The organism is Paraburkholderia sp. SSBN10T (assembly GCF_056619545.1).
The window spans coordinates 230,538-287,405 of the sequence record NZ_JBWQQI010000006.1 but is presented as its reverse complement, the minus strand read 5'-3'; the positions used below and the strand labels follow the sequence as shown (position 1 = coordinate 287,405).

The window sequence follows — 56,868 nt, the reverse complement described above, 5'->3', positions numbered from 1 at the left end:
AACTTTTCCGCGCGCAAGCTGCTGCGCATCGCCGTGGCGTTCTTCGGCCTGCGCGTGAGCCTGCAGGAAATCGCCCAGGTCGGCTTGCCGGGCTTTGTGGAATCGGTGTTGGTGGTCGTCAGCACGCTCACCATCGGCACGTGGGCCGGCATGAAGCTGATGAAGCTCGACCGCGACACCGCGCTCCTCACCGCCGCCGGCAGTGCGATCTGCGGCGCGGCGGCGGTGCTTGCCTTCGAATCGACGCTGCAATCGAAGCCGCACAAGAGCGCGATGGCGGTCGGCAGCGTGGTGCTGTTCGGCACCCTGTCGATGTTCCTCTACCCGATCCTGTTCAAGGCGGGCTGGCTGCATCTCGATACGGTCGGCGCGGGCCTGTTTTTCGGCGGCACGATTCATGAAGTGGCGCAGGTCGTGGGCGCGGCCAGCAACGTCAGCCCGGAAGCCACCCACATTGCGACCATCGTCAAGATGACGCGGGTGATGCTGCTGGTGCCGGTGCTGCTCGCGATCGGCGTGTGGCTCAACCGCCCGGCGCGCAGCGCGGCGCCAGGTGCGCAATCCGCTGTGCGGCATGCGCCGCGCAAGCTGGCGATTCCCTGGTTCGCGCTCGGCTTCCTCGGCTTCGTGGTGATGAATTCGCTGCATGTCCTGCCCGAAGCGGCCACCCAAACCCTGAACACGCTCGACACCTTCGCACTGACCATGGCCATGACGGCACTCGGCATCGAAACCCGCATTGCGCAGATCCGCGAAGCCGGCCCGCGCGCGCTCACCACCGGGCTGATCCTGTACGTGTGGCTGATCGGCGGAGGGCTCGGCATCACCTGGGCCGTGCAGCGCCTGCTTGGCTGATGCGCCGGCTTGAAGCACCATGTCGAAGCGCGAGGCTAACGCCGCGCGTCAGGCTACGAACCCCGCTGCGTGCGGGGTTTTGCGCATCGCGGTGCACAACGCCGCGCGCCCGGGCAGCATACTGGCCGTGCGCGCGACGCCCCGCGCCATCTGGACCAGCCGAATGAGGATCGATCGATGAGCTTTGAACTCTACTATTGGGACGGCTTGCAGGGTCGCGGCGAATTCGTGCGGCTCGCGCTGGAGGAAGCACGTGCTGACTACGTCGAGGTCGCACGCGGCGACGAAGCACAGGGCCTCGGCACCGGTGCGATGCTGGCCGTGATGCGCAGCCGGAGCGAGGCGTGCCCGCCGTTCGCGCCGCCGTTTCTGCGTGACGGCGAACTGCTGATCTCGCAGACCGCGAACATCCTCTTCTACCTCGGCCCGAAGCTCGGCCTCGCGCCCGCCGACGAGGGCCTGCGCTATGTGGCGAACGGCCTGCAACTGACGATTGCCGACGTCGTCACCGAAGTTCACGAGACCCATCACCCGCTCGCCTCCGGCCTCTACTACGAGGAACAGAAGGATGCCGCCAAGCTGCGCGCGCATGATTTCATCGACCAGCGCTTGCCGAAATTCATGCGCTACTTCGAGCGCGTGCTGCAGCAGAATCCGGCGGGCGACGCGCATCTGGTCGGCCCCGCGCTGACCTACGTCGACCTCTCGATGTTCCAGTTGATCGACGGTCTGCATTACGCCTTTCCGCGGGCAACCCGGCGTTTCGGCGAGCACTACCCGCGCCTCGCCGCGTTGCACGATGCGGTCGCGGCGCGCCCGAACATCGCGGCCTATCTGGCCTCGGAGCGGCGCCTCGCCTACAACGAGTCGGGCATCTTCCGGCACTATCCGGAACTCGACAAGGCCGTCCGGTGAGCGTCACGCAGGCCCCGACGGTTCATCGCGCCCGGCGCGGCGAGCGCGGGTTGCGCCGGTCCCAAACCGCCCCGTCGGGCCGCTCCCAGGCGCACCGCGCAATGCTATTCTTGCGCGCGGTTTCTCTCCACTCATCACCTGGCCTGCTGCCGTCGTGCTTTCATTCCTGCTGAAGCTGCGCACCCGCGCGCAAGAGATGTTCCGGCTGTCGGACGCCCACACGATGCTGGTCTGGTCGGTGGTGGTGGGCGTCGCGGGCGCGTTTGCGACCATCGCCTTTCGCGAGGCCATCTCGCTGCTGCAACTGGGGTTTGTCGGCCACTCGGGCAGCTTCGTGGAGATGGCGCGCGGCCTGCCGTGGACCGTGCGCATCTGCTTGCCCGCCGCGGGCGGCCTGATTGCCGGCTTCCTGCTGCTGGTCGCGCGCCGCCACGCGGACAAGAACGGCCACACCGACTACATGGAAGCCGTGGCGATCGGCGACGGCGTGGTGCCGGTGCGCCTGAGCTTCTGGCGCAGCGTCTCGTCGCTGTTCACGATCTCGAGCGGCGGCTCGATCGGCCGTGAAGGGCCGATGGTGCAACTGGCGGCGCTCGCCGCCTCGCTGATTGGCCGCTGGGTGCATTTCGACCCACCGCGCCTGCGTCTGCTGGTGGCCTGCGGCGCGGCAGCCGGCATCACCTCGGCGTATAGCGCGCCGATTGCCGGCGCCTTCTTCGTGACCGAGATCGTGCTCGGCTCGATGGCGATGGAAAGCTTCGGGCCGGTCGTGGTTGCCGCGGTGGTCGCGAACATCACCATGCGCGAGTTCACGAGCTACCGTCCGCCTTATGAGATGCCGGCGTTTCCGCCCATAGCCGGCCTCGAAGTCCTGCTGTTCGTCGCGCTAGGCGTGCTGTGCGGCGCAGCGGCGCCACAGTTCCTGCGCATGCTCGACGTCTCGAAGGCGGGGTTTCGCAAGCTGCCCTTGCCGCTCCCCGTAAGACTCGCGTTGGGCGGTTTTGTCGTGGGCATTCTGTCGGTCTGGTCGCCCGAGGTTTGGGGCAATGGCTACAGCGTCGTCAACTCGATCCTCCATTCGCCGTGGACCTGGACGGCGCTTGTCTTCGTGCTGGTCTTCAAGCTGATCGCCACCGCCGCTACTGCCGGTTCGGGGGCGGTAGGCGGGGTTTTCACGCCGACGCTGTTCGTCGGCGCGGTGGTCGGCTCGCTGTTCGGCCTCGGCATGCATGCGTTGTGGCCGCACGGAACCTCGGCGCCCTACGCGTACGCCATGGTCGGCATGGGCGCATTCCTCGCCGGCGCCACCCAGGCACCGCTGATGGCGATCCTGATGATCTTCGAGATGACGCTCAGCTATCAGGTCGTGCTGCCGCTGATGCTGTCGTGCGTGGTCGCGTATTTTGTGGCGCGCGCCATCGGCAAGACTTCGATGTACGAGATCACCCTGCACCGCAACCGCGAGGAACAGGAACGCGAGCGCCTGCGCGCCACCCAGATGCGCGAACTGATCCGCCCGGCCGAGACGGTGGTGACGCCCGCCGCGACGGTGCAGGACATGACGCGGGTGTTCCTCGAATATCCGGTGAAATATCTGTACGTGGCCGACGAGCACGGCGCATTCCTCGGCGTGGTCGCGCTGAAGGACATCACCTCCGACCTGCTGGAAAAGCGCGACACCGCGACGAAAACCGCCGCCGACTACCTTCAGGCGCACTTCGACGTGCTGACGCCCGATATGCCGCTCGGCGTCGCGCTGCAGCACTTCATGGCGTTCCAGGGCGAGCGGTTGCCGGTCATCGAGAGTCTCGCGCATCCGAAACTGGCCGGGGTCGTCTACAAGACCTCGCTGCTCGACGCCTATTTCCGCATGAATCCGACCCGCTAAACGCTTGCGGCACCGGGACCGGACTCACCTCGCGCCAGACGCCAGGCCCGGCGCCTGCCCGCGTGGCAAAGCGCGGCATCCGCCCTACAATGAAACGAGCAGCACGCCGCCTTGCGCGGCGCGGTTGAAACGCCGCAGCGGGCGCCCGCTGGCGCCGCGCGGCTTCGACCCGGAGCGAAAATGAGCGATCCATCCACCGATGCGGTGCGCCGCGATCAGGCGGGCTGGATTTTCGTGCATATCGAGGGCGAACCGTACGACCGCGGCGAACAGCACGGCCAGTTGCTCGCCGACGAAATCCAGAACGCGATCCGCACCGCGCGCTATCTCGCGAAATGGGACACCGGCGAAGAATTCGACACCTTCGTCAATGCCGCCGTGACCCAGTTCGCGCCTCGGCTCGACAGCGAATTCGCCGACGAAATCCAGGGTATCGCCGACGGCGCGAAGCTGCCGTTCGCCGAGGTGCTCGCCTGGAACGGCTACATGGATCTGCTGCAAAGCTGGTGGCCGAGCCACGTGGCCGCGCAGCAGCCGCGCCTCGGCATCAAGCCGTGGCGCGGACGGCGCGGCCATCACTGCAGCGCCTTTATCGCCACCGGCAACGCCACCCGCGACGGCCGCATCGTGATGGCGCACAACTCATGGGACCGCTACGCGGCAGGCGACGCCTTCAACGTGATCTTCGACATCGTGCCGGAAGCCGGTCACCGTATCCTGATGCAAGGGCTGCCCGGCTGCATTTCTAGCCTCACCGATTTCTGGATCAGCGCCGCCGGCCTGATGGTGACCGAAACTACGATCTCGAACTTCGCCGGCTATAACCCGGCCGGCGCGCCGGAGTTCTACCGCTCGCGGCGCGCTACGCAGTATGCGAACAGTATCGGCGAATGGTGTGAGATGTTCGCGATCGCCAATAACGGCGGCTATGCGAATAGCTGGCTGCTCGGCGACCTGAAAACCGGCGAAATCGCCCGCTATGAACTTGGCCTGCATTACTCCGGCTTCGAAAGCACCCGAGACGGTTTCTACAGCGGCTACAACACGGCGACCGACCTGAAGATCCGCAACCAGGAGTGCATCGGCGAAGGCGAGGACTATACCGACGTGCGCAAGAACGGCGCACGGCGGCTACGCTTCATGCAACTCGCCGAACTGCATCACGGCAAGATCGATGCCGAACTGGCGCGGCAGATGATTGCCGACCATCACGACGTGTATCTGGACCGCCGCGACAACCCCTGTTCACGCACCATCTGCGGCCACCTCGAACTGGACGACGCACGTTTCGGCGGCTCCGATCAGGGGCCGTTCAATCCGTGGGGCGCCAACGACGGCAAGGTGGTGGACAGCGAGATGGCGCGCGAAATGGCCTTCGACGCGCGCTGGGGCCACCCCTGCGGCAGGCCGTTCGACGCGCAGGCCTTCATGAAGCTCCATCCGCAGTGGAACTGGCTCAACGGCTATATGCAGGACCGTCCGTCGTGGCCGTGGACGCGCTTCGAAATTTTGCGTTAGGCGCCCGCATCGCTGCTCCCGACACAAGCGCCGCTTTTCTGCGATGATTGATGTAGACGGCATAAGCCCTCGCGGTCCTGCTCCGCGCTGTTATCGCCTTGTGGCGCTTTTTTTGCGGAAGTTGCAAGATTTGCCGTCTAAGATGGAAGAAGTGCGGCGCGTCGCGAGCGCGGCCGTACGAGGCGCACGCCACCCTGCGGCCGCAGGCATGGCACGGCGCTTGCTGCAGCCTGTGCGCTGCATGAGCAAAGGAGGTCGGGCGATGAAAACCTCGACACTAATGGTGATGGTCACGCTGTCGGCTTCGTGCTTCGCGGCGCCGGTTCATACCGCCCTCGACAGTACCGTCAATCGCGCGGCGGAACGCGCCAACGCAGCGCCGGTAGCGCCTGCCGCTCCCGATGTGGCCGTCACGGACGGGAACCGGCCGCAGCAGTGGGAGCATATCGCGCTGCCGAAATCGCGTCATCTGGAGCGCGGTCTGAATGCGCAGGACGAACATCTGCAAACCTGAGCGCCGTTTCGTGGCGGCGTTGCTCATGATGCAAACGACGCCCTCTGTGCTGCATGAGACAGGGGCGCCACGCAACCGCATAATAATCGTCACACCCATCAAGGAGCGCGTGCATGGCCAACCCGGCTATCCCTGGCGAATCACTGGATCTGCAGATCAGCGATGTGCTGCGCGAGCTCGTCTATCCGATCAACAAGGACGGCCTCGTCGATGCCGCGCGCGAAGCCGGCGTGAGCAATGAAGTGCTGGCCATGCTCGACGGCTTGCCCGAGCAGGACTATGCCGACATCGGCGCCGTAACCCGGCTGCTCGGCAGCAACTACGGCCCCGGACTCGGCGCCTGAACCTTTCAAGCGAATCATGAGCGTGATATTGAAGGCCCGCCGCGGCGCTGGCGCGGCCGCGGACTGGATCGACCGTGCGCCGCCAACGGGCGGCATCGAGCGCATCGAAGCGTTCTTTCATCACAACGCCTACGACCTGCACCGCCACGACACCTACGCGATCGGCCGCACGCTCGCCGGCGTGCAGAGCTTCCATTACCGCCGCAGCCTGCGTAATAGCGTGCCCGGCACCACCATGGTGCTGCATCCGGACGAAGCGCACGACGGCCAGGCCGGCACCGACGAGGGCTTTCGCTACCGCATGGTCTATGTGGAACCGGCGCTGTTTCAGCAGGCGCTGGGCGGCAAGCCGCTGCCCTTTATCGAAGGCGGAATTTCGCACGACCCGCGTCTGTTCGCTGCCACCGAAGGCCTGTTGCAGGCGCTCGACTGCGCGCTCGAGCCGCTCGAACAGGACGACGCGATTTTCGAGCTGGCCATGGCGCTCGACGCCGTAGCCGGCGGGTCGCCGCAAGCGGGCAAGCGGACGGCCGACTATCAGGCGGCGGAGCGGGCGCGCCAATACATTCACGATTCGCTCGACCACGCCGTGACGCTGGACGAACTGGCCATGGCGAGCGGGCGCGACAAATGGAGCCTGTCGCGCGATTTCCGTACGCTGTTCGGCACCAGCCCGCACCGCTATCTGACCCTGCGGCGGCTCGACCTGGTGCGCCGGCTCGCCACCGAGGGCCGGCCGCTGGCTGACGCCGCGGCCGCCGCCGGCTTCGCCGACCAAAGCCATATGACGCGGCACTTCACCAGCGCATGGGGCATCTCGCCGTCGCGCTGGCTGAAGATGCTGAAGCTTGCGGCGAGCTCCGGGCCCGCGCCGGGTCAGCACGCCGGTTGCCTCCCGGGCCGTTAGCGCGCTGCGCGCCGCTGGGTCCTGGCTATGCGTACCCTTCGCTCCGTCAGATCGCAATCTCGCCGCGTCTCGCACATTCGTACAAGACGATGTGGTACGGACACCGTACGCTCATCGACATCCTTTGCAACTACCCGGGAGTACAGCCATGTCGAGCACGCCGGCCAGCGCGGCCGCCGAGGCGCCGTACCGCGCCATCAATTTTGCGGACAAACTCGCGCTCATTCACGACCAATGGCAGCAGCGCGTGGTGGCCGAAATGAACGACTATCAGTTCAAGGTCGTGAAGATCGAGGGCGACTTCATCTGGCACGAGCACGCCGATACGGACGAGACTTTTATCGTGCTGGACGGCCAGTTGCGAATCGACTTTCGGGACGGCGCCGTGCACGTCAATGCAGGTGAAATGTTTGTCGTGCCGCGCGGCAAGGAGCACAAGCCGTATGCGGAGAAGGAAGTGCAGATGCTGGTGATCGAGCCGCGCGGCGTGCGCAATACCGGCGAGGAAGAAAACGAGCGGACCGCAGCGAACGACCTGTGGATCTGAGCGGTTGAAGCGGGACAGCGGCACCTGCTGACGCCGCGTGGCCCGCTTCAGGCTTTAACCTTCACACTGCGCTGGCGCTCAGCACGATTCACACCACACGCTTCACGCGTCATCGCTCTCGCGTCAGAGCGGCCGCGCCGCCACCGGCCTCGGCTCGCGAATGTAGTACAGATCCCACTCGCTCTCGGCGGTTTTGACGAAGCCGTGGCGCTGGTAGAAACGATTCGAAGCGCTCTCGCGCAATGCTCCCACCTTGACCGGCAACACATGGGCGTCGGCATCGGCCAGCACGGCATCGAGCACGGCTGCGCCGACGCCCTTGCCCTGGTGCGCGGGAACGATATACAGATGATCGAGCAGCAGATGATCGGACTCGGGCCTGACCAGCACAAAGCCGGCCCTCTCGCCATCGACGAGAATGTAGTGGCAATACGCGGGGTCGAACGAAGCGAGAAACCGCTCACGCGCACGCACCGGATCGAAACGGCCGATCCGCTCCAGACTCTCGCGCATGGCATCGATACGGATTTGCACCAGCGTGTCTGCGTCGTTGCGGGTGGTACTGGCGAAAGTTACGTTCAATTCGTCATGCTCCTCGATAGCGTAGGCGGACGTGGCGTGGATAGCCGGGGGCATTCGTTGCGTCCGCGCCGACCCGCAGTATCGCCCGATTGCCGCAACACGCTCAAGGGCGGGTCCTTCGCGCAATGCCGGCTTCATTCACGGCCGCACTTCACCTAGCCACGCCGAAAGCGGCCTGAACCAGTGAAACGCGGCACGTCGACGTGCGCCGCACTGCGCGTGCTTGTGATGGGTCTCACTCGCCTTCCACCTGTAGCGAACCGGTTCGTATTTGCGCGTTCTGCGCACACGTTTGTAGCCGCGCACACGTTGTAGAGAAATACGCTTTTCATAAAGTCCACGGCGAGATTGAGCGCTTTTCCTCCTACGGTCACTGAAAATCACAGCCTGGCCCTTGCTTCGTCGCGTTGCCGCCCCGACAAACGCAGCGCGGGCAGTTTGCCGAATTGGGTCTGATCGATGAGCAGGAAATTGCCGCCGGGGACTTCGGTAAAGATGAGCAATGCCTGTGTCAGGCGCTCACTCAGTTGCTGTGTCGAGAATCCAACTGACAGGGAAACGATCTCTTCCCTGTTGATCCACACCGCGGGTGGCCTGCCTGCCGCTTTCATGTGTTTGATGATGATCCGGGCAACATCCGATGCTGATGTCATGGCTTTTGGTTCGCTCATTGCACTCCCGTCTGTGCTCACCGTTATTGTCGTTCTGCACCCGGCGCAGTCGCGCTCACCGTGTTCGCCCGATGAACCCCGGTTAATGCTCTGCCGCTAACCAGGGAAATGTTTTCGGCCGCACGGGATAGACGTTTGAGGTACGAATTTTCTTTGCGGGATGGATTATCGATCGGCATCACTGGCACATGCATTTGCCAGAGGGCCAAAATCCTTTGCTCGAGGGAAGTTTTTTTGATATCGCGCCGAAGAGCGGAAGGCACCTGCAATGCCCGTTTCTCCTCCCGCTGTGACACCTCCGCTGTGCCCCGCTTACCTGTCGCACCCGACTCGCTCTGCTGCGTCGGATCGGTGAAGGCTTGCGGCGCTTCGCACGTGGCTGAGCGGTTGGATCTGCATCGAAATGCACTTTGCCGCGTACACCTTCATCGGCCTTCCGGGTGCTTTGGGCGCTACGGCAGATGCAATCGGTACGGCCGCGCTGATCTGGTGTGCCCAGCATTTTGCTGGTCGATGGACGCGAAACCGGGGCATTCGAGTAGCCCGGGTGATGTTCTGGACCCGCGCGGCCGTTTATAGGCTGTATATCGGCCTTGCAGAGTGGCCCCGCGGCCCGCGTTGCCGAGAATGGCTGCTGCCTGTCGGCATGGGGAAGCACGAAGGCGGCGAGATGTCGAGTCCGCTGACATTTCACGACGACATGACGAGCGCGGGCGACACGAATTCAGTCACGCCGCGGTGAGTGCCTGCGCGATGACGAACTGCATCGTGGGTCAAAAAAACCCAATAAGCAGCCGGACTTATTGTGTTTTTTAACCGACTCTTGCGGACAGCGGTTCCGCCATGCGCGTAGTCCGGGACACCTTGCGCGAGGCCTCAGTCGCCGCGGTCGTTACCGTGGCCGTCCCATGCGCGACTTCCGCCGCCTCATCCAGATTGCCCAGGTCGTCGAACTCCGGCCGTGCGGGCACGCGCTCGGCCACTGCGCGCTTCGCTTGCACCACACGCGGCGCCGCAGCCGGCGCAGCCGCTGCGTCACCCGGAAGATACGGCGCCGTCTGGCTGAAATGCTCGACCAGATGATCGATGAAGGTCCGCACCTTGGCCGGCAAGTGATGACGGCTCGGATAGGCAATCGTGACCTCGACCTGCGGCAAACGATAATCGCCCAGGAGGCGCACCAGCCTGCCGCGCTCGAGGTCGCGGCCAATCAGATAGCTCGGCAGGATGGCGATACCCATGCCAAGCAGTGCGAACTGCCGGAGCATCTCGGTGTTGTTTGCCACGATCGCGTTGGTCGGGCGCACCCGCACTTCGCCGCGGCCGTCGGCGCAGGTGAACACGCGCTCATCGCCGCCGTATTCCGCCGGCAGCGAAAGGCTTGGATGATCCTGCAGATCTTCGGGACGGTTCGGCCTGCCGTGTTTCTGCAGGTACTCGGGGGTCGCGCACACGGTCATGTGGCCGGTCGTCAGGCGCCGGGTGACGATGCTCGCGCTGCGCATCTGCCGCGCGATCAGCACCCCGACGTCGAAGCCTTCTTCGACCAGGTCGACGTGGCGGTCCACCAGCGTGACATCGGGAATCACGTCCGGATAACGCTGGGCGTACGACTGCAGCACCGGCGCGAAGTTATGCAGTCCGAACACCACCGGGGCGACGATGCGCAAGGTGCCGACCGGTTCGTGATTGCGCGCCACCACCATCTGCTCGACGCCTTCGAGATCGTCGAGGATCGGCCGAACCCGTTCGAGGTAGACCCGGCCCGACTCGGTCAGCGACTGGCTGCGGGTCGTGCGGTTGAGCAATCGCGTGCCGAGCCGTTCTTCGAGGTCGGCCACGTGCCGCGTGACAACGGCGGTGGAAATACCCATCACACCGGCGGTACGGGCAAAACTGCCGAGGTCGGCCACTTTGACGAAAACGCGCATCGACTGCAAATGATTCATGGAGCCACTCCTGCCGCTAGTAAAGCCACCCTATCTCTTGAATTGGATTGTATCGAGCGCTCATGGCCCAATCCTGACCTGAAGATGACAAAACGGTCAGATTGGCGATGCAGGTTGAATTAAACGGAGTTGCGCGCAGTTCGCAGTGCGAAGGCGGCATGAGCGGCAGTGGCTCAGGCCCGAAAAAATACGTGCCAGGGAGAGCCGATTGGGTGCCCGTCAGACTAGGTGAAAACCCTAATTCAAGGTATTATTGAGGGCGAAAGGAAGATATCGCCATGCCACATCGTTTTCAGGTTTTTGAAAGAATTGCGTTTTCGCTGGTCGTGCTGTCCGCAGTAGCCTGCTCTGCCTTCATCGCCTACGAAACCGATCCCGAGGTCCGGCAAGTTCTGCACGCCGGCAAGACTGCGCTGCAATGGAGCGGCGAGTATTCGTTCGTTTGCGCGTCCCCGGTCACGGACGCCTGCGCCACTCTCCCGGTCGACTGAGCCGGCCGCGCAACGCGCCCGGCTCCACGTCCCAGCCCCGCCTTACTGCTGCGGATCGCGCCCAAACACCACGCGCGAGAAGAACCCCGCCAGCACCGCCTCGGCCGTCTCGGCCGGAACGTTGCGTGGATCGATCGTGTGGAAGAACTGCACGCCTTCGCACAAGCCCATCAAACCCATCGCCAGCGTTTCCGCCGGCAGCAGCAGCGGCGTGCCCGCGCGCGCCGAAAACGCGCGGATATATTCGCTCATCTGCCCCAGCTTATCGTGCAGGAAAGCATTGAAATTTGCCCGGAAGCGGCTGTCACGCGCGGCCAGCAGCTTCGCCTCCATCCATAGCAGGAAGCATTTGTCGTCGCGCGGCAGATTGCTGTAGTACTCGAGCACGCGCGCTTCCATCGTTTCGCGCGTCGCCCCTTCTTCGAAGATGCTCTCCAGCGCCGCCTGCATCTCCTCGTGGTCGCGCCTGAGCAACTCGAGGAACAGCTCCGGCTTGCTGCCGAAATTCGAGTAGAACGCTCCTCGCGTGTATCCCGCCGCCTCAGCGATGTCTTCGACACTCGTGGCGACGAACCCTTTCTTCATAAAAATGGCTTGCGCGGCATCGAGCAACCGCAGACGCGTCTGGTCTTTGCTCTGTTCGCGTGTGAGTCTTTGGCGTTTCATGCTGGATAGTTTAGCACCTGAAAGAATTCACATACGACTATACATTCGGATACATGTATGTATTAGAATGCAGCCAATCATCTAAAGCAACAGTCTTTTGCATGTGCTGTCTCAAACGTGCCTCGCTGGCTAGCCGTTGCGGCTTGCCGTGTTCGTTCGCTGTCTCCTGATTGGGGTAATTGTGAATCGTCCCGGTTGTAACGCATCGCATCCGATGCGCAAGCACTCTCATCCGCATCCTCGTTCCGCTCCCGCACGCCGCATGGCCTACGCCCTCGCACTGGCCGGTCTCGTCATGCTGGGCGCATGCCACCAACAGCAGGCGGCCGCCCCTGCGCCGCGCCCCGTAGTCGCCGTGGCGGTGCATGCGGACGGCAGTCCGGTGTCGGCATCGCTGCCTGGCGAAGTGCAGGCACGCTACTCGACGCCGCTGTCGTTCCGGATTGCCGGCAAGATCATCGAGCGGCGCGTGCGGCTCGGCGACACCGTGAAAATCGGCGAGATCGTCGCCCGCCTCGACCCGGCGGATGCGCAAAAGAGCGCCGCCAGCGCGCAGGCGCAACTCGACGCCGCCCAGCACAGCCTCGTCTACGCCAAACAGCAACTGGACCGCGACCAGGCACAGGCGCACGAAAACCTGATCTCGGCCGCGCAGCTCGAACAGACCACCAACGCCTACGCCTCGGCGCTGGCCCAGCGCGACCAGGCAGCGCAGCAAGCCGCGCTGCAGAAGAACCAGTTGCAGTACACCGACCTGCCCGCGGATCACGCCGGCGTCATCACGGCCGAAGATGCGCAGACCGGCCAGAACGTATCGGCCGGACAAGCCGTCTACAACCTCGCCTGGAGCGGCGATGTCGACGTGGTGGTCGACGTGCCGGAAAGCACGCTCGCCGCGCTCGCCATCGGGCAGACCGCCAGGGTCACGATGTCGGCGCTGCCGGGCCGCACCTTCAACGCCCGCGTGCGCGAGCTTTCGCCCGCGGCCGACCCGCAAAGCCGTACTTATCGCGCGAACCTCACGCTGCTCAGTCCCGGTCCGGACGTGCGGCTCGGCATGACGGCCGATGTCGCGCTCAGCGCCGGCACGGCTGCGAGCGATCCGGCGGCCTCGTTCACGCTGCCGTCCACCGCGCTGTTCCACGACGGCAATGCGCCCGCCGTATGGGTCGTGACCGGCAACGACAACGTGCTCGAGCTGCGCCACGTGCAGATCACGCGCTATAACGAGCGCACCGTCGCGATTGCCGGCGGCCTCAAAGACGGCGAGCGCGTCGTGCTGCAAGGCGTGCACACCGTTACGGCTGGCGAGAAAGTCCATCCGATCGCCCCGTTGCATCCCGAGGACTTCGCTTCATGAGCACAACCCATGAAAACGAAGAGGGACGCTTCAACCTGTCCGCATGGGCGCTGCGCCATCAGGCGCTGGTGGTGTTCCTGATTGCGCTCGCCACCGCGTTCGGGATCCTCGCCTATACGAAGCTCGCACAATCGGAAGACCCGCCGTTCACGTTTCGCGTGATGGTGATCCGCACGTTCTGGCCGGGCGCGACCGCCCGCCAGGTGCAGGAGGAGGTCACCGACCGCATCGGCCGCAAGCTGCAGGAAACGCCGTATATCGACTTCGTGCGCAGCTATTCGCGCCCCGGCGAATCGCTGATGTTCTTCTCGATGAAGGACTCCGCGCCGGTGAAGGATGTACCGCAAACCTGGTACCAGGTGCGCAAGAAGGTCGGCGACATCGCCAACACCTTGCCGCCGGGCATTCAGGGGCCGTTCTTCAACGACGAGTTCGGCGACGTCTACACCAATATCTACACGCTTGAGGGCGACGGCTTTTCGTCCGCGCAACTGCACGACTACGCGGACCAGTTGCGCACCGTGCTGCTGCGCGTGCCGGGCGTGGGCAAGGTCGACTATTTCGGCGACCCCGACCAGCACATTTACATCGAGATCGCCAATACGCAGTTGACGCGCCTGAACGTCTCGCCGCAGCAGCTCGCGCAGGCCATCAACTCGCAGAACAGCGTCTCGCCGGCCGGCACCTTGACCACCTTCGACGACCGCGTGTTCGTGCGTCCCACCGGCCAGTTCAAGGACGTCAACGCGCTCGCCGATACGCTGATCCACATCAACGGCCGCTCGTTCCGCCTCGGCGATATCGCCACCATCAAACGCGGCTACGACGATCCGGTGTCCACGCAGATGCGCTACGACGGCAAGGCCGTGCTCGGCATCGGCGTGACGATGCAGCCCGGCGGCGACGTGATCGAGCTCGGCAAGGCGCTCGATCAGCAGTCGGCCACTTTGCGCTCGTATCTGCCGGCCGGCCTCAAGCTCGTCGAAGTGTCGAGCATGCCGCACGCGGTGGCGAAGTCCGTCGACGACTTCCTGGAAGCGGTCGCCGAGGCGATCGCGATCGTGCTGGTGGTGAGCCTCGTGTCGTTGGGCGTGCGCACCGGCATGGTGGTCGTGATCTCGATTCCGATCGTGCTCGCGGTCACCGCCCTGTGCATGTATCTGTTCGATATCGGCCTGCACAAGGTCTCGCTCGGCACGCTCGTGCTGGCGCTCGGGCTGCTGGTGGACGATGCGATCATCGCGGTCGAGATGATGTCGGTGAAGCTCGAACAGGGCTGGAGCCGCGCCCGCTCCGCCGCGTTTGCCTACACCAGCACCGCATTTCCGATGCTCACCGGCACGCTCGTCACCGTCTCGGGCTTCCTGCCGATCGCGCTGGCCAAATCGAGCACCGGCGAATACACGCGCTCCATCTTCGAAGTGTCGGCCATCGCGCTAATCGCCTCGTGGCTCGCCGCCGTGGTGTTGATTCCATTGCTCGGCTATCACATGCTGCCGGAGCGCAAGCGCCAGGCACACGAAGCGCACGACTACGAGCACGACATCTACGACACCCGCTTCTATTCGCGCCTGCGCGGCTGGATCAGCTGGTGCATCGAACGGCGCTTCATCGTGCTGGCGATCACCGTCACGCTGTTCGTGATCTCGCTGGCCGGCTTCTCGCTGGTTCCGCAGCAGTTCTTCCCGAGTTCGGACCGGCCCGAGTTGCTGGTGGACGTGCGGCTGCCCGAGGGCGCCTCGTTCGAGGCGACCTTGCGCCAGGCGCAGCGGCTCGAAAAGGCGCTGGTGGGCCGTCCGGAAATAGACCATTCGGTCGACTTCGTCGGCAGCGGCGCGCCGCGCTTTTACCTGCCGCTGGACCAGCAATTGCAGCAGCCGAATTTCGCGCAGTTCGTGATCACCGCGAAGTCGGTCGAGGACCGCGAGAAGCTTGCGCAGTGGCTCGAAACGGAATTGCGCAATCAGTTCCCGGCGATCCGCACGCGTTTGTCGCGCCTTGAAAACGGCCCGCCGGTCGGCTATCCGGTGCAGTTCCGCGTGAGCGGCGACGACATCGCCACGGTGCGCTCGATTGCCGAACGCGTCGCCGCGACGATGCGTGCCGACCGGCGCACCACCAACGTACAGTTCGACTGGGACGAGCCGGCCGAGCGCTCGGTGCGCTTCGAGATCGACCAGAAGAAGGCGCGTGAGCTGGGCGTCACCTCCGACGACGTGTCGAGCTTCCTCGCCATGACGTTATCGGGCTATACGGTCACGCAGTACCGCGAACGCGACAAGCTGATCAGCGTCGACCTGCGCGCGCCGAAGACCGAGCGGGTCGATCCGGCGCAGCTCATCACGCTGGCCATGCCGACGCCGAACGGTCCGGTGCCGCTCGGCACGCTCGGCCACATGCGCTACGACCTCGAGTACGGCGTGATCTGGGAACGCGACCGCCAGCCGACCATCACCGTGCAATCGGACGTCACGGCCAACGCGCAAGGGATCGACGTGACGCATAGCGTCGACAAGGCCTTGAGCCAGATCCGCGCGACGCTGCCGGTCGGCTATCGCATCCAGATAGGCGGCTCGGTCGAAGAAAGCGGCAAAGGCCAGGCGTCGATCAATGCGCAGATGCCGATCATGATCATCGCCGTGCTGGTGCTCCTGATGATCCAGTTGCAGAGTTTTGCGCGCGTGCTGATGGTGGTGCTGACCGCGCCGCTCGGCCTGATCGGCGTGGTCGCGACGCTGCTGCTGTTCGGCAAGCCGTTCGGCTTCGTCGCGATGCTCGGGGTGATCGCGATGTTCGGCATCATCATGCGCAACTCGGTGATTCTGGTCGACCAGATCGAGCAGGACATCGCTGCCGGACACAAACGCTTCGACGCCATCGTGGGCGCAACGGTACGGCGCTTCCGGCCTATCACGCTGACGGCAGCCGCCGCCGTGCTGGCGCTGATTCCGCTGTTGCGCTCGAACTTCTTCGGGCCGATGGCGACCGCGCTGATGGGCGGCATCACGAGCGCCACGGTGCTCACGCTGTTCTATCTGCCCGCACTCTACGCAACCTCCTTCAGGGTGCGCAGCGACGAACGCGATCCGCCGGAAGACGCGGCGCACGCGTCGCACTCGGGAAACTGACCATGGCCAATCCTGTTTTCAAACGTACCGGACCTGCGCGGACGCTGGTTCTCAGCGGCACCGCCCTCGCCCTCGCGGCCTGCTCGTTCGGGCCGAACGGCAACCCGCCGGCCATGCCGCAGCCGGCCCACTACGGCACCGAGCCGCAGGTCACCGAAACGGTGCCCGCGCAAGGCGTGACCCAGCAGTTCGTAGTGGGCGCGAAGCCGGTGCCCACCTGGTGGCGTCTTTATCAATCGGACGACCTGAATGCGCTGGTCGATGAAGGCCTGCGCAACAGCCCCACGCTCGCGGCCACCGACAAGAGCCTGACGGCCGCGCGCGAGCAGTTGCGCGCGCAGGTCGGCAGTTCGATGCTGCCTACCGTCGATGCGGTGGCCCAGCCGGCAAGGCAACGCGCGCTGGCGATTCCCGAACAGGGGCCGAACACGTTCCTCTACAACACGTTCGTCGGCGAGTTGCAGGCTCACTACACGATCGACCTGTTCGGCGCGTCGCGGCTCGCCAACGCCGCCCTCGCGTCGCGCGTCAACGTGCAGGTGTTCCAGTTGGAATCGGCGCGGCGCGCGCTGGCGGCCAACATCGTCACCGCGGCGATCACCGCGGCCGCGCTGCATGCGCAGATCGACACCACCGAGCGCCTCGTCACGCTGACCAACGAAGACGCGCGCGACATGGCGCGGCGCTACGCGCTCGGCGCGGTATCGCATGCCGACATGCTGAACGCGCAACAGAGCGCCGCGTCGCTGTCGGCCAGCTTGCCGGGCTTGAAGCAACAGTGGAACACGACGCGGCATGCGCTCGCGGTCCTGCTCGGCCGCACGCCCGACGCGGCGCCGGCCGATCTCGATCTGGCGCAGTTGCATGTGCCGGGGCAGGTGCCGGTGGTCGTGCCGTCGGAACTGCTGCGCGCCCGTCCGGACATCCAGGCCGCCGACGCCGCCCTCAAGGCGGCGGCAGCGGAAGTCGGCGCCGCTACGGCGCAGATGTACCCGAGCCTGTCGCTGACGGCGTCGATGGGGCAAGGCGGCTTTAGCTGGCCGGCGGCAGTCTCCGGCGCCGGTGCAATCTGGGCGGTGGCCGGTTCGCTGTCGCAGCCGATTTTTCACGGTGGAGCCTTGTTGGCGCAACGCCGGGCGGCGCAGGCCACCTACGACGCCACCACCGAGCAATACAAGCAGACGGTGCTGACGGCGTTCCAGAACGTGGCCGATACGCTCGCCGCGCTCGAACACGACGCCCAGGCGCTCGATGCGGCAAACGTTGCGGCGCGGGCCGCACAGGGGATTTCGGATGAGACCGCGGCGCGCTATCGGCTCGGCGCCGTACCGGTGTCGGCGGCGCGTTCGAGCGAGCAGCAGTTCCGCAATGCGCAGCTCGATGAGATCCGCTATACCGGCGCACGCCTGACCGATACGGCGGCGCTGTTTCAGGCGATGGGCACGCCGCCCGTGGATGGAGCGGCTGACGCAGGGTCCAAGGGAACTGCGGCTGCTACAGGAGCCTCAGGTGACCCGGGGACTGCCGGTGCGGTAGGAACAACCGGCGCCCAAGGAAAGGCACCGGCGGCGGCCGCTTCGATGTCCGTCCCGGCGGCGGCGCAGTCCGAAGGCGCTGCCCCGGGCTAAGCGCGGTGCATGCGCAGCTAGGGCGCGCTTGCGTCCTGGCTGACCCTTCGCTTCGTCAATACACCGCCGGCTCCCCCACCGGCCGGTTCTTGAAGCGCTTGTGCACCCAGTAGTACTGGTCCGGAATCCGCCGCACCTGGGTTTCGAGGAACTCGGTAATCCGGCGCGCATCGACGGTACTGTCGGCCGACGGGAAATCGCTTAGTTCTTCGAAGATCGTCAGTTTGTAGCCGCGATAGTCCGGCAACACCTCGGTGACGAACGGCACGACCCGTGCGTTGCCCGCCTTGGCAAGCCGCGACACCGAGGTTAGCGTGCACGCAGGCACCCCGAAGAACGGCACGAACACCGAGTCGCGCAAACCGAAATCCATGTCCGCGGCGAGCATCACCGGCTTGCCGTCGCGCAGCACCCGCAGCGCCCGGCGCACGCTGTCGCTGCGCGGAATCATCTCGGTGCCGAAACGGGCGCGCTGACGTTTGGCCATCTCATCGAACAGCACGTTCGACATCGGCGTGTACAGCGAAGCGACCGGATGACGCGTCGAATACATCATGCAACCGGCCTCGATCCCTACGAAGTGAAAGCCGACAAAAATGGTCGGCCGCGCATGGGCTTCCGCCAGGTCGATCGCGCTCTCCACTTCCACCAGCCGCGAGATCACGCGCGCATTGCCGAACCATTGCGGTCCGCGCTCGACATAACTGCGAATCACATGGCAAAAGTGTGCGCGCGCAAGACGCTCGCGCTCCGCGTCGCTCATGTCGGGAAAGCACAGTTTCAGGTTGGTGTGGACGACCCGGCGGCGCGTGCTCGGAATGCGGTAAAGCAGCGCGCCGATGCCGGTGCCGAGGCGCGCGAGCACGCCGTATGGCAGGAGCGCGAAGACGCGCAGCAGTCCTGTCATCAGATAGATGAGTATTCGGCTTTTCACGAGAAGCAATCCCGGTTGAGAACGTGTAGCAAACACCTCGTCCGCGGCAAGCCGAAGCGGCCGGGGTGAAGTGACATACGCGCGCGTCGAAACCGGGTACCGCGCTGCGCCAAGGTGAGAAAGCGGAATATCTCGCATTGATGCGAGACGGGAGTTTGCAAATCAGCTACGCATAGTAAACCGGATTTGACCGGTTCGGAACGTTACATTGTAGGAATTACATTACGGCGTATTGATGCTGCTCCGGTGGGCGCTCAGGCCGGCCGCGCGTGCGGTTGCGGCCCGGCCGTTCCACCTGCTCGTCAGGGCTTGTTCGATTCGAACAGGTCCATGATCTGTTGCTTCTCGTTGGTTGTCACGGTTGGCGGCGTCATGCCCGCCGGACCGACACCGCCCACGGCGTCGCTCGCCCCGGCGAGCGGATTGGCCGAGTCGAGGCCGATGCTGGCGACGAAGCCATTGCCCGGCGTGACATCCGAATAGAACAACTCGCCGTCGACGCTCGCGACCGTATCGGGCATGGCGGGCTCGGCCTGCGGCACGCCGCGCAGCGCGCGGCCCATGTAGTCGACCCAGATCGGCAACGCCAACTGGGCGCCGAACTCGCGGCTGCCGAGGCTCTTCGGCTGGTCGTAGCCCATCCACGCCACCGCCACCAGCGATTGCTGGTAGCCGGCGAACCAGCCGTCCTTGGCGTCGTTCGTCGTACCGGTCTTGCCTTGCAGGTCGGAACGCTTCAGCGCATTGGTGCCGGCGCCGGTGCCGGCCGTGGCCACCGAATGCAGCAGGCTGTTCATGATGTACGCGTTACGCGGATCGATCGAACGTGGCGCGTCGCGCCCCGCGACGAGCGGCTGCGCCTTCGAGATCGGCTCGCCGCGCGCGTCGGTCACTTCCGCGATCAGGTAAGGATTGACCCGATAGCCGCCGTTTGCGAACACCGAGTATCCGGCCGCCGATTGCAGCGGCGTGACGAGCCCCGCGCCGAGCGCCATCGGCAGGTACGGCGGCGTCTTGTCGGCATCGAAGCCGAAGCGTTGCGTAACGAAGTCCTGCGCGTACTTGGTGCCGATAAACGACAGAATGCGGATCGACACGAGGTTCTTCGACTTCTCCAGCGCGAGGCGCATCGGCATCGGACCGTCCGGCTGGTCGTCGTCCTTCGGCTCCCATGCGTCGCCCCCCGGCGAGCTGGGCGGGAAATAGAGCGGCGCGTCGTTGATGATCGTCGCCGGTCCCAGTCCCTTGTCGAGCGCGGCCGAATAGATGAACGGCTTGAAGCTCGAACCCGGCTGGCGCCATGCCTGGGTCACGTGGTTGAACTTGTTCTTGTTGAAGTCGAAGCCGCCGATCAGCGCGCGAATCGCGCCGTCCTGCGGGGTGAGCGACACCAGCGCGCCTTCCACTTGCGGCAACTGCGTGATCTGCCAGTTGCCCTTGTCGTCGGCGACGAGGCGCACGATCGAGCCCGGCTTGATGCGCTGCGCCGCCGAGGCGCGCGCGCTGAGCGCGGTGGCGACGAAACGCAGGCCGTCGCCGTTGATGGTCGCCTCGGTGCCGTCGAGGAACTGCGCCTGCACTTCCTTCGGGCTCGCCGCGGTCACGACGGCGGCGACGATCTCGCCGTTGTCCGGGTGATCGGTGAGCGCATCGTCGATCGCCTGATCGCGATCGTCGCCGGGCGGCGGCAGTTCGACGAAGCCTTCCGGGCCGCGATAGCCGTGGCGGCGTTCGTAGTCCATCACGCCTTTGCGTACCGCATGGTAGGCCGCGTCCTGATCCGCCGAGTCGATCGTGGTGATCACGTTCAGACCGCGCGTGTAGGTCTCGTCCTTGTACTGCGCGTACATCATCTGCCGGACCATTTCCGCCACGTACTCGGCATGCACGCTGTACTCGTTGCCGGGGTTCTTGGTGTGAATTTCTTCCTTGACCGCCGCGTCGTACTGATCCTGCGTGATGTACTGCAGATCCAGCATGCGCTTGAGAATGTATTCCTGACGGATCTTGGCGCGCTTCGGATTGACCACCGGGTTATACGCCGACGGCGCCTTCGGCAAGCCTGCGAGCATCGCGCATTCGGCCAGCGAGAGGTCCTTCAGGTCCTTGCCGAAGTACACGCGTGCGGCCGCCGAAAAACCATAGGCGCGCTCGCCCAGATAAATCTGGTTCATGTACAGCTCGAGGATCTGGTCCTTGGTCAGCGCCCGCTCGATCTTGTAGGCGAGCAGCATTTCGTAGATCTTGCGCGTGTAGGTCTTCTCGCTCGAGAGGAAGAAGTTGCGCGCCACCTGCATGGTGATCGTGCTCGCGCCCTGCGAGGCGCCGCCGTGCAGCAGGTCGGCCGAGCCGGCGCGCAGGATGCCGACGAAGTCGACCCCGCCGTGCTCGTAAAAGCGGTAGTCCTCGATCGCCAGCACCGCCTTCTTCATCTGGTCGGGAATGTCCTGGAAGCGCACGAGGTTGCGTCGCTCCTCGCCGAACTCGCCGATCAGCACGTGGTCCGCGGTGTAGACGCGTAGCGGCACCTTCGGACGGTAGTCGGTGAGCGCGTCGAGCGACGGCAGTTGCGGCCCCATCACCACGAGCGCGTAGCCGAGGATCAGCGCCCCGACGATCAGAACGGTCGCCACGAGGCCCACGAACGTCAGCGCGATGCGCGCGCCCAGCGAACGGCGGCGCGGCTGGTCGCGCGCGGCATCGTTGCGTCCTGGGTTGCCGTGGTAGGGATCCCGGTCTGCACCACCCGGAGAACTTGAGGATTGCGGTCGTTTGATGATTGGCATGACTCGAATAGTTGGCGCATGACGAAGCGCCTCTTGGCGGGCGGCGACCACTGCCGCGCGGCCCAACGCCCCGGCTGGCCGTACGGCGCGCCCGGATAGATCTGGCCCGGATGAGGGCCTCGCGCAACGTAACAGCGCATTTTAAAGAAATCAGACGCGGCCCAAGATGATTTTTTTGTAAGAATTCCCTTCGGGATGCCTCCCCCAGGTCCGTGACAGCGCGGCCGCGCGGCTCGCCACGAGGTTATGCACAGAAAATGTTGAAAGGCCTGTGGACAAGCGCGCCGAAAGCGGTCCAACCCTTTGATGTCACGGGATTTTCATGCGCCGCCCGTTTCGCATCGAAGCAACTCGCCTTATGATGGACTCGTCCGCGCGGGGAAAGCGCGGCCGCGCGCAAAAATCAGCCGTTCGACGCCAACAAGTACGCGAGCAGATCATGAACAAGCCCAGCGAACGCATCGTCGTATTCGTCACACCTGCCCAGAAACGCGCCATTGCCGCCAGTGCGGAGGAACTCGGCATCAGCGTCAGCGAGCTGATGCGGCGTGCGGTGCTGAGCTTCGGCGCGACCAGCGAACCGGTGAAGGCGGCGAGCATCGTCGACAGGCTGCGTGCGCCGCGTGAGCCGGACGCGCTCAACGAAGCGCTGCAGCGGGTCGCACGCGGCACCCGTGATGCGCAAGCCTCCCTGTCCGCCGCGCCCAGCAAGGACGGCGCCGCAGCGGAAGCACCGCACACGGCCGACGCCCCGTTGCTGCCCGCCGACGTGCTCGCCGCGCTGGTGCGCACGCCCGAAGAAGAACAGGCGCTCGAGGAAGCCGAGGCGGTGGCGCGCGTCGCTGCGGCGAGAGCGGCGCCAGTTGCCCCGCAGCACGATGCACCTACGACGCTCGCGGCACCCGTTCTGCATCAACCTCCTGCGGCGCCCACGCCGCGCCGGCGTGTGCGCATCGAAAGCACGCCCGACGCAGACGATCCGCGCAACGACCCGGCGGCGAAAGACGGCCGCTTCGCCTGAAGCATGGCGCAATTCGCTGCGCGCTTCACAGACGTTGAAATATTGCGCCGGGTTATCAGCAAAAGGCGACGCAATCTCCGCTCGAAATCCGCCTGACACGAACTTTTAAGACGCTTTTAAGGTATCTCGGGTGTAATATCCGCCAGCCGCTGAGCCCGCCTGGCCTGGCTGTTCGTGCCGGCCTCGCGCCTTGGGCCGCGCGCAAGTCGAACAATTTACGATGCGACTATTGCAATTCGCACGCGTGCCCCGACTTGCGCAGCGGTTGCCCGCGCAAGACTGCGCACGGCAGCGTAAACTAGTTGTGGTAAATGGTTGAACGCGTCAGGTACTCAGCGCCGATTTCATTTTACGGAGGTATTCATGTCGTTAATTGACAGCATCTCGCGCACGCTTAAAGGTCTTCTGAACGACGCCGCCGATTCCGTGCAGGATCCGTCGCGCGACTCGCGTCAGATCGTGCGCGAACTCGACGACAGCATTGCCAAGGCAGAGAACTCGCTGATCGAGATTCAGGCGCAGGTGGCCACCCAGCAAAGCAAGCGTGACGTGGCCGCCGACAAGGCGAAGAAATACGAAGACGGCGCGAAGCGCGCGCTGCAGTCGGGCGACGAAGCGCTCGCCCGCGAAGCGCTCGGCGCCCAGGCCACCGCCGAAGCGGAGCGCGACGCGCTCAGCAAGGAACTCGCGACGCTCGAACCGTCGGTAGATCAACTGAAGAGCCAGATCGACGACATGCGCGGCCGCCGCAACGACCTCAACGCCCGTTCGAACATCCTGCAGGCCAAGCAGCAGATCGCCGAGGCCAAGGACGTCGCAGCGACGGCGCTCGGCGGTATTGGCGGGCGCAATCTCTCCGAAGATTTCCAGAAGCTCGAAGACAAGGTGGCGTTGTCGAACGCGCGCTCCGACGCCCGCCTGAATTCGGCCGACGTGAAAAGCGGCAAGGCACTCGATGACAAGCTCGCCGATCTGAATCGCGGCCCGTCGGTCGAAGATCGTCTCGAAGCGCTGAAGAAGCAATTGAACACGCCGGCCCAGTAAGGCGTCGTCAGGCAGCACACCGGATGTGACGCAGCGCCGGCAATCGTGCGGCGCTGCGTGTCACACCGGAGAATCGATTGACATGGAGACGGGCGTAAAACCGCCCGGTCCGACACATGAAAAAATTTCTCGCAGCCACCTTCGCGTCGCTGATGCTGGTGTCCGCCGCGGCGTTCGCGGTGCCGAGCGTCCAGCAGATCGAATCTGCGATGGCTCAGCGCAACTGGCAACAGGCCGACGCCGGATTGACCGAAGTGCTGCAGGCCCATCCGAACAACGCACGCGCGCACTACCTGTACGCGCAGGTGCTCGATCAGGAAGGCCGCACCGGCGATGCGCTCGCGCAGATCCAGCAGGCCAAGACACTCGATCCGCAAATCCACTTTACCGACCCGACGCGCTTCGCGCAGACCGAAGCCCGCATCCGCCGCGACGCGGAACGCAGTGGCGCGGCAACCGGACACACCAGCAATCCGTTTGCACAACAGAACACGGCGTTGCAGCAGGCCGCGCCGATGGTGCCGCTGGTACCGCAACGGCATGGCCCGTCCATGGGCATGTGGATCGGCATCATCGTGCTGATCGGTGCAATTGCGCTGGTGCTGCGCTGGACCTTGCGGCGCGCCCGCACCCAGGACGACTCGCGCGCCGACGACGATCGCCGCGTCCAGTTGAAGCGCGCAACCGACCTGCTGAACGCCGTGCGCTCGCTAAAGCTCGATGTGAAGCTCTCCACCGCGGTTGGACACGAGGCGCTGGAGAAGGAAGTCGAAGGCACGGAAGAACAGTTGCGCGGCGTCGTCGAGACGCTTTCCAACGGCAAGAATCCGCTGCCGCCGTATCAGCTCGACGAACTGGAGCAACGTGTCGCCAGCCTGAAAGCGCGCGCCGAAGGCCGTCCCGATCCGTACGCGGCCGCCCCGGCCAGCGCGAGCGAATCGGCCTACGCACGCGAAGCGGAACGCTTCGGCAATCCGCCGCAAGCGCCCTATCCGTATCCGCCGCAGCAACAGCCGCAGGTCATCGTGCAGCAAGGCGGCGGCGGTTTCGGCGGCGGCATGGGCGGTCTTCTGACCGGCGTGCTGCTCGGCGAAGCGCTCAATTCGGGTCGTGAACGCGAAGTGATTGTCGACGACGAAAGCCGGCGCCGTCGCAGCGACAACAACGGCAACGACAACAACGATGGCGGCGGTCTCGATTTCGGCCAGGGGTCGAACAACTGGGACGACGGCAGCGGCGGTGGCGGCGTCGACGTGGGCAACGACGACTCGGGCGGCTGGAGCGATACCTGATCGCCGCAGGCGCTGCCTCCACACCTGGCAGCGCTGTTGCAAGCAGCCGGCAATGCTGAAGACAGGCCTCCGTGACGGGGCCTGTTTTTTTATACGCTATTTATGCTGCGCCTCGAGCACCGCGGCGCCGGCAAACAGCCTGACGATAAAGCGCTCCGCGTAGCCGATCAGCGCCTCGCGATGGGCCGCCATGCCGATGTACTCATGCGACAGATGGAACAGTTGCAGCACGATCTGCGTGCAGATCTCGTCCACGCTCGAGCGCGCGAGGGCCGGCATCAGGTTCAGTTGCACGATGTCGTCAGCCATCTCGACCGACACCTCCTGCAGATTCGCGCGCACCGCGTCGCGCAGCGCCGGTGAAGTACCGTGATACTCCGCAAGCGCGCTCAAGAACGCTTCACGATTGTCGAGCGCAAACGCAAAGAATGCCGCGCAGGCACGGCGCGGCACGCTCTGCGGCTCGTCGTGCGCAGCGAGCCAGCGTTCGCGGCGCAGCATCGGCCGCAGACGCCGGCTGACCGATTCGACCGCCTCGCGGGCCAGGTCGTCGAGCGTATCGAAATGCCGGTAGAAGGTATTGGGGTTCAGGCCGGCTTCCCGCGCCACTTCACGCAGACCGAGCGTCGAAAAGTTGCGCCCGCCCGCGGTCAGGCGCAAGGCCGCTTCGATGAGCCGGCGCTTGCCGGGCGCGAAATCAGCATCGAGATCGGATTCGGGAGTGGATTCCATGGGCTTCACAGGCAAAGGGCGCAACACGCCGTCAACGTCTGCACTGTAAACGATCTTGACTCGAAGTGCACAGTTGTCTACTCTGCGCGTTACGAGAGTAGACAACTGTAGACGTCGTGTCCGATATCCCTGTGGGCATCGGCATGCTGTTGATTGCCGCCGCAAACTCTCCCTGCGCCTCACCGACCTGGAGTTCCGATCTTATGCCGTCCCCCTCGCCTGCTACGCCGCGCATCGCCATCGTCGGGAGCGGTTTCTCCGGCATTGGCATGGCGATCCGCCTCAGGCAGATGGGTCTGGAATCGTTCACGATCTACGAGGCGGCAGGCGAAATCGGTGGCACGTGGCGGGACAACACCTATCCCGGCGCTGCGTGCGATGTGCCTTCGCATCTGTATTCGTTTTCGTTCGAGCCCAATCCTGGGTGGTCGCGTGCGTTCGGGCAGCAGCCTGAGATCCTCGCCTATCTGAAGCATTGTGTCCGCAAGTACGGACTCGAGCGCTTCGTGCGCTGTCATGCGCGCGTCGCAACAGCCAGTTTCGATGAGACGCGTCAGGTCTGGCGGCTCGAGATCGAGCATGGCGGCACAGCTCGCCCAGCAGCCGCTTCTTCCCCGGCACGCGAGACGATCGAAGCCGACATCCTGATTGCCGCGAGCGGCCCGCTGTCGCGTCCGGCCATGCCGCAGATCGCCGGGCTCGAACGCTTTGCCGGCAAGCTGTTCCACTCGGCCCGCTGGGACCATGACTACCCACTCGAAGGCAAGCGCGTCGCGGTGATCGGCACCGGCGCGAGCGCCATCCAGTTCGTCCCGAAGATCCAGCCGCGCGTCGCCCAGCTCACGCTGTTCCAGCGCACGGCGCCATGGATCATGCCGAGGCCCGACAAACCGGTCGGCGCGCGAGCGCAATGGTGCTTCCGGCATCTGCCGTTCACGCAGCGCTTCATGCGCAACGCGATCTACTGGCAGCTCGAATCGTGCGCCATCGCGTTCGTCGTCAATCCGAAGCTGATGAAGTATCCGATGAAGTTCGGCCTGAGCTATCTGGAGCGGCGCGTCAAAGATCCGGCGCTGCGCGCCAGGCTGACGCCGAACTACCTACCCGGTTGCAAGCGTGTGCTGCTCTCGAGCGACTACTATCCGGCGCTCGGCCAACCGAACGTGGAAGTGGTAACGGACGCGATCCGCGAGATCGTTGCGGACGGCATCGTCACGGCGGATGGCGTGCATCACGCAGCCGACGCAATCATCTGCGGCACCGGCTTCCAGGTCAACGATGTTGGCGCGCCCTTCGACGTCACCGGCGTAGGCGGCGCGGACCTCAGCGCGCAGTGGCTGCGCGACGGCCCGCAAGCGTATCTGGGCACCAGCGTGGCCGGCTTCCCGAATTTTTTCATGATGGTGGGACCGAACACCGGCCTCGGTCACAACTCGATGATCTACATGATCGAGTCGCAGATCCAATACATTGCCGGGTGCCTGCGCGAGCTGCAGCGGCGCGGCGCCCGCACCATGAACCTGCGGCCCGACGTGCAGCAGGCTTTCAACGAGCGCCTGCAGCAGGACATGCGGCGCTCGGTATGGATGAGCGGCTGCCATAGCTGGTATCAGACGAAGAGCGGCAAGGTCACCGCGATCTGGCCGGGCTTCACCTTCAGCTTCCGCAAGCGCACCCGCCGGGTGCGCGCCGACGAATACCGCTTCGCGCGCTGAGCCCGGCAGCGAGGTGCTTGTGCTTTCGAACCAGAACAATCTTGGAGACAAGCATGGCTAGCATCGATACCGCTCAACCGGCACACGGCACCCGGCTGCCGCCCCGCTCGCTCGCCGCGCGTCTTGGCATCACCAGCGTGCCGCGCGATGCACTGCGAAAGCGCTACACGCAGCACGGCTCCAGGTTCGTCAACATCATGGGCGCAGACGTCCACTATGTCGACGAAGGCAGCGGCGAGTTGCTGGTGATGATTCACGGCTTCGCGTCATCGCTGCATACCTGGGACGGCGTCGCCGAAGAACTGGCGCGCAGCTACCGCGTGATCCGCCTCGACCTGCCGCCGTTCGGCGTGACGGGACCGCTGCGCACCGCCGCAGGGGCGATCGAGACGATGAACATGCCCGCCTACCGGCGCTTTATCGATACCTTCATGCAGGCGCTCGGCATCGGTCGCGCGACGCTGATCGGCAACTCACTCGGCGGTCTGATCTCGTGGGACTACGCGGTGCGGCATCGCGATGCGGTCGAGCGGCTGGTGCTGATCGATTCGGCCGGCTTTCCGATGAAGCTGCCGATTTACATTGGCCTCTTCAACAGCCCACTGGTGCGCATGAGCGCACCGTGGTGGCTGCCCGAGCCGATTATCAAAAGCGCGGTGCGCAACGTGTATGGCGATGCGCGCAGGCTGGCCGCCCTGGTACTGCGGCGCTATATCGAGTTTTTCCATGGCGAAGGTACGCGTGAAGCGATCGGCAAGATGGTGCCGACGCTCGATTTCGCCGATCTCGACACCGACGTCCTGAAGACACTCGACGTGCCGTCGCTGGTGTTGTGGGGCGCGAGAGACCGCTGGATTCCGCCCGCCCACGCGGCGGAGTTCGCGCGGCGCATTCCGGGCGCGCAGTCGGTGATGTACGCGGAGCTTGGCCACATTCCGATGGAGGAAGACCCCGCGCAAGTGCTGGACGACTTGCGGGCGTTTCTCTCGATAGACACCGTGCGCGCGAGGCCCATCACGGCGTGAGCGGCCGCCGCCAGGCCGGTTGATGCAAGAGGCTTACAAAATGTTGCCCGGCACTGGATGCGCCGGGTAGCCCACAAACCGTTTCCGTCAGTCTTTCCGGCCTTGCCGCGGGACTGCCGGCGCGTTCAGCCCCCGCCTCCCAGCAGGCGCAACAGATCCCACAGAAACTTGCACGCCAGCACGATCAGCTCCCACAACTGGTAGAGCTGCTGCCAACCTGCGGCGCACGCAAAGGCTTGAATCATCATTCTGTCGGGCGGTAAAGGTAGCGGTATTGGGGGCGCCGGCCCGCATCAACCATGCCGGCGCCAAGACCTACATCATATCGACCTCGGGATACCCCGTATCAAGTCGTGGGCCGGCGCGCCGACATCAGAGGAAGAAGACGCGGCATCCGTCCTGGGTTACCGCGCCGATATGCGCCATCAAGGAGAGACTCATGACGCGCTTTAGTTTTCGCCGTGCAGGCCGGGCACCGTCGATCGTAAGCGACATCGCCGCGCAGGCAGGCAAGCTGGGCATCGAGATCTGCGACGTGTCGGGCCACGTCGAGGAGGTCGCGGCGCGGGTGCAGCATCAGGCGCAGGTATGCCGCTCGCTGCGCGACGCCGCGGCGCAGACGATGGCCGGGAATCACCGCATCGCGACCGCCGCGCGCGAGATGCGCAACGTCACGACCGAGGTAGCGAGCAGCGTGCAGGAATCGCAGCAGACGCTGGAGGCGTCGCTGGCGGACATTCACGGCCTGGTCGAAGGCGTGACGGTGATCGAGAGCCATATCGGCGCGCTACGGGCCGCGCTGGCGCACGTGAGCCGCGTTTCCGAGGAAATCTCCCTGATTGCGCGGCAAACGCACCTGCTGGCGCTGAACGCGGCGATCGAGGCCGCACGCGCCGGCGACTCGGGCAAGAGTTTCGCGGTGGTGGCGGCTGAAGTGAAGAACCTGTCGGCGAAGACCGCGCAAGCGACAGGACAGATCGAGAGCACGTTGGCGCAACTCACCCAACAAACCGAACAACTGACCAACGAAGGCTCCGAGAACACGGCGCGAGCGCACCGGGTCCGGGAAGGCACGCGCAAGATTGGCGAGGTGGTGCATTCGACGGGCGAAGCGATTACGCAACTGAACGCGGAGGCGGGACAGATTGCGACGCTGACGGGCGAGATCGAGAGTCAGTGCACGGGGCTGGAAGCACAGGTGCTGGAGATGGCGAGCGGTGTGGAGGATTCGAGCGAGAACTTCGTGCAGGCGAAGAACCGGCTGGGCAATCTGCTGGGGGTATCGGAGACGCTGATTGAGCTGACCGCGGCTACGGGCGTGGAGACGACGGACACACGATTTATCGAGGCGGTCCAGGAAACCGCGGCGAAGATCGGCAAGCTGTTCGAGCGCGCGATGGCGAGCGGCGAATTGAGCCAGGCGGACTTGTTCGACCAGACGTATGTGCCGGTGCCGGGGACGAACCCACCGCAGTTCACGACGCGGTTTACCGCGTTTACCGATCGGGTCTTGCCTGCTGTGCAGGAGCCTTTGCTGAAGCTCGATCCACGGGTGGCGTTTTGTGCCGCGGTGGATGCGCGGGGGTATCTGCCGACGCACAATCTGAAGTTTTCCCAGCCGCAGCGCGACGACCCGGTGTGGAATGCGGCGAACTGCCGGAACCGGCGGATGTTCGATGACCGGACTGGGTTGGCTGCTGCGAGCCATACGAAGCCGTTTTTGTTGCAGACTTATCGGCGCGATATGGGGGGCGGGGAATTTGTGCTTATGAAGGATGCGTCGGCGCCTGTTTTTGTTGGGGGGAGGCATTGGGGTGGGGTTCGGATGGGGTATAGGGTTTGAATTTTTTTTTGCCTGCGCGGCGCTTTTGGTGGTTGTTCTTTATGGTGTTGGCCTTTCCTTGTTTTCTTATCGGTCTGTTTGCCTACGGCGTTGGCCTTTCCTTGCTGTGTTATTGGTTTATTAGCGTTGCCCCTGTGCGGGGCGGCACCTACTTTTCTTTGCCGCCGCAAAGAAAAGTAGGCAAAAGAAAGCGGGCTCACACCGCCAGCTTGTAGGTGTCCGCCACTCAGGTCAACACGGAATGGTCCGCACGAGGATCTTTCCTCGCACACTGCCCCTTAGTGACAAGGCCGTCATCCGTTCCAGCGTTGCGCTGCGCGCTCCGCCGAAGGGCATAACTCCTTCTGCATACTCCGTAGGTGTTCCAACGATCTATGGCTTGCTTACTATCGGTACGGTAGCGTCGGCGGCATGCCGGCCGGTCAACCACGTCGCTGATCATGCGCCGAGTGCGGTGCGCTAGCCGGGTGAGGCGGCGTCCATCCCATTGTTCCTGGTGTTGCTGCGCGGCCGGACCATTGGCCGCGAACCCTGGCAACCCCCCTTTCCCTGACAGATCCACTTTCCCAGGCAAACCCGCTTTCCCATGCAAACCCATCCGCGACGCACGCAGTGCGGAGTGGGGTGGATGAGCGCTGTGTCACTACCGGGGGAGATGCGAGGGCAGGTCCTCGTGCGGACCACTCCGCGGTGACCTGAGTGGTGGACATCTACAAGCTGGCGGTGTGAGCCCGCTTTCTTTTGCCTACTTTTCTTTGCGGCGGCAAAGAAAAGTAGGTGCCGCCCCGCACAGGGGCAACGCTAATAAACCAATAACACAGCAAGGAAAGGCCAACACCCTAAAACAAACCACCAAAAGCGCCGCGCAGGCAAAAAAAAAATCAAACCGCCATGACCATCCTCTTCCTCTCACTACGCTGCACAACATGATTCCCAACAACAACCCCAACAGTAACAACAGCAATAAACAAAGTAGCCAACGCATTCATCTCAGGATTCAACCCCAAGCGAACCCGCGAGAACACAACCAGCGGCAAGGTAGTCGACCCAGGCCCCGACAAAAACGCAGAAAGCACAAGATCGTCGATAGACAAAGTAAAAGACAAAAGCCACCCAGCAACAAGAGCCTGCGAAATCAACGGCAACGTAATAAAGAAAAACACCCGCAACGGCGTAGCCCCAAGATCCAGCGCCGCCTCCTCAAGCGACGGATGCAACTCCCGCACCCTCGACTGCACGATGATCGCCACATAAGAAATACACAGCATCACATGCCCGATCCAGATCGTGAACACCCCACGTCCAGCCGGCCAGCCCAGCCATTTCGCCATTTCGATGAAGAGCAGCAGCAGCGAGATCCCCTGAATCACCTCGGGTATCACCAGCGGCGCATTGATCATCCCGGTGTACAACGTGAAGCCCCGAAACCGCCCCATCCGCGCCAGCACAAACCCCGCCCATGTGCCGATAAACACCGACGCAAACGCCGTCATCAAGGCGACTCGCAACGATAGCCACGCCGCCGCAATCAGTTCGTCATCCTGCAGCAGCGCGGCGTACCAACGCGTCGAGAAATGCGTCCACACCGTCACCAGTTGCGATTCGTTGAACGAATACACCACCAGGCTGACGATCGGAATGTACAAAAACAGAAAACCAATCCCAAGCGCAATAATCTGCAAAATCCGGTTCGGCTTCATCAGCGTCGTTCCTCCAGCGCCTTCGCCTGCGAGTACTGGAACAACGCCATCGGCACCAGCAGCAGCAACACCATCGCACACGTCACCGCGGAAGCCATCGGCCAGTCGGCATTGTCGAAGAACTCATTCCACATGACGCGGCCAATCATCAACGTATTCGCTCCGCCCAGCAATTCAGGAATCACGTACTCGCCCACCGCCGGAATGAACACCAGCAGGCAGCCCGCAATGATGCCGTTTTTCGACAACGGCAGCGTAATCTGCCAGAACGCCTTCCATGGCTTGGCGCCGAGGTCGTACGCCGCTTCCAGCAGCGTAATGTCCATCTTCACGAGGTGCGCGTAGAGCGGCATCACCAGAAACGGCAGGTACGAATACACCATGCCGATATAGACCGCGGCGTTGGTGTGATACAGCTCGATCGGCGTATGAATCAGGCCAATCGACATCAGGAAGTTATTCAGCAAACCGTTGTTCTTGAGGATGCCGATCCACGCATAGACGCGAATCAGAAACGACGTCCAGAACGGCAGCATCACCGCCATCATCAGGATGTTGCGGGTGGCCGGGTTCGAGCGCGCAATGTAATACGCCATCGGGTAGCCGAGCAGCAGGCATAGCAGTGTCGAGACGGCCGCCACCACCACTGAATTCACATAGGTCGCGAAGTACAGGCTGTCGGTCAGCAGGAACGCGTAGTGCGACAGGTCCAGGGCGATATGCAGCACGCCGTCCTGGAAGGTGGTCAGTTCCGTGTAGGGCGGAATGCCGAGCTGCAAATCGGCAAAGCTGATCTTCACCACCAGCAGGAACGGCACGAGGAAAAACAGCAGCAGCCAGACGAACGGTCCGGCCACCACGGCGGTGCTGCCCGTCAAGCCGAAGCGCCGCACCGGCCACGACGCAATGGAACTCAGCGCGCTTTTCATGACGTCAGCACCACTCCCGCAGAGGCGCTCCAGCGCACATAGACCTCGTCGCCCCACGTCGGCGGATCGATCTCGGAGAGCGCGAGACTCGTGACGTTCGCCACCACCGTCTTGCCGCTGTCGAGCTTCACGTGATACAGGGAATAGCCGCCCATGTAGGCGATATTCGTGACGACGCCCTTGCCCCAGTTGTAAGCGCCCTCAGGCGGCTTGCGCGTCAGCGCGATCCGCTCGGGCCGCACCGAAATCGTCAGCGGCATGCCGAGCGGTCCGGTAATGCCGTGGCTCACGTAGAGGCGTACCGGCAGGTCGGCGGTTTCGATGAACACGTGATCCGGTTCGTCCTCGACCACCGTGCCGTCGAACAGATTGGTCGAGCCGATGAATTCGGCCGAGAACCGGCTGTTCGGGTACTCGTACACCTCGTGCGGCGTGCCGAGCTGGACGATCTCGCCCTCGCTCATCACCGCGAGGCGCCCGGCCATCGTCATCGCCTCTTCCTGATCGTGGGTCACCATGATGCAGGTGACGCCGACCTTGTCGAGAATGTTGACCAGTTCGATCTGCGTGCGCTGGCGAATCTGCTTGTCGAGCGCCGACATCGGCTCATCGAGCAGCAACAGCTTGGGCCGCTTGATGAGGCTGCGCGCGAGCGCCACCCGCTGCTGCTGGCCGCCCGAGAGCTGATGCGGCTTGCGTTTGGCAAAGCGCCCCATCTGCACCAGATCGAGCACCGCCTGAACGCGCTCCTGCAGTTCGGCCTTCGGCACGCCTTCCTGCTTCAGGCCGAAGGCGACGTTCGCCTCGACCGTCATGTGCGGAAACAGCGCGTACGACTGGAACATCATGTTGACCGGCCGGCGATACGGCGGCATCTGCGCGAGATCCTCGCCGTCGATCAGGATCTTGCCCGAGGTCACGCTCTCGAGGCCCGCCAGCATCCGCAAGAGCGTCGACTTGCCGCAGCCGGAACTGCCCAGCAGCGCAAACAACTCGCCCTTCTTCACCGACAGGCTGACCTGCTTGACCGCAACCGTCTCGCCGAACTTCTTGACGACATCGACGATCTGCACGAAGTTTTCCGCTGCGTCGTTCGCAACGGCATAGCTGCCCGGGGACGGCGCGCCGGCCCTCGCCAGCGCACCCGACTGGTCACTGCTCATGATTTGCTACTTCACTCCCGCGTTTGACGAACAAAGCCCCCGGTGGACACCGGGGGCTTCAGAATGATGCCTGGCTGCTGATCATTGCGGCCGCAAGCGTCAGCGGCCGGACTTGAATTCGGTCCACAGCCGCGTCTGCAGGCGCTGGATTTCCGGCGGCAGCGGCTTCAGCAGGAACAGCGTCTTGATGACGTCAGGCGGCGGATAGACGGCCGGATCGTTCGCCACGTCCTTGTCCACATACTTGCGCGCTTCCAGATTCGCGCTCGGGTAGTAGACCTCGTTGGTGATCGCGGCATGGACCTGCGGCGTCTCGATGTAGTTGATCCACTCGAGCGCGGCTTCCTTGTTCTTCGCGTCCTTCGGAATCGCCATCACGTCGAACCAGACCGGCGCGCCGCCCTTCGGAATGTAGTACTCGATCTTGTACGGCTTCTTCGCTTCGACGGCGCGATGCTTGGCGATCACCACGTCGCCCGACCAGCCATAGGCAAAGCAGACGTCGCCGCCCACCAGGTCGTTGATGTAGCCCGACGAGTTGAACTGCGTGATGTACGGGCGGATCTTCTTCATCATCTCGAGCGCGGCACGATAGTCGGCCGGGTTCGTGCTCATCGGATCCTTGCCGATGTAGTGCAGCGCGGCCGCAAACATCTGGTCGGGTGCGTCGAGCACCGAAACGCCGCACGTCTTCAGTTTCGAAATGTATTCGGGCTTGAACAGGATGTCCCAGTTGTTCAGCGGCACGTCCTTGCCGAGGATCTGTTGGGCTTTGGTGACGTTATAGCCGAGACCCGTCGTACCGTAGGCCCACGGATCGGCATATTTGTTGCCCGGATCGGCACCGGCGACGAGCGCCATCAGCGACGGATCAAGGTATTTCTGATTGGGCAGCTTGGATTTGTCGAGCGGGGCGAAAATACCGGCGGCAATCTGCTTGCCGGCGTAGTTGCTGGTCGGCACGACGATGTCATAGCCGGAATTGCCTGTGAGCAGTTTGGCCTGCAGCGTGTCGTCGCTGTCGTAGTTGTCGTATTTGACCTGAACGCCGGTCTGCTTGGTGAAGTTCGGGATTGTGTCCTTGGCGATGTAATCGGACCAGTTGTATACGTTCAATTGCGTATCTTTTGCTGCCGCCGTCAGCCAAGGCGTCGCACACAGCACCAGCGCCGCCAGTCGGCGCACCACCAGTTTTTTCATCCCGTTCTCCGATCCTGTCGGCTTTGGCCGACCGTCCACTCCACGCGCCGCGGCGCACCGCCCGCGGTCCCCTGAAAAACCCGAAAACTACCACTAATTATTGCGCGCTTCAAAAAAAATACCAGGCTGTCGCACAAAGGGTACAGCGTATGAGACTTGCGCGGCCACGCCAGCTTGCCGTATGAAGACAAAATTGCGCGCAATTTTAGCGGGTTATCGGCACATGTCTATATGGAAAAAAACCTGCTCGGCTGGACCGCTTTTTAGGTGCCGTGCATAGATGGATCACGGCGGACGATGAAGCCAATTTGTAAGAAAGACCCAATCAATCGAAGCGCCTCCGTCGTGCCGGGTCAGCCGGCGCAGCGGCTTGGCCCGGAACGAAGTTCCGGCATCGGTTAACATAGCCGCACCTTTTCGCTTCCCGTTCCAAGGTTTTCGATGGCTTCGAATCTCCACGCTCTCCCGGATAGCCCGTGTATCGGCGTCTGCTCCACGCTTTTCGACGAAGTCTGCAAGGGCTGCGGACGCACGGCGGCCGAGGTGTCGAACTGGGTTTTCCTGACCGATGAGGAAAAGCGCGCGGTGTGGGTGCGCATCGAACAGGAGGGCACGGCGATGCGTTTCAAGTACGACAAGCTGTGAGGCGCGCCCTGTCCTGATCCGCCGCGCGAATCGGACGCACCAAGAAAAAACGCCGGGATACCCGGCGTCGTGTCCTGCTGGTGCTGCTGGTGTTGCTGTCTGGTCAGAAGCGCATGCCGACGCCGAGCCCCACCACCACGGGATCGATATCGAGCCGGCCCAGCGATGTGCCGCCGAGCGAAGCGTCCGTTCTCATCCAGATTTTCTTGATATCCGCGTTGACGAACAGCGACTTGGTGATCTGTACGTCGACACCTGCCTGCACCGCCGGCCCGAAGCTGTGGTTGGTGATCGAAATCGGCTGGCCACCGACGTTCAGGCCATTGTTGTAGAAATACGTGTAGTTGACACCCGCGCCGAGGTACGGCCGGATGCGGCCCTGATGGTTGAAGTGGTATTGCAGCAGCAAGGTAGGCGGCAAAACGTTCACGCCGCCCAGATTGCCGAGGCTCGACGTCAACTGATGGCGCGAGGTGCCGAGAATCAGTTCGACGCCGAGATAATCGCGGATCATGTAGGTCAGATCCAGTTCCGGCACGGTCGCATTGTTGACGCCCACATTCAGCGCCGAGAGCGTGTTGCTGGTGGACACGTTCGGGACGATGCTGATGGCCCGCAAACGCACCAGCACGTCGCCCGCATGGATGCCGCTGATGTCGTCGTCGCCGGCAGCACGAGCCTGCGACATGGCAAGTCCCAGACCCAGCAGGCAAGAGGCGATTGCTGCGGCCTTGATGGTGGTTTTGATCTTGTTCTTCATGTTGATCCCCGGTCGTTGATAGCTGCGGGAATTGTCGATTGTCCGAACCATCCCCGCGTTGACCCTGGTCAACCAAGCGAAAACGCCCAACGCCCCGCGACAGCCGGTCGCGCCACGCCGGTCAGCAGCAACTCGATCAGATCGTGCACGCTGTGAATCGCATTGCCGAACGGCAGTGCCGCGCGGCCACGGAAGAACAGCCCATTGGCGACGTCGCCGCGCAACGCCGCGGCGAGCCGGGTGTCGATACAGAAGTGCCCGAACTTTTCGATGCCGTCGCGCAAGCCGCACACACTCAGGCATTCGAGCGCGGTGGGACAAGCGTTCTTCAAGGTGCCGAGCTTGTCGCGAATGCGCGTCTCGTTGCGCAGATAGCGCATCAGCCAAGGCGTCTTCACGGCGCGCGCCGGCAGCCCGGTGACGCTGACGAATTCGACGATGTCCTCCGGGTTCGCCTCCGCCAACACGCGTTTGAAGTTGGGATGGGCGTCGCCCTCTTCGGTCACCGCAAACGGGGTGCCGAGTTGCACCCCGTTCGCGCCCATACTGAGCCAGGCGCGCACGGCCTCGTGGCTGTTGATGCCGCCCGCCACGATCAGCGGCACGTCCTGCCGGCTCAGACCGAGCGAGGCGAAGACCGGCTCCAGTTCTTCGAACACCCGCGCGAAGTCGAAGCGCCGATCGTGCATGTCCGCGAGGTTCGTCACACCGAGGTGGCCACCGGCGTGCGCCGGGTGCTCGATCACGATCGCGTCGGGCAAGCGCCCCTTCTTCAACCACTTCTTCAGCACGAGGGCGATGCCGCGGCTGTCGGAGAGAATCGGGATCAACGCGATATCATGGCCTTGCGTCAGGTCCGGCAAGTCAAGCGGCAGACCGGCGCCCATCACGATCGCGTCCGCGCCGTTCTCGCAGGCGACCCGCACATAGTCGGCGTGGGCATTGACCGCCTTCATCACGTTGACTGCGATCATGCCGCGCCCTTCGCTCAGTGCCCGGGCTGCGTGGATCTCGCGTGCCAGGGCGGTGAGATTGGCCGCCTCGAGCGTCGCGCGCGCCGGATTCGCCCGGCATTGTTCGATCAGGTCGGCATGATGGTGGCGCAGATCGATGCTGGCGATGGTGCCCAGCGCGCCTTCGCGCGCCACGCTGCCGGCCAGCCGGTGCGCCGAGATGCCGACGCCCATGCCGCCCTGAACGATCGGCAGCAGCGTACGGCCGCGAATGACCAAGGGTGCAAAGGAATGAGAAGAGTACATGTTGCCCCGCGTCGACGAGATAAAACGTCGATATTCGCCAATGGCGCCGAGTGCACATTGAGACACATCAAGCAAAACGAGGGTGCACCGGGTCGAATACGTGGCCGCTTGACCGGCGTCATGGAGGGCTTAATGTCGTGGCCGGGACGGCGCCTCGTATATGGCCGTTCAAGCCGGCTTGTCGGGCTTGGATTGCATCGACTTGCACTTGGAGACACGCTTCGTGCGCTCCGGCCTTGGTGCCCGGGACCAAGCTCGCCGTATTTCACGTGTGACGCAGCGGGCTTTTTCACGCGTCCCTTGCGTGCCATCAAACGATCGGCGCACTCCTGGCAGTTCTTTACAGTTGCTTTCTTCACTCGTGTTTGTATAGCCGTCGCAAATCGCAACTAACCCATTTAACAGGGGACTCAAACCGACATGGCTATTCCAGCGTATATGTGGCTTAAGGACGATGGCGGAGCAGATATCAAAGGCTCCGTCACGGTTCACGGACGTGAGGGAAGTATCGAAGTAATCGGATTCGGCCACGGCATGAATCTGCCGATCGACAACAATACCGGGAGCATTACCGGCTCGCGCAACCATTCCCCGATGTATATCGAAAAAGAGTTTGACGCCTCCAGCCCGCATCTATACAAAGCCGTTGCCACAGGAAAAACATTGCAATCCGCAGAATTGAAATGGTATCGAATCAACAATGCGGGGCAAGAAGAGGTCTATTTCATCATGTTGCTGGAGGGGGTAAAGGTGGCCGGAGTCAACCCCGGAATGGCAAACACCAAACTTGATGCAATGTCTCAACTCAATCATGTAGAGTCGGTCGCGTTAATGTATGAGCGCATTACGTGGCACTATACCGATGGCAACATCAAGTTCACGGACAGCTGGAATGAGCGGTCCTGATCATGGCGTTAAAAGGAAAATTCGTCGTCAACAACCAACCATTCTCGTCCCTCGTCATCTGTGGGGTAGGAACGTTCCAGGCTTTCTCAGGGAACAACATCTACCGCAATCGGAGCGGCTGCACGGCCATTCGCAACAATGGTCCTATTCCTGCTGGAAAATACTGGATCGTCGATCGCCCTAAAGGAGGTATTCGTTCACAGATGGAAGCGTGGATCAAAGACTCAGCCAACGCCTTGACCGGCAAACCATCCCATCACGACGAGTGGTTTGCTCTTTACCGCGATGACGGCCAGATTGATGACTGGACCTGGATAAACGGCATGAAACGTGGAAATTTCCGACTTCATCCTGCTGGTGGTCGAGGGGCCTCACTTGGCTGCATAACCCTGCCAAGTTACGCCGATTTTCAGCGAATACGGTATGCGCTGCTACATACGAGCACTATTCCTGCACGCAATTCAGGTCTGAATGCGTACGGCTGGATCGAGGTAATCGCAAATGGCAATACTTGTCCGTAGTCTTATTAAGATCCTCTTTTTCTTCATCCTATTCTTTCTGTCCATCAGATATATTTATTCTTTGTTGCTCTTTTTCCCGCCATGGAATCAACATTACTCGTATTCCGTCTCCGAATTTTTAGGATTTCACGATATCGAGTTTTTTGATGCACTCTTTGGCATGACTACAAGTGTGATCATAGCCAGCATCGAGTATATTCTGATCATGAAAATCTGGCGGGCGTACAGGAAACATAGCATTTCCTGATGAATGCGACACGGGATGCCATCGAGAACTCGACGGCATCCCGTTCGTTATCCTTCACATGCGTCGCCTGCTCCCTCGCAAGCACAACGCCACCGATCTGCGACGCAAGCGACCACGCGCCTAACGCGACATCATATTCATGCTGACGTTATGCATCACCCACATCGTCCCGCCGATCAGGATAAGCGCGGCTACTGCCGTATAGCAAAGCGCCATCACATTCCAGCGTTGGCCCGACGATGTATTCAGATGCAGAAAGAACACCAGATGAACCACGATCTGCACGAACGCCAACACGGCGAGGGCAACCATCCCCGCCTGCGAAGACAAACCTGTGCGTAGCATGACAAGCCCGAACGACGCGGCCGTCAGCAGCACCGCCAGTACAAACCCGGCCACGTAGCCGAACGCACTGCCGTGCGCTTCCTCTTCATGAAGCGATTGCGTATGAGCCATTTAGAGCACGCTCCCAAGATAGACAAATGAAAACACGCAGATCCATACGATATCCAGAAAGTGCCAGAAGAGGCTCAGGCACGCGAGGCGCGTAATTTCGCGCTCGGACATCTCGGGCTTGAGGACAATCTGCACGGCGAGCACGAGCATCCAGATCAGGCCCACGGTCACGTGCAAGCCGTGCGTACCAACAAGCGTGAAGAAGGACGACAGAAACGCGCTACGGCTCGGCCCCGCACCTTCGGCGATCAGGTGCGAAAACTCCTGCACTTCGAACCAGAGAAACGCCAGACCCAGGACAAACGTGATCGCCAGCCACCCGAGTACGACACCCGACTTGCGCTTGTGCGCACCCAGCATTGCGAAACCGTAGGTGATACTGCTCAGCAGCAGCACCGCCGTCTCCATCGCGACACCCGGGATGTCAAACAGATCCTTGCCGCTCGGCCCGCCGGCAAACTGGTGCGCCATGACGGCGAACACGGCGAATAGCGACGCGAACAGCACGCAGTCGGTCATCAGATAAAGCCAGAACCCAAACACCGAGTGGGATGGCGCGTGCTCGCGTTCCAGCTCGCCTGGCACGGCGAGATAAGTGTTCTGCGACATCAGTTGACCTCCGCAGCGGCAAGCCGCCCGTCATGCTTCGTTGTGCTTGCCCTGCCGCCCTGCTCTTCGATCTCGCGGACCGTTTCAGCCGGGATGTAATAGCCACCGTTCTCGCCGAAGCTGCGCCCGATCACCGTCGCCATGATGGCGACAAGCGCTGCCACAGCGAGCCATGTGATATGCCAGACCCCGGCAAAGCCAAGCAACAGGCTGAACATGCCGATTAAGAAACCGGCGCTGGTATTCGACGGCATATGGATCTCGCGATACACAGCCTCCTTGCCGAGGCCCTGCCCGGTTTCCTTCATGTGCGCGAATGCGTCGAGCTCGTGCACGACAGGGATCGTGGCGAAGTTGTAGACCGGCGGCGGCGACGACGTAGCCCATTCCAGCGTGCGGCCATCCCACGGATCGCCCGTGACGTCGCGGTACTCCGGCCGCTTGCGATTGCGCACGCTGACGACCACCTGCAACACCTGGCAGACCACACCCAGCGCGATCAACGCCACGCCGCAGGCCGCTACGATCAGGTATGGATGCCACGCCGGGTTGTCATAGTGATTCAGGCGGCGCGTCATGCCCATGAAGCCCAGCACATAAAGCGGCATGAACGACACATAGAAGCCGACAAACCAGAACCAGAACGCGGCCTTGCCGAGTTTCTCGTTCAGCTTGATGCCGAACACCTTCGGGAACCAGTAGTGAACGCCGGCCAGGTAGCCGAACACCACGCCACCGATAATCGCGTTATGGAAGTGGGCGATCAGGAACAGGCTGTTGTGCAGCACGAAGTCCGCGCCGGGAATGGCCATCATCACGCCGGTCATGCCACCAATCGTGAAGGTGACCATGAAGCCGATCGTCCACAGCACCGGCGTGGTGAATTCAAGGCGGCCGCGATAGATCGTGAACAGCCAGTTGAATATCTTCACCCCAGTCGGAATGGCAATGACCATGGTCATAATGCCGAAGAACGCATTGACGTCCGCGCCTGAGCCCATCGTGAAGAAGTGATGCAGCCAGACGAGGAACGCCAGCACCGTGATCACGCACGTGGCGTAGACCATGGTCTTGTAGCCGAACAACGGCTTCTTTGCGAACGTCGCAATCACTTCCGAATAGATGCCGAACGCCGGCAGAACCAGAATGTAGACCTCGGGGTGGCCCCAGGCCCAGATCAGGTTCAGATACATCATGGCGTTGCCGCCGCCGTCATTCGTGAAGAAATGCATGCCGGCGTAGCGGTCCAGACCGAGCAGCGCGAGCGCAATGGTCAGGATCGGGAACGTCGCCATGATCAGCACGTTCGAGCACAAGGCGGTCCACGTGAATACCGGCATTTTCATCAGCGACATGCCGGGCGCGCGCATCCGGATGATGGTGACGAAGAAGTTGATGGCGGTGATCAGCGTGCCGACGCCGGACAACTGCAGACTCCAGATGTAGTAATCCACCCCCACGCCCGGACTGAACTGAAGCTCCGAGAGCGGCGGATACGCGAGCCAGCCGACCTGCGCAAACTCGCCGATCACGAGCGACAGATTGATCAGGATGGCGCTGATTGCGGTCATCCAGAACGAGAGCGAGTTCAGGAATGGGAACGCCACGTCGCGCGCGCCGATCTGCAGCGGCACGATCAGATTGAACAGGCCCACCATCAACGCCATCGCCATGAAGAAGATCATGATGACGCCGTGCGCCGTGAAGATCTGGTCGTAGTGATGCGGCGGCAGATAACCCGGCGAGTCATAGGCGAGCGCCAGTTGCAGGCGCATCATGACCGCATCGGCAAAGCCGCGCAGCAGCATCAGGACGGCGACCACGATATACATCACGCCGATCTTCTTGTGATCGACGCTGGTGAGCCACTCGCTCCACAGCCATTTCCATTTGCCGAACCAGGTCAACGCACCGGCCGTGGCAAAGACAATGACCACCATCAAAGCGCCCGCGCCCATGATAATGGGCTGATCGAACGGAATCGCCGAAAGTGTCAGTTTTCCGAACATGTGTTACCCCTTTGTACTGCAATTGCTGTTCTGCAGATCGAGAACGTGGCCGTTGTTGTACTTCGCGATGATGTTGTGGAACAGCTTCGGATCGACCGATGAGAAGTAGCGCACCGGCTCTTTCTCGCTCGGCTGCGCCACCGTGTTGTATTCGTTCATGTCGAGCCGGCCGGACGACGCCTTGACCTTTTCCACCCATGCATTGAACTGCTCCGGATTCGTGGCGAGCGCACGGAACTTCATGTCGGAAAAGCCCTTGCCGCTGAAATTGGCCGACACGCCGGCGTAATCGCCGGCCTCGTCCGCGACGAGGTGCAACTGCGTCTGCATGCCGGCCATGGCGTAGATCTGACTGCCCAACTGCGGAATGAAGAACGAGTTCATGACCGAATCCGACGTGATCAGGAAATTAACTGGCGTACCCACCGGGAAAGCCAGTTGATTGACCGATGCGATGCCGAGATCCGGATAAATGAAGAGCCATTTCCAGTCGAGCGCGACTACTTCGACCCTGATCGGCTTCACGGCCGACTGGATCGGCTTGTAGGGATCGAGTTCGTGCGTGGTCCGCCACGTCAACACCCCTAGGCACAGGATGATGATGGAGGGCACCGTCCAGATGACTACTTCAATTGCCGTGGAGTGCGCCCATTTCGGCGCGTAGGTCGCGTTGCGGTTGCTAGCCCGGTAGCGCCAGGCGAACCAGAGGGTCATCAGAATGACCGGCACGACTACCAGCAACATGGTGAACGTCGCTGTGCCGATCAGCGATTTCTCCGCCGCCCCGATGCTACCTTTCGGATCGAGCACGTCGAGCTTGCTGCAGCCGGAAAGACATGCCGCCAGCGCGGCCCCGACCGGCATCCACATCCTGTTGTCAAAGACTCTAGTTCTCATCATATTTGCCTGCTTTTCATTGAGTCATCCCGAAATCCGCTGCGGCTTCGCAACACCGAAACCACGCGGTTAAATACGCACGCCGCCGGATTCTACGAGTGAAGGCTCAGGCGAAATTTGATCCTGGCCAAGAAACATGCAGAGGATCTGTGATTTTGTGGGGAGGTGCGGATGACGCATGCAGGACGCGATGCTGCGCAGGGCCGAAAGATGGCGCTCACGCGCTAGAAGGCGATGGAAATGCGTGGAGAAAAGGCAGCAACACGTTTGCCGGCAAAGTGCTCGGCACGCAACGGAGGGGGATTGGTGAAGGAAACAGCCGGGAGGGAATCGGGATGCGATTGGATCGCGCTATTGCAGGATCCGCGTTGTCCCCATCATGAGGTCATGAATGGGGACAACGCGGTTACATCATGAGTGGATTGCCGCTGCTTACTGCACGCCCTGGCTAGCCAGGAAGTCCTCGTAATTACCACCGAAGTCATACAGCGTACCATCCGTGCGCACCTCGATGATCCGGTTCGCCAGACCACTCACAAACTCCCGGTCGTGCGACACGAAAATCAGCGTGCCTTCGTACTTGTCGAGCGCGATCTGCAGCGATTCGATCGATTCCATGTCCATGTGGTTGGTCGGCTCGTCCATCAGCAGCACGTTGTGGCGGCCCAGCATCAGCTTGCCCCAGATCATGCGACCCTTCTCGCCGCCCGAGAGCACCTTGACCGACTTGCGGATGTCGTCCGCATTGAACAGCAGCCGGCCCAGCGTGCCGCGCACCATCTGCTCGTCGTCGCCTTCCTTGCGGTAGGTGTCGATCCAGTCCATCAGCGTGACGTCGTCCGGAAACTCTTCGTACGTGTCCTGCGGCATGTAGCCGATGTTGGCGTTTTCAGCCCACTTGACCGTGCCGTGATCGGTCTTCACGCCCCCCTGCAGCGAACGCAGCAGCGTTGTCTTGCCGGCGCCGTTCTGGCCGATGATGGCGATCCGCTCACCCGGCTGCACGCTGATGCTGAAGTTGCTGAAAATCGTGCGCTCATACTTCTTCGTGATGGTGTCGGCCACCACCGCGATGTTGTGCAGCTTCTTCTCGTATTCGAAGCGGATGAACGGGTTCTGCCGCGACGACGGCTTGAATTCCTCGATCTTGATCTTGTCGATCATCTTCAGACGGCTGGTGGCCTGGCGCGCCTTCGACTTGTTCGCCGAGAAGCGGCGCACGAAGTCCTGCAGGTCGGCCACGCGCTCCTTCGCCTTGGCGTTGGCATTCTGCTGACGCTCGCGCGCCTGCGTGCTGGCCAGCATGTAGTCGTCGTAGTTGCCCGGGTAGACCTTCAGCGTGCCGTAGTCCATGTCCGCCATGTGCGTGCAGACCTGGTTCAGGAAGTGACGATCGTGCGAGATGATGATCATCGTCGAGTTGTACTGGTTGAGCATGTCTTCCAGCCAACGGATCGAGTTGATGTCCAGGTTGTTGGTCGGCTCGTCCAGCAGCAGCACGTCCGGCTTCGAGAACAGCGCCTGTGCAAGCAGCACGCGCAGCTTCCAGCCAGGCGCCACGTTGCTCATCGGGCCGTTGTGGTCTTCGATCGCGATGCCGATGCCGAGCAGCAGCTCGCCCGCACGCGCTTCGGCAGTGTAGCCGTCGTATTCGGCGAACTTCGCTTCGAGTTCGGCGGCGTGCATATAGTCGTCGTCGGTCGCCTCCGGATTCGCGTAGATGGCGTCGCGCTCGGTCATGGCGGCCCACATTTCGGTGTGGCCCATCATCACGACGTCGAGCACGCGCACGTCTTCATACGCGAACTGGTCCTGGCGCAGCTTGCCGAGGCGCACGTTCGGTTCGAGCATCACGTTGCCCGAGCTCGACTCGAGATCGCCACCGAGGATCTTCATGAAGGTGGATTTGCCGCAGCCGTTCGCGCCAATCAGGCCATAGCGGTTCCCTTCCCCGAATTTGACCGAGATATTCTCGAAGAGGGGCTTAGGCCCGAATTGCATGGTGATATTTGCGGTAGACAGCACGGCGCGTCCTTTGAATGAATTTGCGGCGAACAACCCATTATTTTAGCAGGTTATCAAGATGTTAGCCCGCACGGGCGCCTTGATTTCCTGCAACGCCGGTTCGGCCGCGCTTCATCTGCCATTCATCTGCCCATTACCCAACATTACCCGCCATTAGCCGGTCCGCTGGCGCCACGCGGCGTCTGCAAGACATCGATAAATGCCGACAGATCCGCCTCCGCGAGCCCCATTGCAACACCCAGTCGCAGCAGTTGCTGCACGGTGGCCGAGACTGGCATCGGCGTGCCGGTTTCCCATGCCGTCGCCGCGACCGTGTCGACATCTTTCTGGAAGGTCCGGAAGGCGCCGATCGGCGGCAGGCCGGCCTGCGTCATGCGCGGCACGAAGGTTTGCAGCAGCACCGAATCGGCCCAGCCGCCGGCGAGCGCCTCGGTCAACCGGGTGGCGTCGATGCCGCTGCGCTGCGCGAGACTCACGGCCTCGGCGATGGCGGCAACGGTCGAAGTGACGATGGCCTGATTGCACAGTTTGGCGGTCTGGCCCGCGCCGGCTGCGCCCATGTGAGTCACGCGCGCGGCATAGGCGGTGAGCAATGGCGTGACGGCTGCGACATCCGCCGCTGTGCCGCCTGCCATCACAGCCAGCGTGCCGGCCACTGCGCCCGCCACACCGCCGGAAACGGGGGCATCGACCCAGCCCACGCCGACGGCCGCCGCGCGCTGCGCGAGGGCGCGCGTGGCCGCAGGCGGAATGCTCGAGTGATCGACGATCAAGCGCAGGCGCTTCGCAGCGGCGTTGCTGCTGCCGGCGCTGCCGCTTGTGATGCGACTTTCGCCATGGATCTGATGGCCCTCGCCGCTGTCCTCGCTGTCCTCGCTGTCCTCGCTGCTCCCGCCGCTCCCGCCCTCACCGCCCAGCAAACCGGCCGCGCTGAACACCACCTCCTCGACCGCAGCCGCATCCGCCACGCACAGCAGCACCACCTCGACGCGCGCGGCCAGTTCGCGCGGCGTATCGACCATCTGCGCGCCCGCCTCGACTAACGCCTCGGCCTTGGCCCGCGTGCGATTCCAGACGTGCACGGCGTGTCCCGCGCGCAGCAGATGCCGAATCATCGGCGCGCCCATCAGGCCCGGGCCGCAAAAACCAATTTCCACTCTGATTGCCTCGTAATCACGTTGTATTGGCACATTGGGGCCGCCACTCGTGCGGAACCCCGCTGCCGATCATACCGGCAGCCCTGCATCAGGAGATACCGGACATGCGATGTCCACCATGACCCGGCGGCGCGCATGACGCGCGATTGCCTATACTTTTTTCACACACCTGAAGAAGAAGGAGGAGAACATGATGAAAGACCATGTCTACAAGCAGATCGAGTTGACCGGCTCCTCGACCAAGTCGAGCGACGATGCGATCCGCACCGCGATTGAAAAAGCATCGAAGACCCTGCGCAATCTGCATTGGTTCGAAGTGACCGAAACGCGGGGCCAGATTGAGGACGACAAGGTCGTGCATTGGCAGGTGACCATCAAGGTCGGTTTGCGAATCGAATAAGCACAGGCGGCAAAAACGAAAAAAAGCTGCGTCCGCGAGGACGCAGCCCTTAAAGCAGCGGTTCTGCAACCGCCGCCTGGTCGATTGTTCGCGCCAACCCGCCGCGCCGTGCCGAGGAGCCGCCGCGCTATGCCGCCGAGGCCCACTTCCGCACCCGGCGTCAAGCAGGCATCAAACAGACATCAAGCGGACGCAAGCGACATCAGCCCGCGCGCATGGCGATCACTTCGGCAGCGCGCCGTCCACGCCCTCTACATACCAGTTCAGCCGCTGCAGTTCCGGATCGGCCAGGGTCTTGGCGGCCGGCACCTTCACCTCGCCCGCCTGATCCTTGATCGGTCCGGTGAACACATCCCATTTGCCGCTTGCGATCTGGTCGCGCTTCGCCGCGACATCCTTCAGCGCGTTGGCCGGGATCGCCGAGGTGTTCAGGTCGTCGAGGCCGACTGCCTTCTGCGGAATGCCCCACCACACCGGGTCGTTCTTCCACTTGCCGTCCAGCACCTGCTGGACCACCGCGGTGTAATACACGCCCCAGTTGCCGACCACCGAACCCAGGTGCGCATCAGGGCCGAACTTCTTCATGTCCGAATCCCAGCCGAACGCATGCACGTGCTTTTCCGAAGCCGTGGCCAGCGTCGCGCTCGAATCGGTGTTCTGCAGCAGCACGTCGGCGCCCTGGCCGATCAGCGTTTCCGCCGCCTGCTTTTCCTTGCCCGGATCGAACCAGCTATTGATCCAGATGACCTTGGTATGGATCTTCGGATTCACCGAGCGCGCGCCGAGCGTGTAGGCGTTGATGTTGCGAATCACCTCGGGAATCGGCACCGAGGCGACAAAGCCCAGCGTGTTGGTCTTCGTCACATAGCCCGCGGCGACGCCGGCGAGATACGCGCCCTGATACATCCGCACGTCATAGGTGCCGAAGTTCGGCGCCTTCTTGTAGCCGGTCGCGTGCAGGAACACCGTGTCCGGGAAATCTTTCGCCACCTTCAGTTCGAAATCCTGGTAGCCAAAGCTCGAACCGATGATGATCTTGTTGCCCTTGTTCGCCAGATCGCGGAACACGCGCTCCGAGTCGGCCGATTCCGGCACGTTCTCGATGCGCGTGATCTTGATCTTGTTGCCGAACTTCGCTTCGACTTCCTTCGAGCCCTGATCGTGCGCGTAGGTCCAGCCGGCGTCCCCCGGGTTGCCGAGGTAGACGAATGCGACGCCGGGCACGTCTGCAGCCTGCGCGGTTTGCGACAGCGTGACGCCCAGGCCGAGCGAGACGGCCCCCAGCGCCGCGGCGGTCAGCAGATTTCTTCTCTTCATGTTTTCTCCTGTCGTGTGATTGAATCGTTCAAACCGTGTGGCTAAGCCACGTAACCGGCTTGTGCATGTTGCATAGGATGTGAATCTGACGCCTGACTGCGCGGCCCCGCTATCCCGCGGCAAAGAACGGCTTGCCAAGCGACGCCGGCGCGTTCAGACGGATGGTATTCGGATTGCGCGAGATCAACACCAGCACGACGATCGTCGCGACGTACGGCAGCATCGCGAGAAACTGCGTCGGCACCGGCACGCCGATCGCCTGGGCATAAAACTGCAGGCCGGTCACCGCGCCAAACAGCAATGCGCCGATCATCAGACGCCCCGGGCGCCATGTCGAGAACACCACCAGCGCGAGCGCGATCCAGCCGCGGCCCGAAGTGAGCTGCTCCTGCCACAGATGCAGATTGACGATCGAGTAGTAGCCGCCCGCCAGACCCGCCATGCCGCCGCCGAACGCGACCGCGCCGTAACGCACGCCGATCACCGGAAAACCCACCGAGTGCGCCACCTGCGGCGACTCGCCGACCGAGCGCAGCACGAGGCCCGCACGGGTCCGGTACAAAAACCAGCCGACCACGGCGAACATGATGAAGGCGAGGTAATCGAGCGGCGTCAGACTGAAGAAAGCCGCGCCGAGCACCGGAATCTTCGAGAGCAGCGGAATCGCCCACACGTCGATCGAGGCGCGCACGGCCGCCGACGTATACGGCTTGCCGACATAAGCCGACAGCCCGATGCCGAAAATCGTCAGCGAAAGACCGGTGGCCACCTGATTGGCCAGCATGGTCAGCGTGAGGAAGCCGAACAGCAGCGACATGGCGAGCCCCGCCGCAATCGACGCAAGCACGCCGAGCCACGGCTCGCCGGTAATCGCCGTGACTGCGTAGCCGCTCACTGCGCCCATCAGCATCATGCCTTCCACGCCAAGATTTAGGACCCCCGATTTCTCGGTGACGAGTTCGCCCACACCCGCAAACATCAGCGGAATGGCGGCGGTGACGGCGCTCGATGTCAGCGCGCTAGCTTGTTGAATATCCATAAGACCAGGTCGGGGAAAATCAGTGGGCTTCAGTTGGCCACATGGGCCGCGGCAGTCCGGCGGCGCACGCGGTAGTTCACAAACAGGTCGGCGCCGAGCAGACAGAACAGCAGCAACCCCTGGAACACGCCGGAGAGCGCCTGCGGCAATTGCATCGAGGTCTGCACCGCTTCGCCGCCCAGATACAGCAGCGCCATCAGCAAGCTCGCCAGCACGATGCCGATTGGATGCAGCCGGCCCACGAACACGACGATGATCGCAGTGAAGCCGTAACCCGGCGACCAGGTCGCCTGCAACTGGCCGATCGGACCGGCGATTTCGCCCATGCCGGCCAGCCCCGCGAGACCGCCGCTGATGAGGAGCGACGTCCAGATGGTCTTCTTGTCCGAGAAGCCGGCATAGCGCGCGGCGAGCGGCGCGAGGCCGCCCACGTTCATGCGGAAGCCGGCGAAGCTCTTGCGCATGAACAGCCACACCAGCGGAATCGCCGCGAGGGTGATGAAGATCGACGCATTCAGACGCGTGCCGCGCAGGAATTTCCAGTGCCAGTCGCCGGAGAACGTCGGGTATAGGGCATCGCCGCTGAACATCTCGGAGAGCGGGAAGTTCATGCCCTGCGGATCGCGCCACGGACCGCTCACCAGATAGATCAGCAATTGCGTCGCCACGTAGGTGAGCATCAGGCTCGTCAGGATCTCATTGGTGTTGTAGCGGCTCTTCAGAAACGCGGGGATCGCCGCCCACACCATGCCGCCGGCGATCCCCGCCAGCATCATGGTCGGCAGAATCCACCAGCCGCTTGCCTGATCGAAATAGATCGCGACACCGCTTGCCGCAATCCCGCCGAGCAGCATTTGTCCTTCGGCGCCGATGTTCCAGACGTTGGCCCGATAGCCGATGGCGAGGCCGAGGCCGATCAGGCACAACGGCGACGCTTTGAGCAGCAGTTCGGACCAGCCGTTCACATCGGAGAGCGGTTCGATAAAGAACGCGTGCATCGCCTCCAGCGGATCGCGGCCGACGAGGCCAAAAATCAGGAAGCCAAGCACGAGCGTGAGCAGCGCGGCGATCAGCGGCACGGCGAGCTGCATCGGGCGCGAAGGCGCGGTACGGGCTTCGAGTCGGTACGGAAAGATCATAAGTCTGCGTGTGGCCGTAAGTTGGAGCGTGAAGCTGTTATGTGTGTGGTTTCGGGTGTTCGGTGCCGGGCGATTGTCGGGCGCTGACTGGTTGGTGGTTGGGCGAAGCCTGCGTTTGCCGAGTAGTCTCAGGCAGGCTCAGGCCCGCTCACGCATGCGCCGGCTCTTCAGGCGAAGGCGCCGCGCCCTCTTCCCGGCCGCCAAACAGGCCCGCCATCCATCTGCCGATCTCCTCGGCATTGGTGTCGCCGGTGACGCGCACGGGCGACAACCGGCCGCGCGCCAGCACCGCGATGCGGTCGCAGATATCGAACAGCTCTTCAAGCTCTTCGGAAATCACCAGAATCGCAACGCCGCGTGCCGACAGGTCCAGCAACTGCTGGCGAATAAACGCCGCGGCCCCGACGTCGACGCCCCAGGTGGGCTGCGCGACCACCAGCACTTTCGGCGCCTGCAGAATCTCGCGTCCTACGATGTACTTCTGCAGATTGCCGCCCGAGAGGCTTTGCGCGAGCGCTTCGGTACCGCCGCAACGCACGTCGAACGCATCGATGCATTTTTTTGCGAAGCTGCGCATCGCACCGGCCTTGATCCAGCCGGAGCGCACCATCTTCTGGCGATGCCCGGTCAGCAGCGCGTTTTCCGCGAGCGTCATGGCCGGCACTGCGCCACGGCCCAGCCGCTCCTCCGGCACGAAGCCGAAGCCGAGCGCGCGGCGCCCGCCTGCGCCGAGCTTGCCCGCGGGCTTGCCGCAGATCGTGATCGCATCGGCGCGCACGCCGCGCTGCTCGCCGGAAAGCGCCGCCAGCAGCTCCGCCTGGCCGTTGCCCGAAACCCCGGCAATGCCGAAGATCTCGCCGGCATGCACGCCGAACGACACGTCGTCGAGCGAGGTGCCGAACGGATCGTCGCTCGCAGCCGACAGATGCTTCACATCGAGCAGCACGTCCCCCGGCGTATGGGTGCGGCGCGTGTAGTCCGGCAGCGAATGACCGACCATCAGTTGCGCAAGCGACGCGTGCGTCTCCTCGCGCGGCGTCACCTGTCCGGTCACGCGGCCGCCGCGCATCACGGTGGCGGTGTCGCACAGTTCCTGGATTTCGTCGAGCTTATGGCTGATGTAGAGAATGCTGCAGCCCTCGGCCGCGAGCCGCCGCAGCGTCTCGAACAGCTTGCGCACCGCTTGCGGCGTGAGCACCGAAGTCGGTTCGTCCATGATCAGCAGACGCGGGTTCTGCAGCAGGCAGCGCACGATCTCGACGCGCTGCCGCTCGCCCACCGTGAGGCTGTGCACATGGCGCTGCGGATCGATATCGAGTCCGTAATCGGCCGACACTTCGCGAATGCGCCTCGCCAGCGTCTTCAGATCGAACGGTTCGTCGAGCGCGAGCGCGATGTTCTCGCCCACCGTCAGCGTCTCGAACAGCGAGAAATGCTGAAACACCATGCCGATACCGAGCTTGCGGGCAGCGGCCGGGCTCGCGATTTCGACCGCTTGCCCTTCCCAGCGGATCTCGCCGGCGTCGGGGCGCACCGCACCGTAGATGATCTTCATCAACGTGCTCTTGCCCGCGCCGTTTTCGCCGAGCACGGCGTGAATTTCGCCGGGCGCGACGACCAGCGTCACGTCGTCATTCGCCTTGACGGCCGGATATTGCTTGCTGATGCCCGCCAGTTCGAGGCGCGGCACGAGCGCCGGCCCGCCTGCGGGATGCGCGGCGGCGTCGTGATAAGAAGAAGAATCGCCCATGAGTTTCCGTAATACACCAATGACTGCCTGTTGCAACGAGGCGGCGCGCCCCGGACGAATGCGCCATGCCTACGCCTTAGCGAAATGACAATACCTAATTCGACCCTCTCAGTCGAGCCGCCAAAATTCCCGCAAACCCGCGCCAGCACGTGCTGTGCGGGTATCCCGCTCTTGACGCATCTTTGTGTTCATATTAAAAGTCATATACCCCAATGCCCGTTCGATCAGCCACAACATATATTTCGGAGAAGTCATGAGCCAGCAACGCGAGGCGATCGACACATACTTATTGCGCGTCTTGCACACCCTGTTGATGGAGCGCAGCGTGACGCGCGCAGCCGTCAAACTCAATCAGTCGCAGCCCGCCATCAGCGCGGCGCTGCGGCGTCTGCGCGACATCACCGGCGACCCGCTGCTGGTGCGCGGCAAGTCCGGCATGGTCCCGACCGAGTACGGACTGCGTCTGCTCGAACCGGTACAAAACGCCCTGCGCGAAATCGAACGCATCAAGTTCCAGCAGCACAATTTCGATCCGGCCACTTCGATCCGCTGCTACCGGATCGGCTGCCCGGACTATCTGAACGTGCTGTTCGTGCCGACGGTCGTGGAGCGCTTCCGCCAGGCCGCGCCCAACGCGACGCTTGAATTTCATTCGCTCGGGCCGGCGTTCGACTATGAACTGGCGCTCGAGGACGGCAAGCTCGACATCGTGGTCGGCAACTGGCCCGAGCCGCCGGAGCAACTGCATCTGTCGAACCTCTTCGTCGACCAGATCGTCTGCCTGATGAGCAACGCGCATCCGTTCGCCAAGCGCGGCGGGTTGACGCTCGACCAGTATCTGAATGCTCCGCATCTTGCGCCTACTCCTTATTCGGTGGGCCAACGCGGCGCGATCGACGTGCACCTCGCGCGCGAGCGCCTCAAGCGCCATGTTGTCGTCACGCTGCCGTACTTCAACCTCGCACCGTATGTGCTGATCAAGTCGGATCTGATCTTCACGACGACGCGGCTGTTTGCGGACTACTACGCGAAATTCCTGCCTCTGACCGTGGTGCCCGCGCCGCTCGATTTCCCGCCGATGCAGTACTACCAGTTGTGGCACGAGCGCGTGCATTACTCCGATGAAGTGCGCTGGTTGCGAGGCCTCGTCGCCGAAGCGACCAGGACCTTGATCGACACGCCTTAAGCCAGGCGGGCCCGCATCGCTTCACGTGAGCGGGCTGCCGGCATGGCTTCCTGAAAACAACCATGCCGGCAGCCGCGGCAGCGACGCTTGCGACAAGCTTTCACAGACCGCTTTACGCCAGCCCGGTCACGCCGCAGCTTGATATAACGCTTTCGCCAACCTGTTGTGCTGCTCGATCACCGAACCCAACTCGACTCTCGACAACTGCCCGTCCTTCACCACCACCTCCCCGCCAATCACGCTATACGACACCTGCGACGGCGCACAGAACACCAGCGCGGCGACCGGATCGTGCAAGGCGCCGGCAAACAACGGCTGGCGCAGGTCGAACGACACGAAGTCGGCTGCCATGCCCGGCGCCAGTGCGCCGATATCGTCGCGGTTGAGCACCTTCGCGCCGCCCAACGTCGCCATTTCCAGCGCCTCGCGTGCGGTCATCGCATCGGGACCGAAACCGACCCGCTGCAGCAATAGCGCCTGACGCACTTCAGCGACCATCTGCGCGCCGTCGTTCGAGGCCGAACCGTCGACGCCCAGACCCACCGGGACGCCGGCAAGACGCATCCGCTTGACCGGCGCGATGCCCGAGGCGAGGCGCATGTTCGAGCAAGGGCAATGCGCGACACCCGTGCCGGTGCGTGCGAATAACTCAATCCCGGCGTCGTCCAGTTGTACGCAGTGGGCATGCCAGACGTCGTGGCCCACCCAGCCCAGGTCTTCCGCATACTCCGCCGGCGTCATGCCGAACTTCTCGCGGCTATAAGCGATGTCGTTGACGTTCTCGGCCAGGTGCGTGTGCAGCGACACGCCATACTGGCGCGCCAGCACCGCCGATTCCCGCATCAGATCGCGGCTCACCGAAAACGGCGAACACGGCGCGACCACCACGCGCAGCATCGCGTAACGTCCCTCGTCGTGATACGTCTCGATCAGGCGCTGCGTGTCCCGCAGGATGTCCGATTCACGCTCCACCACCGAGTCCGGCGGCAAGCCGCCGTCCTTCTGCCCCACGCTCATGCTGCCGCGGGCCGCATGAAAGCGCATGCCGATCCGGCGCGCTGCGGCAATACTGTCGTCGAGCCGGCTACCGTTCGGGTAGATATACAAATGGTCGCTCGAAGTCGTGCAGCCCGACAGCAGCAGTTCCGCCATCGCGGTCAGCGTCGAGACCTCGATCATCTCCGGCGTGAGATTCGCCCACACCTTATAGAGGCTGGTCAGCCAGCCGAACAGCTCCGCGTCCTGCGCGGCCGGAATCGCCCGCGTCAGGCTCTGGTACATATGGTGGTGCGTATTGATCAGACCCGGAATCACTAGGTGACCACGCATATCCAGCACTTCGTCGGCCGTTTGCGGCAGCTCCGCCGTCGGGCCAACCGCGACGATCCGGTTGCCTTCGATGTACAGACCGCCGTCGCGCAGTTCGCGCCGGGCGCCGTCCATCGTGACCAGCACGTCCGCATGCTTGACCAGCATCGTTTTGCCGAGCTTGCCCGGGGGCGCGCCGGCACCTTGACCTGCTTGCTGCTCCATCGTCATTCGTCTTTCTCCGCTTGATTGCTGCCGTGACAACCCGCCTTGCTGGCCGGATGTCACGACGGGGCCGTACCAGTGGTGCCGTCAAGGCATCGCTACCGGCGGTGTGCAAAGTCGTTCGAACGCGATGTGGCGCACACGCTGCCGTGCCGCCGCGTCCGTTCGAACGCCGTTGGCCCGGTTACCCAGCGTACTACGCCGTCTTCGGGGTGCGCGGCATTGCTGCTGCGCACAGGCGTAACCTTCGACGGTCAAAATAACCCTGACAACTCACGCCGTTGCGATACCCGGGTTCACGCCGCCGATATAGTGGTTCTTTTTGACACCGGTACGATCGAAGCACCTGGTCATCCACCGCTCACGGCCGTGCAGCGGGGGTTTGCGCCGCATGGCCATGAGACTTTCAGCAGGCTGTCATGCGCCAGCTATTATCTTTCTTATCGCTCGTCCGCTGACGGGAACATCCTTTCTACAATGGCTGCCACGGCGCTCGCTTCAATTCGCCGACGGGTATGTAGCCACTGACGTGGAGCCTCGATCCGCCGCAACGTATTCTGGATCGGGCCGCCGCCGAAACCTCGCATTCACATAAGGAAAATTGCGAATGGGAAAGCTCACTACCCATGTGCTCGACACCGCCAACGGCCGTCCCGGCGCGGGCATCAAGGTCGAACTCTTCGCGCTCTCCGGCGATACCCGCCGGGCGCTGAAAACCACCCTCACCAATGACGACGGCCGCTGCGACCAGCCGCTGCTCGAAGGCGACGCCCTGGTCGCCGGCGAATACGAACTCGTGTTCGGCGCCGGCGACTACTTCGCCTCGATCGGCACCAAGGTGCCGGAGCCGCGTTTCGTCGATCGCGTCGTGCTGCGCTTTGGCGTGGCCGATGCCGGTGCGCACTATCACGTGCCGCTGCTGGTGTCGCCGTGGTCGTACAGCACCTATCGGGGCAGCTAAGAGGCAACCAGGGCAACGCGAGGCACAGGATGGAGACCGAACCGGGCTCACGCCTCACCGGCTTCGCCACCGCTGCATTTCGCAGATGCATGGAGACACCTGCGAAGCGCAGTCGAATGCGAGCCACCGGGCCTGTGACTTATCGCGATGACCCGCGCTCCGCCCCGTCGAGTCGAGTCGAGTCGAGTCGAACAACCGATAACCACAATACGGCGCCGTGCGAACTGAGCGCACAGCGTCCCCTAACAGCAGTTTGCGCGAGTGGCGCGCGGCAGCGCCGACAAGCTGGGTCGCCATTGAACCCGGAATCGAGCCGCCGCCCACCGGGCACACAACGAATCAGAAGTGGAGGAGTTTCATGGAAGGCTTTATCACCGACTGGCTGAACCTCGCATTGCGCTGGTTCCACGTCATCGCCGCGATTGCCTGGATCGGCGAATCGTTCTATTTCGTCGCGCTCGACAACAGCCTGAAACCGCCAACGGACCCGAACCAGCGCAAACGCGGCGTGTTCGGCGAACTGTGGCACGTGCACGGCGGCGGCTTCTACAACATGCAGAAGTACACGGTCGCGCCGCCGGAAATGCCGGACGACCTGCACTGGTCCAAGTGGCCGTCCTACACCACGTGGCTGTCGGGCGCGAGTCTGTTCACAGTGCTGTATCTGTTCTCGCCGAGCACGTATCTGATCGACAAGAACGTGAT

At 63.1% G+C, this 56,868-nt stretch carries 51 protein-coding genes (2 of these 51 running past the window's edge); 26 read left to right on the top strand and 25 right to left on the bottom strand.

Features of this window, described 5'->3' with window-relative positions; translation table 11 throughout:
* The 8 genes from AC1ECK_RS12175 to AC1ECK_RS12140 form a co-directional block, all read left to right on the top strand.
* Positions 1 to 855: the 3' portion of a YeiH family protein gene (locus tag AC1ECK_RS12175; protein WP_480319280.1), read on the top strand. It extends 231 nt beyond the left edge of the window; only the last 855 of its 1,086 coding nucleotides appear in the window; the start codon falls outside the window, past its left edge; the stop codon is at positions 853 to 855.
* A 177-nt stretch (positions 856 to 1,032) separates the two neighbouring features.
* Complete coding sequence (locus AC1ECK_RS12170) at positions 1,033 to 1,770, top strand: glutathione S-transferase (protein WP_480319278.1); 738 nt, start codon at positions 1,033 to 1,035, stop codon at positions 1,768 to 1,770.
* Positions 1,771 to 1,924: 154 nt separating this feature from the next.
* On the top strand, positions 1,925 to 3,658 hold the full coding sequence (locus AC1ECK_RS12165) for a ClcB-like voltage-gated chloride channel protein (protein ID WP_480319276.1): 1,734 nt from the start codon (positions 1,925 to 1,927) through the stop codon (positions 3,656 to 3,658).
* Positions 3,659 to 3,838: 180 nt separating this feature from the next.
* The gene (locus AC1ECK_RS12160; protein WP_480319274.1) at positions 3,839 to 5,176 is read left to right on the top strand and encodes a C45 family autoproteolytic acyltransferase/hydolase; all 1,338 of its coding nucleotides are present in this window, start codon (positions 3,839 to 3,841) and stop codon (positions 5,174 to 5,176) included.
* Between the two features lie 262 nt (positions 5,177 to 5,438).
* Positions 5,439 to 5,690: a hypothetical protein gene (locus AC1ECK_RS12155; RefSeq protein ID WP_480319272.1), complete on the top strand. Its 252-nt coding sequence runs from the start codon at positions 5,439 to 5,441 to the stop codon at positions 5,688 to 5,690.
* A 113-nt stretch (positions 5,691 to 5,803) separates the two neighbouring features.
* Positions 5,804 to 6,034: a DUF2795 domain-containing protein gene (locus tag AC1ECK_RS12150; protein ID WP_480319270.1), complete on the top strand. Its 231-nt coding sequence runs from the start codon at positions 5,804 to 5,806 to the stop codon at positions 6,032 to 6,034.
* A gap of 16 nt (positions 6,035 to 6,050) precedes the next feature.
* Entirely contained in the window at positions 6,051 to 6,941 is an 891-nt protein-coding gene (locus AC1ECK_RS12145; protein ID WP_480319268.1) for an AraC family ligand binding domain-containing protein, read from the top strand.
* 148 nt (positions 6,942 to 7,089) lie between these two features.
* The gene (locus AC1ECK_RS12140) at positions 7,090 to 7,488 is read left to right on the top strand and encodes a cupin domain-containing protein (protein ID WP_480319266.1); all 399 of its coding nucleotides are present in this window, start codon (positions 7,090 to 7,092) and stop codon (positions 7,486 to 7,488) included.
* Positions 7,489 to 7,611: 123 nt separating this feature from the next.
* On the opposite strand, the gene AC1ECK_RS12135 is transcribed toward AC1ECK_RS12140, so the two are convergent.
* Positions 7,612 to 8,070, bottom strand: a complete 459-nt coding sequence (locus AC1ECK_RS12135; protein ID WP_480319264.1) for a GNAT family N-acetyltransferase — start codon at positions 8,068 to 8,070, stop codon at positions 7,612 to 7,614.
* A 380-nt stretch (positions 8,071 to 8,450) separates the two neighbouring features.
* The gene (locus tag AC1ECK_RS12130; RefSeq protein WP_480319262.1) at positions 8,451 to 8,741 is read right to left on the bottom strand and encodes a hypothetical protein; all 291 of its coding nucleotides are present in this window, start codon (positions 8,739 to 8,741) and stop codon (positions 8,451 to 8,453) included.
* A 403-nt stretch (positions 8,742 to 9,144) separates the two neighbouring features.
* Between AC1ECK_RS12130 and AC1ECK_RS12125 the strand changes: the two genes are divergently transcribed.
* The gene (locus AC1ECK_RS12125) at positions 9,145 to 9,483 is read left to right on the top strand and encodes a hypothetical protein (protein WP_480319260.1); all 339 of its coding nucleotides are present in this window, start codon (positions 9,145 to 9,147) and stop codon (positions 9,481 to 9,483) included.
* Positions 9,484 to 9,553: 70 nt separating this feature from the next.
* Here AC1ECK_RS12125 and AC1ECK_RS12120 read toward each other — a convergent pair whose 3' ends face one another.
* Positions 9,554 to 10,690 (bottom strand): LysR family transcriptional regulator, encoded by a 1,137-nt coding sequence (locus AC1ECK_RS12120; RefSeq protein WP_480319258.1) that lies wholly within the window; start codon positions 10,688 to 10,690, stop codon positions 9,554 to 9,556.
* Between the two features lie 278 nt (positions 10,691 to 10,968).
* On the opposite strand from AC1ECK_RS12120, the gene AC1ECK_RS12115 reads away from it, so the two are divergent.
* Positions 10,969 to 11,181, top strand: coding sequence for a hypothetical protein (locus AC1ECK_RS12115; protein WP_480319256.1), 213 nt, complete (start codon positions 10,969 to 10,971; stop codon positions 11,179 to 11,181).
* A 42-nt stretch (positions 11,182 to 11,223) separates the two neighbouring features.
* Here the strand turns inward: AC1ECK_RS12115 and AC1ECK_RS12110 are convergent, their stop codons facing one another.
* Positions 11,224 to 11,847, bottom strand: coding sequence for a TetR/AcrR family transcriptional regulator (locus AC1ECK_RS12110; protein WP_480319254.1), 624 nt, complete (start codon positions 11,845 to 11,847; stop codon positions 11,224 to 11,226).
* A gap of 262 nt (positions 11,848 to 12,109) precedes the next feature.
* On the opposite strand from AC1ECK_RS12110, the gene AC1ECK_RS12105 reads away from it, so the two are divergent.
* Genes AC1ECK_RS12105 through AC1ECK_RS12095 form a run of 3 tightly spaced genes read left to right on the top strand, consistent with a single transcriptional unit; the run spans position 12,110 to position 17,963 of the window.
* Positions 12,110 to 13,207: an efflux RND transporter periplasmic adaptor subunit gene (locus AC1ECK_RS12105; RefSeq protein WP_480319252.1), complete on the top strand. Its 1,098-nt coding sequence runs from the start codon at positions 12,110 to 12,112 to the stop codon at positions 13,205 to 13,207.
* Positions 13,204 to 16,335 (top strand): efflux RND transporter permease subunit, encoded by a 3,132-nt coding sequence (locus AC1ECK_RS12100; protein ID WP_480319249.1) that lies wholly within the window; start codon positions 13,204 to 13,206, stop codon positions 16,333 to 16,335. Before AC1ECK_RS12105 ends, AC1ECK_RS12100 begins: the two co-directional genes overlap by 4 nt.
* Positions 16,336 to 16,337: 2 nt before the next feature.
* A complete protein-coding gene (locus tag AC1ECK_RS12095; protein WP_480319246.1) occupies positions 16,338 to 17,963 on the top strand; it encodes an efflux transporter outer membrane subunit in 1,626 nt (541 codons plus the stop codon).
* Between the two features lie 55 nt (positions 17,964 to 18,018).
* Here the strand turns inward: AC1ECK_RS12095 and AC1ECK_RS12090 are convergent, their stop codons facing one another.
* Both AC1ECK_RS12090 and AC1ECK_RS12085 read right to left on the bottom strand, forming a co-directional pair.
* Complete coding sequence (locus AC1ECK_RS12090; protein WP_480319244.1) at positions 18,019 to 18,897, bottom strand: lipid A biosynthesis lauroyl acyltransferase; 879 nt, start codon at positions 18,895 to 18,897, stop codon at positions 18,019 to 18,021.
* 302 nt (positions 18,898 to 19,199) lie between these two features.
* Complete coding sequence (locus AC1ECK_RS12085) at positions 19,200 to 21,683, bottom strand: penicillin-binding protein 1A (protein ID WP_480319242.1); 2,484 nt, start codon at positions 21,681 to 21,683, stop codon at positions 19,200 to 19,202.
* A gap of 439 nt (positions 21,684 to 22,122) precedes the next feature.
* Between AC1ECK_RS12085 and AC1ECK_RS12080 the strand changes: the two genes are divergently transcribed.
* The 3 genes from AC1ECK_RS12080 (at position 22,123) to AC1ECK_RS12070 (ending at position 25,040) form a co-directional block, all read left to right on the top strand.
* On the top strand, positions 22,123 to 22,704 hold the full coding sequence (locus AC1ECK_RS12080; RefSeq protein WP_480319240.1) for a plasmid mobilization protein: 582 nt from the start codon (positions 22,123 to 22,125) through the stop codon (positions 22,702 to 22,704).
* 363 nt (positions 22,705 to 23,067) lie between these two features.
* Positions 23,068 to 23,748 (top strand): PspA/IM30 family protein, encoded by a 681-nt coding sequence (locus tag AC1ECK_RS12075; protein WP_480319239.1) that lies wholly within the window; start codon positions 23,068 to 23,070, stop codon positions 23,746 to 23,748.
* Positions 23,749 to 23,864: 116 nt separating this feature from the next.
* Positions 23,865 to 25,040: a tetratricopeptide repeat protein gene (locus AC1ECK_RS12070; RefSeq protein ID WP_480319237.1), complete on the top strand. Its 1,176-nt coding sequence runs from the start codon at positions 23,865 to 23,867 to the stop codon at positions 25,038 to 25,040.
* Positions 25,041 to 25,136: 96 nt separating this feature from the next.
* Here the strand turns inward: AC1ECK_RS12070 and AC1ECK_RS12065 are convergent, their stop codons facing one another.
* Positions 25,137 to 25,772 (bottom strand): TetR family transcriptional regulator, encoded by a 636-nt coding sequence (locus AC1ECK_RS12065; RefSeq protein WP_480319235.1) that lies wholly within the window; start codon positions 25,770 to 25,772, stop codon positions 25,137 to 25,139.
* 203 nt (positions 25,773 to 25,975) lie between these two features.
* On the opposite strand from AC1ECK_RS12065, the gene AC1ECK_RS12060 reads away from it, so the two are divergent.
* Both AC1ECK_RS12060 and AC1ECK_RS12055 read left to right on the top strand, forming a co-directional pair.
* Entirely contained in the window at positions 25,976 to 27,487 is a 1,512-nt protein-coding gene (locus AC1ECK_RS12060) for a flavin-containing monooxygenase (protein ID WP_480319233.1), read from the top strand.
* A 53-nt stretch (positions 27,488 to 27,540) separates the two neighbouring features.
* Positions 27,541 to 28,512, top strand: a complete 972-nt coding sequence (locus AC1ECK_RS12055) for an alpha/beta fold hydrolase (RefSeq protein ID WP_480319231.1) — start codon at positions 27,541 to 27,543, stop codon at positions 28,510 to 28,512.
* Positions 28,513 to 28,637: 125 nt separating this feature from the next.
* Here AC1ECK_RS12055 and AC1ECK_RS12050 read toward each other — a convergent pair whose 3' ends face one another.
* Positions 28,638 to 28,760, bottom strand: coding sequence for a hypothetical protein (locus AC1ECK_RS12050; RefSeq protein ID WP_480319229.1), 123 nt, complete (start codon positions 28,758 to 28,760; stop codon positions 28,638 to 28,640).
* Between the two features lie 191 nt (positions 28,761 to 28,951).
* Here AC1ECK_RS12050 and AC1ECK_RS12045 point away from each other — a divergent pair, with 191 nt between their 5' ends.
* On the top strand, positions 28,952 to 30,355 hold the full coding sequence (locus AC1ECK_RS12045; RefSeq protein WP_480319227.1) for a methyl-accepting chemotaxis protein: 1,404 nt from the start codon (positions 28,952 to 28,954) through the stop codon (positions 30,353 to 30,355).
* An 881-nt stretch (positions 30,356 to 31,236) separates the two neighbouring features.
* Here AC1ECK_RS12045 and AC1ECK_RS12040 read toward each other — a convergent pair.
* The 4 genes from AC1ECK_RS12040 to AC1ECK_RS12025 form a co-directional block, all read right to left on the bottom strand.
* Positions 31,237 to 32,055 carry an ABC transporter permease subunit gene (locus tag AC1ECK_RS12040; RefSeq protein WP_480319225.1) on the bottom strand — a complete coding sequence of 273 codons (819 nt, stop codon included), beginning with the start codon at positions 32,053 to 32,055 and terminating at the stop codon, positions 31,237 to 31,239.
* Positions 32,055 to 32,984 carry an ABC transporter permease subunit gene (locus AC1ECK_RS12035; protein ID WP_480319223.1) on the bottom strand — a complete coding sequence of 310 codons (930 nt, stop codon included), beginning with the start codon at positions 32,982 to 32,984 and terminating at the stop codon, positions 32,055 to 32,057. The genes AC1ECK_RS12040 and AC1ECK_RS12035 overlap by 1 nt, the downstream gene beginning before the upstream one ends.
* A complete protein-coding gene (locus AC1ECK_RS12030) occupies positions 32,981 to 34,147 on the bottom strand; it encodes an ABC transporter ATP-binding protein (RefSeq protein WP_480319221.1) in 1,167 nt (388 codons plus the stop codon). The genes AC1ECK_RS12035 and AC1ECK_RS12030 overlap by 4 nt, the downstream gene beginning before the upstream one ends.
* A gap of 99 nt (positions 34,148 to 34,246) precedes the next feature.
* Positions 34,247 to 35,347, bottom strand: a complete 1,101-nt coding sequence (locus tag AC1ECK_RS12025; RefSeq protein ID WP_480319219.1) for a polyamine ABC transporter substrate-binding protein — start codon at positions 35,345 to 35,347, stop codon at positions 34,247 to 34,249.
* Between the two features lie 441 nt (positions 35,348 to 35,788).
* Here AC1ECK_RS12025 and AC1ECK_RS12020 point away from each other — a divergent pair, with 441 nt between their 5' ends.
* Positions 35,789 to 35,992, top strand: a complete 204-nt coding sequence (locus tag AC1ECK_RS12020; protein WP_480319217.1) for a DUF1289 domain-containing protein — start codon at positions 35,789 to 35,791, stop codon at positions 35,990 to 35,992.
* Positions 35,993 to 36,095: 103 nt separating this feature from the next.
* Here the strand turns inward: AC1ECK_RS12020 and AC1ECK_RS12015 are convergent, their stop codons facing one another.
* Both AC1ECK_RS12015 and AC1ECK_RS12010 read right to left on the bottom strand, forming a co-directional pair.
* Positions 36,096 to 36,752, bottom strand: coding sequence for an OmpW/AlkL family protein (locus tag AC1ECK_RS12015; RefSeq protein WP_480319215.1), 657 nt, complete (start codon positions 36,750 to 36,752; stop codon positions 36,096 to 36,098).
* 68 nt (positions 36,753 to 36,820) lie between these two features.
* Positions 36,821 to 38,011, bottom strand: coding sequence for an NAD(P)H-dependent flavin oxidoreductase (locus tag AC1ECK_RS12010; protein WP_480319213.1), 1,191 nt, complete (start codon positions 38,009 to 38,011; stop codon positions 36,821 to 36,823).
* A gap of 420 nt (positions 38,012 to 38,431) precedes the next feature.
* On the opposite strand from AC1ECK_RS12010, the gene AC1ECK_RS12005 reads away from it, so the two are divergent.
* Positions 38,432 to 38,917 (top strand): Hcp family type VI secretion system effector, encoded by a 486-nt coding sequence (locus AC1ECK_RS12005; RefSeq protein ID WP_480319211.1) that lies wholly within the window; start codon positions 38,432 to 38,434, stop codon positions 38,915 to 38,917.
* 2 nt (positions 38,918 to 38,919) lie between these two features.
* Complete coding sequence (locus AC1ECK_RS12000; protein ID WP_480319209.1) at positions 38,920 to 39,438, top strand: DUF2778 domain-containing protein; 519 nt, start codon at positions 38,920 to 38,922, stop codon at positions 39,436 to 39,438.
* 367 nt (positions 39,439 to 39,805) lie between these two features.
* Here the strand turns inward: AC1ECK_RS12000 and cyoD are convergent, their stop codons facing one another.
* The 6 genes from cyoD to AC1ECK_RS11970 form a co-directional block, all read right to left on the bottom strand.
* On the bottom strand, positions 39,806 to 40,141 hold the full coding sequence (cyoD, locus tag AC1ECK_RS11995; protein WP_480319207.1) for a cytochrome o ubiquinol oxidase subunit IV: 336 nt from the start codon (positions 40,139 to 40,141) through the stop codon (positions 39,806 to 39,808).
* A complete protein-coding gene (gene cyoC, locus AC1ECK_RS11990) occupies positions 40,142 to 40,750 on the bottom strand; it encodes a cytochrome o ubiquinol oxidase subunit III (RefSeq protein ID WP_480319205.1) in 609 nt (202 codons plus the stop codon).
* On the bottom strand, positions 40,750 to 42,759 hold the full coding sequence (cyoB, locus tag AC1ECK_RS11985) for a cytochrome o ubiquinol oxidase subunit I (RefSeq protein ID WP_480319203.1): 2,010 nt from the start codon (positions 42,757 to 42,759) through the stop codon (positions 40,750 to 40,752). The genes cyoC and cyoB overlap by 1 nt, the downstream gene beginning before the upstream one ends.
* A gap of 3 nt (positions 42,760 to 42,762) precedes the next feature.
* Positions 42,763 to 43,659 (bottom strand): ubiquinol oxidase subunit II, encoded by an 897-nt coding sequence (cyoA, locus tag AC1ECK_RS11980; RefSeq protein ID WP_480319201.1) that lies wholly within the window; start codon positions 43,657 to 43,659, stop codon positions 42,763 to 42,765.
* Between the two features lie 429 nt (positions 43,660 to 44,088).
* Positions 44,089 to 45,681, bottom strand: a complete 1,593-nt coding sequence (locus AC1ECK_RS11975) for an ABC-F family ATPase (RefSeq protein WP_480319199.1) — start codon at positions 45,679 to 45,681, stop codon at positions 44,089 to 44,091.
* Positions 45,682 to 45,824: 143 nt separating this feature from the next.
* The gene (locus AC1ECK_RS11970) at positions 45,825 to 46,838 is read right to left on the bottom strand and encodes an NAD(P)-dependent oxidoreductase (protein WP_480319197.1); all 1,014 of its coding nucleotides are present in this window, start codon (positions 46,836 to 46,838) and stop codon (positions 45,825 to 45,827) included.
* Positions 46,839 to 47,031: 193 nt separating this feature from the next.
* Between AC1ECK_RS11970 and AC1ECK_RS11965 the strand changes: the two genes are divergently transcribed.
* Positions 47,032 to 47,238, top strand: a complete 207-nt coding sequence (locus AC1ECK_RS11965; RefSeq protein ID WP_480319461.1) for a dodecin — start codon at positions 47,032 to 47,034, stop codon at positions 47,236 to 47,238.
* Between the two features lie 222 nt (positions 47,239 to 47,460).
* Here AC1ECK_RS11965 and AC1ECK_RS11960 read toward each other — a convergent pair whose 3' ends face one another.
* From AC1ECK_RS11960 to AC1ECK_RS11945, 4 genes are all read right to left on the bottom strand, one after another.
* Positions 47,461 to 48,555 (bottom strand): BMP family ABC transporter substrate-binding protein, encoded by a 1,095-nt coding sequence (locus tag AC1ECK_RS11960; protein WP_480319195.1) that lies wholly within the window; start codon positions 48,553 to 48,555, stop codon positions 47,461 to 47,463.
* 109 nt (positions 48,556 to 48,664) lie between these two features.
* On the bottom strand, positions 48,665 to 49,594 hold the full coding sequence (locus tag AC1ECK_RS11955; RefSeq protein WP_480319193.1) for an ABC transporter permease: 930 nt from the start codon (positions 49,592 to 49,594) through the stop codon (positions 48,665 to 48,667).
* Positions 49,595 to 49,623: 29 nt separating this feature from the next.
* Entirely contained in the window at positions 49,624 to 50,733 is a 1,110-nt protein-coding gene (locus tag AC1ECK_RS11950) for an ABC transporter permease (protein ID WP_480319191.1), read from the bottom strand.
* A 148-nt stretch (positions 50,734 to 50,881) separates the two neighbouring features.
* Positions 50,882 to 52,483: an ABC transporter ATP-binding protein gene (locus tag AC1ECK_RS11945; RefSeq protein ID WP_480319188.1), complete on the bottom strand. Its 1,602-nt coding sequence runs from the start codon at positions 52,481 to 52,483 to the stop codon at positions 50,882 to 50,884.
* 253 nt (positions 52,484 to 52,736) lie between these two features.
* Here AC1ECK_RS11945 and AC1ECK_RS11940 point away from each other — a divergent pair, with 253 nt between their 5' ends.
* The gene (locus AC1ECK_RS11940; RefSeq protein WP_480319186.1) at positions 52,737 to 53,669 is read left to right on the top strand and encodes a LysR substrate-binding domain-containing protein; all 933 of its coding nucleotides are present in this window, start codon (positions 52,737 to 52,739) and stop codon (positions 53,667 to 53,669) included.
* A 126-nt stretch (positions 53,670 to 53,795) separates the two neighbouring features.
* On the opposite strand, the gene AC1ECK_RS11935 is transcribed toward AC1ECK_RS11940, so the two are convergent.
* On the bottom strand, positions 53,796 to 55,208 hold the full coding sequence (locus AC1ECK_RS11935) for an 8-oxoguanine deaminase (protein WP_480319184.1): 1,413 nt from the start codon (positions 55,206 to 55,208) through the stop codon (positions 53,796 to 53,798).
* A gap of 601 nt (positions 55,209 to 55,809) precedes the next feature.
* On the opposite strand from AC1ECK_RS11935, the gene uraH reads away from it, so the two are divergent.
* Both uraH and AC1ECK_RS11925 read left to right on the top strand, forming a co-directional pair.
* A complete protein-coding gene (uraH, locus tag AC1ECK_RS11930) occupies positions 55,810 to 56,163 on the top strand; it encodes a hydroxyisourate hydrolase (protein ID WP_090686492.1) in 354 nt (117 codons plus the stop codon).
* A gap of 358 nt (positions 56,164 to 56,521) precedes the next feature.
* Positions 56,522 to 56,868 carry the 5' portion of a urate hydroxylase PuuD gene (locus tag AC1ECK_RS11925; protein ID WP_480319181.1) on the top strand. 847 nt of this gene lie beyond the right edge of the window, so the window shows 347 of its 1,194 coding nt (coding positions 1-347); it begins with the start codon at positions 56,522 to 56,524; its stop codon lies off the right edge, out of view.

Excerpts from the sequence above, each read along its gene's own strand:
- AC1ECK_RS12170 (WP_480319278.1), top strand. The coding sequence starts at position 1,033 with ATGAGCTTTGAACTCTACTATTGGGACGGCTTGCAGGGTCGCGGCGAA.
- AC1ECK_RS12160 (WP_480319274.1), top strand. The coding sequence starts at position 3,839 with ATGAGCGATCCATCCACCGATGCGGTGCGCCGCGATCAGGCGGGCTGG.
- AC1ECK_RS12155 (WP_480319272.1), top strand. The coding sequence starts at position 5,439 with ATGAAAACCTCGACACTAATGGTGATGGTCACGCTGTCGGCTTCGTGC.
- AC1ECK_RS12150 (WP_480319270.1), top strand. The coding sequence starts at position 5,804 with ATGGCCAACCCGGCTATCCCTGGCGAATCACTGGATCTGCAGATCAGC.
- AC1ECK_RS12145 (WP_480319268.1), top strand. The coding sequence starts at position 6,051 with ATGAGCGTGATATTGAAGGCCCGCCGCGGCGCTGGCGCGGCCGCGGAC.
- AC1ECK_RS12140 (WP_480319266.1), top strand. The coding sequence starts at position 7,090 with ATGTCGAGCACGCCGGCCAGCGCGGCCGCCGAGGCGCCGTACCGCGCC.
- AC1ECK_RS12130 (WP_480319262.1), bottom strand. The coding sequence starts at position 8,741 with ATGAGCGAACCAAAAGCCATGACATCAGCATCGGATGTTGCCCGGATC.
- AC1ECK_RS12125 (WP_480319260.1), top strand. The coding sequence starts at position 9,145 with ATGCACTTTGCCGCGTACACCTTCATCGGCCTTCCGGGTGCTTTGGGC.
- AC1ECK_RS12120 (WP_480319258.1), bottom strand. The coding sequence starts at position 10,690 with ATGAATCATTTGCAGTCGATGCGCGTTTTCGTCAAAGTGGCCGACCTC.
- AC1ECK_RS12115 (WP_480319256.1), top strand. The coding sequence starts at position 10,969 with ATGCCACATCGTTTTCAGGTTTTTGAAAGAATTGCGTTTTCGCTGGTC.
- AC1ECK_RS12110 (WP_480319254.1), bottom strand. The coding sequence starts at position 11,847 with ATGAAACGCCAAAGACTCACACGCGAACAGAGCAAAGACCAGACGCGT.
- AC1ECK_RS12105 (WP_480319252.1), top strand. The coding sequence starts at position 12,110 with ATGGCCTACGCCCTCGCACTGGCCGGTCTCGTCATGCTGGGCGCATGC.
- AC1ECK_RS12100 (WP_480319249.1), top strand. The coding sequence starts at position 13,204 with ATGAGCACAACCCATGAAAACGAAGAGGGACGCTTCAACCTGTCCGCA.
- AC1ECK_RS12095 (WP_480319246.1), top strand. The coding sequence starts at position 16,338 with ATGGCCAATCCTGTTTTCAAACGTACCGGACCTGCGCGGACGCTGGTT.
- AC1ECK_RS12085 (WP_480319242.1), bottom strand. The coding sequence starts at position 21,683 with ATGCCAATCATCAAACGACCGCAATCCTCAAGTTCTCCGGGTGGTGCA.
- AC1ECK_RS12080 (WP_480319240.1), top strand. The coding sequence starts at position 22,123 with ATGAACAAGCCCAGCGAACGCATCGTCGTATTCGTCACACCTGCCCAG.
- AC1ECK_RS12075 (WP_480319239.1), top strand. The coding sequence starts at position 23,068 with ATGTCGTTAATTGACAGCATCTCGCGCACGCTTAAAGGTCTTCTGAAC.
- AC1ECK_RS12070 (WP_480319237.1), top strand. The coding sequence starts at position 23,865 with ATGAAAAAATTTCTCGCAGCCACCTTCGCGTCGCTGATGCTGGTGTCC.
- AC1ECK_RS12065 (WP_480319235.1), bottom strand. The coding sequence starts at position 25,772 with ATGGAATCCACTCCCGAATCCGATCTCGATGCTGATTTCGCGCCCGGC.
- AC1ECK_RS12060 (WP_480319233.1), top strand. The coding sequence starts at position 25,976 with ATGCCGTCCCCCTCGCCTGCTACGCCGCGCATCGCCATCGTCGGGAGC.
- AC1ECK_RS12055 (WP_480319231.1), top strand. The coding sequence starts at position 27,541 with ATGGCTAGCATCGATACCGCTCAACCGGCACACGGCACCCGGCTGCCG.
- AC1ECK_RS12050 (WP_480319229.1), bottom strand. The coding sequence starts at position 28,760 with ATGATGATTCAAGCCTTTGCGTGCGCCGCAGGTTGGCAGCAGCTCTAC.
- AC1ECK_RS12045 (WP_480319227.1), top strand. The coding sequence starts at position 28,952 with ATGACGCGCTTTAGTTTTCGCCGTGCAGGCCGGGCACCGTCGATCGTA.
- AC1ECK_RS12040 (WP_480319225.1), bottom strand. The coding sequence starts at position 32,055 with ATGAAGCCGAACCGGATTTTGCAGATTATTGCGCTTGGGATTGGTTTT.
- AC1ECK_RS12035 (WP_480319223.1), bottom strand. The coding sequence starts at position 32,984 with ATGAAAAGCGCGCTGAGTTCCATTGCGTCGTGGCCGGTGCGGCGCTTC.
- AC1ECK_RS12030 (WP_480319221.1), bottom strand. The coding sequence starts at position 34,147 with ATGAGCAGTGACCAGTCGGGTGCGCTGGCGAGGGCCGGCGCGCCGTCC.
- AC1ECK_RS12025 (WP_480319219.1), bottom strand. The coding sequence starts at position 35,347 with ATGAAAAAACTGGTGGTGCGCCGACTGGCGGCGCTGGTGCTGTGTGCG.
- AC1ECK_RS12020 (WP_480319217.1), top strand. The coding sequence starts at position 35,789 with ATGGCTTCGAATCTCCACGCTCTCCCGGATAGCCCGTGTATCGGCGTC.
- AC1ECK_RS12015 (WP_480319215.1), bottom strand. The coding sequence starts at position 36,752 with ATGAAGAACAAGATCAAAACCACCATCAAGGCCGCAGCAATCGCCTCT.
- AC1ECK_RS12010 (WP_480319213.1), bottom strand. The coding sequence starts at position 38,011 with ATGTACTCTTCTCATTCCTTTGCACCCTTGGTCATTCGCGGCCGTACG.
- AC1ECK_RS12005 (WP_480319211.1), top strand. The coding sequence starts at position 38,432 with ATGGCTATTCCAGCGTATATGTGGCTTAAGGACGATGGCGGAGCAGAT.
- AC1ECK_RS12000 (WP_480319209.1), top strand. The coding sequence starts at position 38,920 with ATGGCGTTAAAAGGAAAATTCGTCGTCAACAACCAACCATTCTCGTCC.
- cyoD (WP_480319207.1), bottom strand. The coding sequence starts at position 40,141 with ATGGCTCATACGCAATCGCTTCATGAAGAGGAAGCGCACGGCAGTGCG.
- cyoC (WP_480319205.1), bottom strand. The coding sequence starts at position 40,750 with ATGTCGCAGAACACTTATCTCGCCGTGCCAGGCGAGCTGGAACGCGAG.
- cyoB (WP_480319203.1), bottom strand. The coding sequence starts at position 42,759 with ATGTTCGGAAAACTGACACTTTCGGCGATTCCGTTCGATCAGCCCATT.
- cyoA (WP_480319201.1), bottom strand. The coding sequence starts at position 43,659 with ATGATGAGAACTAGAGTCTTTGACAACAGGATGTGGATGCCGGTCGGG.
- AC1ECK_RS11965 (WP_480319461.1), top strand. The coding sequence starts at position 47,032 with ATGAAAGACCATGTCTACAAGCAGATCGAGTTGACCGGCTCCTCGACC.
- AC1ECK_RS11960 (WP_480319195.1), bottom strand. The coding sequence starts at position 48,555 with ATGAAGAGAAGAAATCTGCTGACCGCCGCGGCGCTGGGGGCCGTCTCG.
- AC1ECK_RS11955 (WP_480319193.1), bottom strand. The coding sequence starts at position 49,594 with ATGGATATTCAACAAGCTAGCGCGCTGACATCGAGCGCCGTCACCGCC.
- AC1ECK_RS11950 (WP_480319191.1), bottom strand. The coding sequence starts at position 50,733 with ATGATCTTTCCGTACCGACTCGAAGCCCGTACCGCGCCTTCGCGCCCG.
- AC1ECK_RS11945 (WP_480319188.1), bottom strand. The coding sequence starts at position 52,483 with ATGGGCGATTCTTCTTCTTATCACGACGCCGCCGCGCATCCCGCAGGC.
- AC1ECK_RS11940 (WP_480319186.1), top strand. The coding sequence starts at position 52,737 with ATGAGCCAGCAACGCGAGGCGATCGACACATACTTATTGCGCGTCTTG.
- AC1ECK_RS11935 (WP_480319184.1), bottom strand. The coding sequence starts at position 55,208 with ATGACGATGGAGCAGCAAGCAGGTCAAGGTGCCGGCGCGCCCCCGGGC.
- uraH (WP_090686492.1), top strand. The coding sequence starts at position 55,810 with ATGGGAAAGCTCACTACCCATGTGCTCGACACCGCCAACGGCCGTCCC.